Consider the following 57,671-nt stretch of genomic DNA (forward strand, 5'->3'; position numbering starts at 1 on the left):
GCATCCACCATCTTCCTCCCGGAACCTTCCTGCCCCTGAACGCCTTGTCCTGACCCGTGTCAGGAGGCTGCGCCATGCCTGCGAACTGGCTGATCGAGACGCGCCTGGGCGACCACCCGGACGCGACGCCGCTGCGACGTCGTCTGGTGTCGGCCGAGGACGAAGCCGAGGCGTTGCGGATCGTGGCCGAGGAGGCTCAGGCCGACGTGGATCGCGCCGCAGCCGAGGAGCTGCTCATCGACGGGCAGGAGGAGGTTTTCGCCCGGGCCGAGTTCGACACCCGGCCGGAGCATCACGTCAGCGCCGGCGGCGCGGCGCCGGAACCCTCAACGGGTGCGCAGGCCGAGCGCCGCGGCGACCGCTGACCAGGGCACGTACTTGAAGTTCTGGTTCTGGCTGGGAAGCACGTTCCGCCCGTCCTGGACCACGATCGCGCCCGCCTCGAACCCCGGTCCGAGGTCGGCGCTGGAGACGTCCAGCCCGTCGGTCTCGGACGCGCCGTCGATCCCGGCCGCCGCGTTCGCCACGACGGCGAACGAGCCGAGATAACGGTTCGGCGCGCGGCGCTCGAACACCGCATAGCTGTCGTTACCCTGGCTGGAGGCGACCAGATAGCCGTCGCCGTCTCCGAGGTCGTAGATGGCCACGCCCTCGATGTCGTCCTTCAGCGCGGGGTTGTCGGCGACGCGGGCCACGGCGGTCATCTCGCCGCCGCCGTCGGGCTCGGCCGACAGACGCCACAGCCCCACGTCCTCCTCGCCGACGTAGATCACCCCGTGCACGTCGTCGGCCACGCAGCCCTCGGCCTGGGTGGCGAAGGCGAAGTCGCGAACCACGTCCGCCCGGACCCGACCGCCTTGCTCGGTCAGCCGCCACTGGCGCATCTCGCCGTTGGAATCATTGATGAACACATAGGTCGCGCCGTCGCGAGGCGAGCGGTACAGGCACAGGCCGTAGGGATCGCCCTGCCCGGTCGCCTGGGGCCCGTCGGCGACGTCGACCAGGCGCCGCGCCTCGACATCCAGCCGGTAGAGGCCGATCGTCTGGTCCGTCCGGTTGCTGGCCGCGACCAGCACGATCTCCTCGCCGCCCAGGCGGAATCCCGCGCGCAAATCCACATTGTTGACGTTGCCGACCGGCAGATACTGCAGCTCGCGCCCGGCCATGTCGTAGAGGCCCAAGCCGCCCTTCTTGTCCGTGCCGATCACCAGGCTGGCCGCCGGGTCGGTCGGGTTGGCCCAGATGGCCGGGTCGTCCGCGGCGTCACCGAAGCTGGGCATCGGCGGGGTTTCGACCGTCGCCACCACGACGGCAAAGTCCGGCTCCGGCGCCGCCGTGGGCGCAGGCGCCCCCGCCTCGACGCCGAGCGCGGCGGCGATCGCGGCGACCTCGACCTCGATCCAGCGGTCGGCGGCGTCGTCCTGAACCCGCAGGCGCTCGCCCTCGGCGTACAGCCAGCCGGTTTCGGCGACCGGGGCCCCGTCCCCGACGACCGCCACGCGGCCGACGAAGGCGTGGTCGGCGCGGCGGTCGTAGAGGTTCAGCCCGCCCGTCTCGGAATCGGCCACGATCAGCCAGGGTCCGTGGAGCGCAACACCCTTGGTCTCGCCCGTCAGGCGGCCCAGCCGGGGCGCATCCACGATCTGCGGCGAGGGATCGGCCTCCGCGTCCGCATTGAACCGCCAGACGCCGACGGCCTCCTCCGCCACATACAGGTCGCCGGTCGCGCTGTCGGCCGCGCACTGGGTGGCGGTGGTCGGCACGTTCAGCCGGCGCACCGGGGCGATGGAGCCGTCCCGGCCGATCAGGAACTGCTGGATCTCCCCGCCGTCCCCGACCACGAAGGCGTAGGGCAGGCCGTCGCGCGCGCCCGCGATCAGGCAGACGTTCTCGCCGGCGAAGTCCAGCGGCCGCGTCCCGGCCCGCCCCGCGACGTCGACGACCAGGGCGTTGGCGTCCTCGTCGATCCTGGCCCTGACCGGGACGAGCGCTTCTCCCGCCCGCGCCGTCACGCCGGCCGAGGGACCGGCGTCCACGACGCGCCCGTCGATCGCCGTCGGCTCCTGGGCCCAGGCCGCGCCCGCCGCCAGCATCGCGGCCGTCGTCATCAGAATCGTACGCATGGAAGCCCCCGATCGTCGCCTGTCTAGCCGTCACGCTTGACGCTTCGGCGACAGTTCAGTCGCCGTCCAGAATTCTCGCGATGATCTCCAATCGCTCTCCACGCGGATCGGTGACGACGTGGGGATGATCGTTGCTGAACTGCATGGTGGTCAGGTCGTCGCGAACGCGCGGCCACTCCGGGCGGCCCTGACCGTTCGGATCGCCGATCCGGGCGAAGCTCGCCCAATAGCCGCTGATCAGGTCGGCGGCCCGACGGTCCATGTCGTCAGTCGGCCAGGGCGAGGCGTTCAGGGTGTCGAACACATACTGCCGGTCCCAGGCGTGGCCCGCCCCGCCCGGCTCCTGCGGCGCGGCCGCCGAGACGATGTCGAATCGGTAGAGCCACGTCGGCGCGCCCGACCGGGCGTGCAGACGCGCGACCTGCCGCGCCGGCTCGACGAACAGCAGGTCCGAGATCACCTGCGCGCGATAGGCCTGCGCCCCGCCGTAGGCCGTGATCAGCTCGGCGCGTTCGGCCTCGCTGAAGCCGTCGTCCAGGGCGCCGTCGGTCGGATTGTCGGCCGTCACCCAGAAGAACTCGGCCGAGTTGGCCCCGACGATCAGCGGGACCCTGGCCTGCCGCCCGGCCTCGAAGGCGTCCATGATCGGTTCCGGCACGATGTCGCCGTCGACGATGTTCAGCGCTCCGAGCCTCAGACTCGGCGCCGGCCGAAGGAAGGTCTCGGCCGGGATCGCGCGCAGGTCCGAAGCGTCCCGCGCGTCCAGCCCGGCCGCCCGCGTCCACGCCACGGCCGCGTCCCGAACGGCCGGCGCGCCCTCCTCGCCGGGCGCGTCGAGCCTCGAGGCCGGCAGCCTCGGCAGGCCGCTCTGGACCGCGGCGCGGTGGAACAGGCCGCGCGCGGGCGGCGACACCATCAGCTGCAGAACCGCCTGCGCCCCGGCGGACTCGCCGAAGATCATGACCTGGCCAGGATCGCCGCCGAAGGCCCCGATGTTGTCGCGGACCCACTCCAGGGCCGCGATGATGTCCATGACGCCATAGTTGCCGGCGGGCTCGCCCTCCGGCCGCTCGGCCGCCAGGGCGGGGTGATCGAAGAAGCCCAGCCGGCCGAGGCGATAGTTCACCGTGACCACCACGACGCCGCGCCGCGCCAGCGCCGAACCGTCATATAGGTCCGCGGTCGCCGACCCGTTCACATAACCGCCGCCGTGGATCCAGAACATCACCGGCAGCGGGGTCTCCCGCTCGACCGGCGCGAAGACGTTCAGCTGCAGGCAGTCCTCGCTCATGGGCAGGGGGCCGACGCCGTTGTCGCCGTTGGCGGGCGGCTGGATGCAGATCGGGCCCCGCTCGGAGGCGTCGCGGACGCCCGACCAGGCGACCGCCGGCTGCGGCGGCCGCCACCGCAGGGCTCCGACCGGCGGGGCCGCGTAGGGGATGTTCATGAAGGCGGCTACGTCGTGCCCCCGCTTGCCCTCAAGCGTACCCTGACGGACCTCGACCCGAGGCGGCGAGTCGGCGGCTTGCGGGATGGCGATCATGAGCGCGGCGGCGAGAAGTCCCTGGATCAACATGTCTCCACCCTAGCGTGCTGAATTTTCGTGGCTAGCATGAACCAAGGCTCCGCTTGGGCGTTTTCGAAAGTTCGAGGGAGGGGTGGATTGCGGGAACTGGCGAAATCCGGCGCGCTGGACGCGGAGCTTGCGCTCGTCTTCGACGCCTCGCCGAACCCCTACATGTTGCTGACGCCCGACCTGCGCTACGCCGGCATGAACAAGGCTTACCTCGACGCGGTCGGCGCGACGCGGGAACAGCTGGTGGGCCGCCCGATCTTCGACGTCTTCACGTCGGACCCGACCCCCGAGGGTCAGGATAACCAGCGACAGCTGCGGACCAGTTTCGAGAAGGTCGCGTCGACCGGTCAGCCGGATCACCTCGCCCTCATCCGCTACGCCATACCGGTGAAGGGCCAGGACGGCGTGGAGCGGATGCAGGAGAAGTTCTGGAGCGCGACCCACACGCCGATCCACGCCGCCGACGGGTCGCTGGCCTACATTCTCCAGCACGCCAACGACGTGACAGAGCTCGTGTTGCTCAGGCGCCGGGTGGCGGAGGGCGAGCGCAACGCTGACGCGGTTCTCGACTCCATCGGCGGCGAAGTGCTGCGGCGCGCCGAGCACGTTCAGGCCGACAACCGACGCCTGGAGACGGAACGCGACCGCCTGATGGAGCTGTTCGACCAGACGCCCGGGTTCATGGCGGTGCTGCGCGGCGGCGACCACGTCTTCGAGTTGGCCAACGAAGCCTACGCTCGGCTCGTCGGCCGTGGGCGCGCGCTCATCGGCCTGCCTCTGCGCGACGCCCTGCCGGAGGTCGTCGAGCAGGGGGTCCTCGATCTGCTGAACCACGTGTTCCGCACGGGCGAACGCTACGAGGGGCGTAGCACCGAGGTCTCGCTGAGGCGTGGCCACGACGGCGCGATGGAGCGTCTGTATGTGGACTTCGTCTACCAGCCGATCCGCGACGACGCGGGCGCGGTCATCGGCATTCTGGTGCAGGGCCATGAGGTCACGGACGCCGTCCTGGCCGCCCAGCGCCAGCGGCTGATGATCGACGAGCTGAACCACCGCGTGAAGAACACCCTCGCCACCGTGCAATCGATCGCGGTCCAGACCGCGCGATCCCATGACGACCCGCGCAGCTTCGCCGAGACCTTCCAGGCCCGCCTGCTGGCTCTGTCGCACACCCACGACCTTCTGACCCGGAGCCACTGGGAGGGGGCGTCCCTTCGCGACGTCCTGCTCCACGAGACCGAGGCCCATGGGGCGACCCGCATCCTGCTGAACGGGCCCGTCGTCGATCTGCCGCCGCCGACGGCCCTGTCGCTCGGGATGATCTTCCATGAACTGGCGACCAACGCCGCCAAGTACGGCGCCCTGTCCAGCCCGGCGGGACGGGTGTTCGTGGACTGGGCCTTCCAGGACCAGGCCGACCGCAAGCTGCGCATCACCTGGCAGGAGCGCGGCGGGCCGCCGGCGCGGGCGCCGACCCGTCGCGGCTTCGGCGCGCGCCTCATGGAACGCAACGTGAAACACGATCTGGCGGGCGAGCTGTCGTTCAGCTACCAGCCGGAAGGACTTGTGGCGGAGATCGTGATCCCCTTCGCGCTGGAGCAGACGGAATGAGTGCGGGGCTGAACGGGCGCAAGGTGCTGATCGTCGAGGACGAGTCGCTTGTCGCCATGCTGATCGAAACGATCCTCGAGGATCTGGGATGTGAGACCATCGGGCCGATGTCGACGATCGACGAGGCGCTGGGCCATCTCGACGGCGGCGATGATCTGGACGCCGCCCTGCTGGATGTGAACCTGGCGGGCCGCCAGGTGTTCCCGGTCGCCGAGGCGCTGGAGGCCAGGGGCGTGCCGGTCGTCTTCTCGACCGGCTATGGCGAGGGCGGTCTGCCCGACCGCTGGCGCGATCGCCCCACGGTGCAGAAACCCTTCACCGAGGCCGGCCTGCGTCAGGCGCTGTTCCGCGCCATGGGCGTGGCCGAGGTCTGACGCTTCAGGTCCTTCAGGATGACCCCTGCGGCGTTGCGCCCCGGCGCTCCGGTCACGCCGCCGCCGGGATGCGCCCCCGACCCGCAGAGATAGAGCCCCGGCACGGGCATGCGGTGATCCGCGTGACCCAGCACCGGCCGTGCGCTGAACAGCTGGTCCAGCGTCAGGCGCCCGTGGAAGATGTCGCCGCCCACCAGGCCGAAGCGTCGCTCCAGATCCAGCGGCGACAGGCTCACTCGGCCGACGACCGAGGCCTTGAATCCGGGCGCAAGCCGATCGACCGTCTCGATCATGAGGTCCGCGACCGTCTCTCGCGCCTCGTCCCAGCTTCGCCCGCCCGGCAGGGTCGGCGCCACATGCTGGCAGAACAGGCTGGCCACATGCGCGCCCGGCGGGGCCAGGCTGTCGTCCAGCGTCGAGGGGATCAGCATCTCCACGACCGGTCGGGACGACCATCCGTTCAGGCGCGCCTCGGCGTGGGCGCGGTCCATGTAGTCCAGGCTCGGCGCAACGATGATCCCGGCGGTCAGGTGATCGCCAGGCCCAGGCTCGCAAGAGAACCGGGGCAGGTCCGAAAGAGCGACATTCATGCGGAACGTGCCCGATCCGGAGACGTAGCGGCCGATCCGCTCGCGGAAGTCCGGCGGCGTGACCGCCGGATCGACCAGCCGGTCGAACAGCAGGCGCGGGTGCAGGTTCGACGCCACCGCGCGCGCCCGGAAGGTCTCGCCCGCTTCCGTGACGGCGCCGACGGCCCTGCCCCCTTGCGTCAGCACCTGGGCCACGGGGCTGTCGGTGCGGAGCTCGACCCCGACCGCTGCGCACGCGCTGGCCATGGCCTGGGTGATGGCTCCCATGCCCCCGATCGCATGGCCCCAGGCGCCGCGCTTGCCGTTCACCTCGCCGAAGACGTGATGCAGCAGCACATAGGCCGAGCCCGGCGTGTAGGGGCTGGCGTAGTTGCCGACCACGCTGTCGAAGCCGAACAGGGCCTTGACCGGATCGCTCTCGAACCAGCCGTCCAGCCAGTCGCCGGCCGATTTGGTGAACAGGTCCAGCAGGTCCCGCCGCGCCTCGGTCGACAGGCCGCCGATGCGGCGCGCCAGTCCGGCCGACTTGAGCAGCTCCGACAGGGCCTCGCGCCACCCGCCCTCGACGACGTTCGGCGGCACGGTCAGGATCAGCGCGCGCAAAACGCCCGCCACCGTCTCGAGACGTCGCTCGTATTCGGGCAGACGCTCGGCGTCCCGCACCGAGAACCGCGCCACCTCCGCTTGGGTCAGCCCCGGCCCGGCGAAAAACCGCTCGGTCTGCGACAGCGGCAGGAAGTTCGACATGCGCCGCTCGACGACCCGCAGGCCATGGCGCGCCAGCTCCATCTCGGCGATCACCGTCGGGTTCAGCAGACTGACTGTGTAGCTGGCCGTGGAGTTGCGGAAGCCGGGGTGGAACGCCTCCGTCACCGCCGCGCCGCCGACGACATGGCGGCGCTCCAGCACGACGACCTTCAGCCCGGCGCGCGCCAGATAGAAGGCGCAGACCAGCCCGTTGTGGCCGCCGCCCAGAATGACGACGTCATGATCCGTTCCCGCCAAGCCGACCTCCCGATGAGGCCGACCGGTTTAGCCGCCTGACCTGAACGGGCAAGCGTTCAGCTCAATCTCAGGCGGAAGGGTCCCGCCGGGAGCCCGGCGTCGTCGAACAGGTTGCACGTCGGATTGTCGGCCCAGCAGAACCGGATCTCGTCCGGCCGGAATCCGTCCGGAACCGTCAGCTCGACGACCGATCCCCGGGCGACGGCCGCGACGTAGCGACAGGCGTCGGCGGCGCAAAGCTCGAAGCCGATCACCTGCGCGCCCCCGTGGCTGCGCAATTCGCCGGTCACATCGCCGAAGGCCACGCGCAGGTTCGGGCCCTGGCGCGTGACGCCGGCCGGCGCCGGACCCGACGGCGGGATGTCCTCTCCGTACACCGCATGCCGCGCGGCGCGGGCGAGGCGTCGGCCCAGCTCCTCCTTCTGGGCCGGATGGATGTCCCAGCGGTCGCCGAGGTCGATCGCCACCGCCAGCGCGGCGTGAGGGTCCGCATCCACCGCCAGCCGCTGGCTCTCGCGCAGCTCCGCCCACCCCGAGGGCCGCGGCTCATGGTTCGGAGCGCCGAAGTTGGCCAGCTGCACCACGAGGAACGGCAGCTCCGGCGCGTCGAACTGGTCGCGCCAGTCGGCCATCAGGCCGGTCAGGAGGTCGCGATAGCGCTCCGCCTCGCCCGTATTCGACTCCCCCTGGTACCAGAGGGCGCCCCTCAAGCCGTAGTCATGCAGCGGCGCGATCATGGCGTTGCCGATGGTGGTCAGCCCCGAGGTCGACGACCAGGGCGCGCGGGGCGGCGTCTCCCCGACCGTCGCGCGCCGCCAGCGCCAGCCGCCCGGGTCCAGCGGGATGGCCTCGCCGCCGGCGGTCAGCAGCGCCCGCCGGTCCGCCGGGCCATACAGGCCGCCCGCCTGCCAGGTGTCCAGCACATTGACCACGACCGTGTTTCGGCCGGCGCGCAGCAGTCCTTCGGGCAGATCATAGACCCGCTCGCCCGATCCCGACGCCCCCACGGCGACCCCGTTCACCCAGGTCTGGTCCGCCTCGTCGATGGCGCCCAGCGAAAGCCGGTTCGCCGCCCGCGCCTGCGCCTCGGTCAGCTCCACATCGACCCGGTACCAGACCATGCCGTTGTAGGCCGCCAGCTCCGGCACGCCCCAGCCTTCCCACGGCGTCATCGCCGGAACCGGCCGCCACTCGCCGCCGTCCTCGGGCGACCACGGCGCGTCCCCGGACCGGCCGGCCCACCACGCCTGCCATTGTTCGCCCCACAGCCGCTGGGCGGCCATCGGGTCGTCGGAGAGCCGGTCGAGCGCGGCCACGCCCTCGCCCGCTCCCTGCCGGACCAAGGCGTCGCGGCTCATCCAGGCCTCGATGCGCGACCCGCCCCAGCTGGCGTTGATCAGGCCCATGGGCACGTCGTGATCGCGCCGCAGCTCCTGGGCGAAGAAGAAGCAGGCCGCCGAGAATTCCGCCACGCTGTCCGGCCCCGCCGGCGCCCAGGCCACGGGATTGCGGAAGTCCGCCTGGACGTCGGCGTCGTAGTCCTTGGCCACGGTCAGCAGGCGCAGGCCGTCGTCCGACGAGGCGCCGATGACGGCGGGCGCGTTCAGCGCACGGTTGACCGGCAGCTCCATGTTCGACTGCCCCGAACACAGCCAGACGTCGCCGACCATCACGTCTCGCGCGACGTCTTCGCCGCCGTCGCCGTCCGACACCGTCAGTGTGAGCGGCCCGCCCGCCCCTCGCGCCGGGAGGCGTGCGCGCCAGCGGCCGTCCTCGTTGACCGTCACGGCGACACGCGCCTCACCCAGCGACACGGTCAGCCGGTCCCCCGGCCTGCCCTGCCCCCAGACCGGGATGGGCCGGTCGCGCTGGAGGACGGCATGGTCGCTGAACAGGTCCGACAGCGTCGGCGCCTGGGCGGAAGCGCCCGTCGCCGTCAGCGTCGCGGCGACCGCGCACAGGGCCGCGACGACGCGCGCCCGCGGGCTCATCGCGCGGCGGGCGGACAAACCGCCTGACCGTCATTCGGCTGGAGCCGGATCGTCTCGACCGAGATCGTCGCCGCGCCGGTCGAGATCAGGCCCCAGGGCCGGTCGACGGCGGCGACGTCCGCCCCCGCCTGCGCCAGACACGACAGGCGGACGTTGAGACCGCGCCACTCGCCGGGGGGCGCTGCGTTGAGGAGGTCGGTCAGATCCACCCGCCCCGCGCCGAGGACCAGGGCCACGCGGCCGTCCGGCGCCTGGTCCACCCGATAGCGGAAGGCCAGGGTCAGCTCGCCGTTCGACTGGCGGGTCAGGTCCACCGCCGGCCCCCCGATGAAGGCCTGGCCGCCGTCGCCGCTGAAGACGAACGTGCGGGCCGACTCCTGGGTCTGCCCGTCGGCGGGTCGCACCGCGATCCCGCCCCGGGCGCTCCTGCCCTCGCGCGCGTCGCCGAGACGAAGCTCGCCGCCGCCGTCCTGAAGGCTCAGGCCCCAGGGCGCCGGGAAACGCCCTTCGACGAAGTAGCGGTCCAGGTTGGCGCCCTCGCCGGACACGCCGCTCTCTTCCGACAGGACCCCGACCTCGCCCGGCCCGGCGTAGCTCAGGCCATAGCCGTAGGCGAATTGGGGATCGTAACCCGGCTGACCGACATTCAGCGGCGCGCCGGTCGCGTCCTTGGGCCAGCTGAAGGACAGCCGGCCGGTGAAGTCGTGGCGGGGCGCGCCCGTGGCGTCGCCGACCAGCACGTCCGCGATGCCCCCGCCCTCGGTCCCCGGGAGCCAGGCGGCGACGAAGGCGTCCGACGCGTTGATCTCGGGGTTCGTCCACATCGGCCGTCCGGACAGGAACACCGCCACCGTCGGCACCCCTGCCGCCCTCAGCCGCCGCAGGGTCTCCAGCGGTCCGGTCGGGGCGAAGTCCAGGGTCTCCAGGTCCCCCTGAAATTCGGCGTAGGGCGTCTCGCCGAACACCACGACGGCGACGTCCGGGGCCTGGTCGAACGTTCCGTCCGGGCTCAGCGTCGCCTGCCCGCCGCCGGCCTCGATCGCCTCGCGCAGGCCGGCCCAGATCGACTGACCCTGCGGGAAGTCGGCGTTGGTGTTGCCGGTGCCTTGCCAGCTGAGCGTCCAGCCGCCGGCCGCCTGGCCGATGTCGTCGGCGGCGTCGCCCGTCACCAGCACCCGGGCGTCGGACCGGATGGGCAGCACCCCGCCCGCGTTCTTCAGCAGCACCAGCGACTTCCGGACGGCCTCCCGCGCGAGGGCGCGGTGGTCCGCAGAGGCCAGGTGCTCGAAGCGGCCTTCCAGCGGGCGATCCGCCTCGAACAGGCCGGCCTTGACCTTGGCGGTCAGGATGCGGCGTACGGCCTCGTCGATGCGAGCCGCCGGGATCTCCCCGGACCGCGCCTGAGCCAGGGTGTTCTGATAGAGCGCGCGCCAGCTGTCGGGCGCCATCAGCATGTCGATGCCCGCGTTCACCGCCAGGGCGCAGCTTTCATTGGTGCAGCCCGGCAGCTGACCGTGGGCGTTCCAGTCGGAGACCACGAAGCCCTGAAACCCCAGCGGGCCGCGCAGCACGTCCGTCAGGATAGTGGGGTTGCCCGAATGCTTGACGCCGTTCCAGCTGGAGAAGCTGGCCATGATCGAAAGCACGCCGGCGTCGATCGCCTGGACGTAGCCGCCCAGATGGACGTCGATCAGTTCCCGCTCGGTCCCGGCGAAGTCGCCCTGATCGACGCCGTCGGTGGTGCCGCCGTCGGCGAGGAAATGCTTGGCCGACCCTGCGATGCGGCCCGGCGCGAGGGGCCGCCCGGGATGGAGTTCACCCTGCAGGCCCAGGGTCATGGGCCCCGCATAGGCGCGCTGGATTTCCGGGTCTTCGGAATAGCCCTCGTAGGTGCGGCCCCATCGGTCGTCGCGCGGCACGGCCAGGGTGGGGCCGAATGTCCAGTCCACGCCGGTGACCGCCGCCTCGAGCGCGGTGGCCACGCCGACGCGATGGATGAGGTCCGGGTCGCGCGCGGCGCCCAGTCCGATGTTGTGCGGAAAGATCGTCGCGCCCGGCACGTTGTTGTGCCCGTGCACGGCGTCGACGCCATAGATCAGCGGCACAAAGGTCCCGCCCCGCCGGGCGTTGGCCTCGCGAAAGGCGAGCGCCAGATCGAGCCAGCGCTGCGCCGACGCCTTGTCGTCGCCGAACGGCCCCGAGCTCCCACCCGCCAGGATCGAGCCTAGCGGATAGGTCAGCAGATCCTCGGGCGCGATGGCGGAGATGTCGGCCTGGATCAGCTGGCCGACCTTCTCCTCCAGCGTCATGCGCGACATCAGGTCGGACACGAAGGCCTGCGCCTCCGCGTCGGTGATCGCGGCGGGCGACGCCGCCCGCGGCCAGATCGAGGGGTCGGCCCGCGCCGCCGCCGGGACATCGATCACCTGCGCCTCCCCCCGGTCCGGCGCCGTGACCATGCAAGCCGCGACGGCGACGGCGGAGACAGTGGCGAAGAGGCGCGTCATGGGGACCTCGAAAGGGCTGGGATCGGCCGCGACCTCAGGCGGACCGTCGGGGCGGCGCGGCGATCAGGGCGTCGGCGATCGCCTGACGCAGCGGCTTGGCGCGATACTGGGCGTCATACGGGGTGGGCCGCTTGGGCAGGCCGTCCTCCCGATACCAGCGCCCCTGCAGCCAGGTGTGGCTGTCGGACAGGCCCCAGCACAGGATGTCGCCCATCTGCGGATAGCTGAGCATCAGATCCAGGTATCGCCGGCCCAGCTCCGCCACGGCGGCGTCGCGCTGGGCGAAGTCGGCGGGCAGGTTCTTGTCGTGCACGTCGAACTCGGTGATCACGAGGTCGTAGCCCATGCCCACCACCTCATCGAGGAAGCGGCGCCAGTTCGTCTCCCGCGCGGTGTCGAAGCCGACCGAGTTGTCCGAGTTGCCCGAGCCGATGTGGCTCTGCACGCCCAGGGCGTCGACCGGCACGCCCCGCGCCCTGAAGCCTTCCAGCAGGCGCAGCACGCCGTTCTGGTGGGCCTCGTGTCCCGCCTCCCAGCTCATGTAGTCGTTGTAGACCAGCTGGGCCATCGGCGCGCGCTCGCGGGTGCGACGGAAGGCCAGGTCCATCACCGCCTCGGGTCCGCCCATCCGCTCCGAGAACGGGGTGACGCGCAGCTCGCCAGTGTCGGCGTCGACGGCTTCGTTGATGACGTCCCAGGAGTCGATCATGCCGTAGCGATCGACGATCGCGTCGATGTGCTCGACCACCAGCCGCTCGACCTCCGCCGCTGGCCGCGCCCCATAATCATGGCTTGAAGTCCAGGCCGGGAACCACTGCGGGTGGTGCCAGATCAGGGTGTGGCCCCTCAGGCCCATGCCGCGTTCGGCCGCGAACGACGCGATGCGATCGGCGGGTTCATAGGTGAAGGTCGAGGCGTCGGGACGAAGGGCGTACCACTTCAGCTCGTTCTCATGGACCAGGACCCCGCACTCCCACTCCAGCAGGCGACGGTAGGCGCGGTTGTCGAAGGACGCGGTCAGTGTCCCCGGACGCCCGGCCCCGACGGCGCTGCCGAACCTGCGGCCTGACCGGGCGGCCAGGGCGTTGAGGCTCGGCCCTTCCGGACGAGGCGGCATGGTGGCGCAGCCGGCGACCAGGCCGGCTCCCGCCATCATCAGGGACTGTCGGCGCGTGATCATGAAGCTCCGAACCCAAAAAAAGGGGGCGCGCCGACATGCGACGCGCCCCGTCTCAGGGAGGTTTAGAAGGTGGCGCGCATCACCAGGGTGAAGCGGCGGTCGTTCATGAACCAGGATCGCGGCGCGCGCAGCAGATCGTTGTTCAGGATCTGGCTGGTGCGCGTGATCTCGTTGGTGAGGTTCACCGCCTGCACGCCGATCTTCCAGTTCTCGTTCAGCGTGTAGAAGAACGACCCGTCCAGCTGACCGGTGTCCTCGTTCATGATCGGCGCGTAGGGAACGATGACGTCCCGCGGCGTGATCAGGAACTCCGACCGCCAAGCGTAGGCCAGGCGCGCCGACCACGGCCCCTTCTCATAGAAGGTCGCGACGTTGACCGTGTGCTCCGACAGGTTCTGCAGCGGCAGCAGGCTCGTGTCGATGTTCGCCACGCGGCCGGCGGCCACGTCCGGGTCGGTCGAGGACAGGGTGCTCTGCGCCACGCCTTCGGAGTCGATGAAGGTGTAGTTGGCGCTCAGGCCCAATCCGTCGAACGGCGCCGGCAGGAAGTCATAGGTCTGCTGGTACGCGATCTCAAAGCCGCGGATGGTGCCCTGGTCCTCGGAGTTGACCGGCGTGGTCACCACGGCGTCGAAGGTCGCGCCGTTATTGGTGAAGGCCAGCCGCTCGGTGCCGTTGGTGATGACGTCGTTCAGCTCCTTGTAGAAGAGCGAGAGCGTCAGCTGGCCGACATCGTCGAAGTACCACTCGGCGGACAGATCCAGATTGTCGGCGCTGATCGGGCGCAGATACGGATTTCCGACGGTGAAGCGACCGGTCGGCCGCCCGTCGATGATGTCCTGCGCGAGCGTCGACAGACTGATGTTGTAGTAGGCGCGGGTCAGACCGATGTCCGGCGGCGTGATCGTGCGCGACAAGCCCAGGCGGAACTGCAGCCCGTTGCCCACCTCCAGCTTCGCGTTGAAGCTGGGCAGCCAGTAGTCGAAGTCCGTCTCGGCCGTGAAGGGCGTGATCGCCCCGTCGGCATAGGCCCGGGCCTGGGCGCGCACCTCCGGCGCCAGGCCGCAGAACGGCGAGGGCTCCTGGCCCGGCGGCACCGGCTCGGCGCAGGTCGCCTCGGTCGGGAAGCTGCCGAGGTTGAACGCCTGGAAGCCTTCCGCCGCGCGGTCCGTCTTGGTGTAGCGCAAGCCGAGGTTGCCGCTCAGGTTCCAGCCATTGGCGAACTCATGGCCGTAGCGGACCATGAAGTAGGCGGCGCTCGTCTCTTCCTCGACCGGGTTGATCTCCTGCGGCAGGAAGCCGTCGGCGTCAGCGTTGCAGCGGAGCGCCAGAGGCACCCAGTTCTGCTGGCACCCGGCCGCATTCAACCGCGCCCGCCACTCGTCACCCACGGCCAGGCCGTAGGCGCTGTAGACGTCGTAGTTGTCGATGATGTTCTGGTTGAAGAACAGGCGAGGCTGAGCGCCCGTCGGAACGGGAACCTGGCCGCGCATGAAGTTGTCGAACGCATAGGTCTCGTGGAAGTCCGCGGCCAGGAAGCCAGGACCGCCCGGCGCCCCGCCGGCGTTCGGGATTCCGTCGACGTTGTCGCTCAGCCAGACGGGACCGTTGTCGCCCCATTGCTCGGTCAGCACGCCCCAGTTGTACGAGGTGAATCGCGTCGTCTGGTCCCGGATGGCGTGGCGAACCCCGAAGCGCAGCGAGCGGACCCAGCTGTCGTCGAAGCTGTACTCCCCGTCGATGCGGAAAGCGTCCAGCGTGCCTTCGCTCATCTCCTTGTGGTCCATCGCCGCGCGGGAGAAGGTGTTGTAGGGCGAAGAGAAGTTGTCGTTCCCGTTGCGATAGTAGCCCGGGCAGGTCGCCGACGGCGCGCCGACGCAGGGCGTCCCATCCAGGAACGGCGGCAGGAAGGTCACAACGGGGATGTCGCTGCCGCGGATCTCGATGCTGGCGTTCTGGTAGGTCGAGTTCCACAGGCCGGCGTCGAGAACGTCGACGGTGGAGTCCACGTGCTGGTAGTCGAAGCTCAGCCCGAGGCGGTCGGTCGGCGTCCATCTCAGATTGAAGCCGTAGTCGGTCGTGACCGCCTGCTGCTCCACGTCGCGACGGATGTTGTTGCTCTGCAGGCCGTTGATGGGCGTGCGCGGGTCGACCTGGTTCTGGTCGGCGCGCCAACCGGTGGTGCCGGTGATGATGCCGGAGGTGAACAGTCCGTCGGGGCCGAAGTCGAGCGTGGTGCCGACCTGGGCCTGGGAGTCGCCGTTGCTCGTGACGTTGTCCGTGGCGATCTCCATGGCGTGTTCGGTCCACGCCTGGCTCGAGTCCGAGCGCAGGAACTGGGCCGTGGCCTGCCAGCGGCGGTCATGGCTGCGCCACTGGAAGGCGCCGGCGTAGCCGCGACGCTCGCGATCGAACTCCTGCGAGCGGAAGGCCGCGCCGCGCGGGAACCACACATCGCCCACGGCTGTCGCGCCGGGCGTCGCGACGACGTCCCCGTTGGAGTACAGGGTGCGCGGCCCGTAGTTCGAGATCTGCTGCCCGTCGCCGCGCGAGATCAGCTGCGAGTAGACGGCGTTCAGCATGATGCCGAACTCACCCGCCCCGTTCTCCCAGCGGTCGCTGATCAGGGCGGAGAAGGTCGGCGTCACCTCTTCGGCGAAGTCGCCGTAGCTGGCCTCGGCCGACGCGGCGATGACCCGGCCCGGCGCGTCGAACGGCACGCGGGTGCGCAGGTTGACGGTGCCGGCGATGCCGCCCTCGATCATGTCGGCCGACGGGCTCTTGAAGACGTCCACGCCGCCCATCAGCTCGGGCGGCACGTCGGCGAAGCTCAGCGCGCGGCCGTTGTTGGCGGTGAAGGTGTCGCGTCCGTTCAGCTCGGAGCGAACGAAGGTCAGGCCGCGCACCACGACGCCCGAGCCCTCGACCGAGAAGTGGTCCGGGTCCACGCCGGCGGCGAAACGGTCGATGGCCACGCCGGGCACCCGCTGGAGCGCCTCGGTGACCGAGCGGTCCGGCAGCGCGCCGATGTCCTCGGCGGTGATCGAGTCAACGAAGACCTCAGAGTCCTGCTTGATCGCCTGGGCGTTCTGCAGACTGGCCCGGATGCCGGTGACGACGATCTCCTCGACCTCGGTGGCCTCCGGATCGGCCTCCTGGGCCAGGACCGGCGTCGCGGCCATCACGGCGGCGACGGCGACCAGAGAAACCCCGCCGCGAAGCAGCGCGCGCTGGGCCGCCGACAGACGGACCTCGGGCTTGTTGACGCTCATTTACTCCCCTCCCTATCCCTGCAGCATTTCCTTGTTAGCGCTATCATTGCATAGCGTGGAAATGTCTGAGTTATGACGGTAACGCACGTAACGGGCCTTCGCAAGCCCGTGGATTCGTGAAGCTGAAACAGGCAGGCTCAAGGCCTGAAGCGCCGCGCCGACGGCGTCTGGGAGGACGAATGGGCGGGAATCGGGTGGGTGACGTGGTCGTCGTGGGCGGCGGCACGGCCGGCTGGATGGCGGCGGCCGCCCTCGCCCGGGCCCTCGGGGGCACGACCCGCGTCACGGTCGTCGAGTCGGACGCGATCGGCACGGTCGGCGTCGGCGAGGCCACCATCCCGCCGATCCGCACCTTCAACGCCATGCTCGGCATCGACGAGCAGGACTTCATCCGCAACACCCAGGGGACGTTCAAGCTGGGGATCCAGTTCGTCGGATGGGGCGCTCCGGCCGACCGCTACATGCATCCCTTCGGCGCGTTCGGCGCCGATATCCAGGGGGTGAAGTTCCACCAGGCGTGGCGGCGGATGCGCGACCTGGGGCACGCCGATGTCTTCGGCGCCTACAACATCTGCGAGACGGCGGCGCTGGCCGATCGGTTCGGCCCCGGCGATCCGCGCCTGCCCTTCACCCGCATGACCTGGGCCTACCACTTCGACGCGGCGCTCTACGCCCGCTACCTGCGCGCCTATGCGGAGGGGCGTGGCGTCGTCCGGCGCGAGGGCCGTATCGTCGAGGTGGTTCAGGACGCTGAGACGGGGTTCATCGACGCCGTGCGCCTGGAGGACGGCGCGCGCGTCTCGGGCGACCTCTTCGTCGACTGCACCGGATTTCGCGGCCTGCTCATCGAACAGACGCTGCAGGCCGGCTTCGAGGACTGGAGCCGCTGGCTGCCGTGCGACCGGGCCGTCGCCGTCCCCTGCGCCCACGGACAGGGCCCCCTGACGCCCTACACGCGCGCGACCGCCGAGCGCGGGGGCTGGCGCTGGCGCATCCCGCTCCAGCACCGCATCGGCAACGGCTATGTCTATTGCAGCCATCACCTCTCGGACGACGAGGCGGCCGCGACCCTGCTGGCCGGCCTCGACGGCGCCGCGCTCGGCGACCCCCGCCCCCTCCGGTTCACGGCCGGCCGCCGACGCCGGGCCTGGGTGAAGAACTGCGTCTCCCTCGGTCTCGCCTCCGGCTTCCTCGAGCCGCTGGAGTCCACCAGCATCCACATGATCCAGGCGGGGATCACCAAGCTGCTGGCGCTCTTTCCCGAGCGCGGGTTCGAGCCCCGCGAAATCGACGAGTACAACCGGCTGACCGACATGCAGACCGAGCAGATCCGCGACTTCATCATCCTGCACTACAAGGCGAACGGCCGCGTCGGCGAACCGCTGTGGGACGCCTGCCGCGCGATGGAGGTCCCAGAGGCGCTCCAGCGCCGCATGGACCTGTTCCGGCATCGCGGCCGCTTCTTCCGGCACGAGGACGAGCTGTTCGCCGAGTCGAGCTGGCTGGCCGTCCTCCTCGGCCAGGGCGTGACGCCGCAGGGCCACGACCCGCTCGCCGACGCCCTGCCCGAGCCCGATCTGCGCGCCGCCCTGGAGGAGGTTCGCGGCGGAATCCGCCGGACAGTGGACGCCATGCCAAGCCAGTCCGACGTCATCGCCCGCTTCTGCGCCGCGCCGGAGGCCGCCTGATGGACGCCCGCATCCGCAAGATCGTCATCGTCGGCGGCGGGACCGCCGGCTGGATGACCGCCGCCGCCCTCGGCAAGGTGCTGGGCCGCGACTACGCCGAGATCGTGCTCGTGGAGTCCGACGAGATCGGCATCGTCGGCGTCGGCGAGGCGACCATCCCCCAGATCGGCATCTTCAACCGCCTGCTCGACCTCGACGAGAACGAGTTCGTCCGCCGCACCAAGGGCAGCTTCAAGCTGGGCATCCAGTTCGTCGACTGGGGCCGCAAGGGCCACAGGTACTTCCACCCCTTCGGACCCTTCGGCGTCGACATGGAGGGCGTCTCCTTCCACGCCTACTGGCTGCGGCTGGCCCAGGGCGGCGACCCGCACCCGGTGACGGACTATTCGCTGCAGTCGATGGCGGCCGCCGAGAACCGGTTCATGCGCTCGATCGACGCCGGGCGCTCGCCGCTGTCGAACATCGCCTACGCCTTCCATTTCGACGCCGGCCTTTACGCCCGCTTCCTGCGCGGCCGCGCCGAGGCGGACGGCGTGGTGCGCCGGGAGGGCAAGATCGTCGAGGTCTCCCGGCGCCCGGCGGACGGGTTCATCGACGCGGTGGTGCTGGAAAGCGGCGAGCGGATCGACGGCGAGCTGTTCATCGACTGCTCCGGCTTCCGGGGCCTGCTGATCGAGCAGACGCTGAAGGCGGGATACGAGGACTGGACGCGGTGGCTGCCCTGCGATCGCGCGGTCGCCGTCCCCTGCGAGAGCGTCGAGCCGCTGACCCCCTACACCCGCTCCACGGCGCGCGACGCCGGCTGGCAGTGGCGCATCCCGCTGCAGCATCGGATCGGCAACGGCTACGTCTATTCCAGCGACCACATCTCGGACGACGAGGCGGCCGCGACCCTGCTCGCCAACCTCGACGGGGCTCCGCTCGCCGACCCTCGCTTCCTGCGGTTCGTCACCGGCCGCCGCAAGCAGGCCTGGGTCAAGAACGTCGTCGCCATCGGCCTGTCCGCCGGCTTCATCGAACCGCTGGAGTCCACCAGCATCCACCTGATCCAGAGCGGCATCGCCAAGCTGCTGCAGATGTTCCCGGACAGGGAGTTCCCCGCCGCGGACCGCGACCGCTTCAACCGGATGACCGCCCGCGAGATGGAGCAGGTCCGCGACTTCATCATCCTGCACTACAACGTCAGTGAACGGGACGACACGGCCTTCTGGCGGCGCTGCCGCGACATGGACGTGCCCGACACCCTGAAGGAGAAGTACCGGCTCTTCGAGACCACGGGCCGGATCTTCCGCGAGGACGACGAGCTGTTCAACGACACCAGCTGGTTCGCCGTCATGATCGGACAGGGCCTGAAGCCGAAGCGCTACGACCCCGTCGCCGACCTGCTGAGCCGCGAGGAGACGACCCGGCGCCTCCACGAGATCCGCCGCGTGATGCGCACCTGCGCCGACCAGATGCCGGGTCATGCCGACTTCATCCGCAAGACCTGCGCCGCATGACCTTCGGCCGCCCCTTGCCCGAGGTCGCGAACGCCGGGCCGGCCGATCTGGAGCCATCGCGACGTTCCGCCCGGCCGGTGGTGCTGAGGGGACTGGTCCGCGACTGGCCCCTGGTCCGGTCCACGGACCCCTCGGCCGAGCTTCGCGCGATGGACAGCGGGCGGCCGGCTCCCGTCATGACCGCCCCGGCGGCGATCGGCGGGCGGCCCTTCTACAACGCGGACCTCACCGGCCTTAACTTCCGACGGGAGGCCGCGAGCGTTGGTCAGGTGCTGGACCGGTTGGCGCGGGAGCCGGACGACGAACCGGCGATGATCTACATGGGTTCGGCGCCCGCCGACCAGGTCGCGCCCGGCTTCGCGGCGAGCCACCCCGCCCCGGGACTTCCCCACGACGCCGCGCCCCGTCTCTGGATCGGCGGCGCGGTGACCATCCAGACCCATTACGACATGTCGGACAACGTGGCCTGCGTGGCGGTCGGGCGCCGGACCTTCACCCTGTTCCCACCCGAACAGGTGGCGAACCTCTACGTCGGTCCGCTGGACTTCAATCCGGCCGGCCAGCCGGTCAGCCTGGTGCAGTTCGACCAGGGCGTGGACGAGACCCGCTTTCCCCGTTTCGCAAAGGCCCGCGCGGCGGCGCTGAGCGCGACGCTTCAGCCCGGCGACGCCATCTATATCCCGCCGATGTGGTGGCACCATGTGCGGTCCGAGGGCCGGTTGAACGTGCTGGTGAACTATTGGTGGGACGAGGTCCGACCCGGCGCCCTCTCTCCGTTCGACAGTCTGGTCCATGCGCTGGCCGCGGTCGGCAGCCTGCCGCCCGAGCGCCGCGAGGCCTGGCGCGCGGCGTTCGACCACTATGTCTTCGACGCAGATCCGGACCGGCACGCGCACATCCCGTCCCATGCACGCAGCGTGCTGGGGGAGCTCGACGTGCCCGGCTTCGACCGGATCCGGCGATTCCTCGTCAACGGCCTCACGCGTCGCTGACGACGTCGACCCTTGCCACCGGCGCGGAATTTGTCTGAGTATTGCCGGACCTGGGCGCAGATCCAGGGTCTGGGAGAGACATCATGAGACCGCTGGTTCTCGCCGCCGCCGTGGCGCTGCTCACCGCGACAGCGCCGGCCTCGACCGTCCAGAGCCAGGACGGCGACATCATGCAGTACGTCATCAACAATCCGCGGGTGGAGTCCTGGCAGGTGATCGGCGTCACCCGCCCGCCCCGGCCGCAGCGATCCGAGGGCGTGCTCGGCGAACGCGCCGTCCGCGTCGCCGCACGCCGGTCCGCTCAGCCCTGGGACACCGCCGCCCAGATGACGATCCCCGGCGCCATCAACCGGGGCGACACCATCCTGCTGGCGGTCTGGGCCCGGGTGGAGACCCCGCCGCCGGGCCGGACCACCACCGACCTGCCGCTGAGGGTTCAGCAGGCGACCGCCCCCTACGCCGCCATCGCCCAGGAGACCGCCGAGGTCGGCCCCGAGTGGAAGCTGGTCTACGCCTCGGGCGTGGCCCAGGCCGACTATCCCGCCGGCGCCTCCAACCTGGCCGTGCACCTGGCGACAGCGGACCACACAGTGGACCTGGGTCCCGCCCTGCTGCTCAACTTCGGCCAGAACTACGACGCCGCGCGACTGCCCAGGAACGAGCGGTGATCCGCCGCGCCCTCGGGCTCTCGTCGCTGGCCCTGCTCGCGGCGGCCGCCGCCCAGGCCCAGGAGATCAGGCTCAACCAGGTCGGGTTCGAGACCTACGGCCCCAAGGCGGCGACCGTGGTCACCGACGCCGCCGGCCCCCTGCCCTGGCGGGTGATCGACGCGTCCGGCGCCGTCGCGGCGGAAGGCGTGACCCGGCCCTTCGGAGCGGACGCCGCCTCGGGCGACACGGTTCAGCGGATCGACTTTTCCTCGCTGAACCAGCCGGGCGACTATCGGCTGCGCGTCGGCGAGGCCGAGAGCCGTTCCTTCGCGATCGCCGACCGACCTTTCGCGGCCCTGAAGGCCGATGCGCTGGCCTACTTCTACCAGAACCGCGCCGGCGTCCCGATCCTGGCCGAGCACGTCGACCGGCCCGAGCTCGCGCGGCCGGCGGGGCATGTGAACGAGCGGGCGACCTGCTTTTCCGGAACCGATCCGCGCGGGACGGTCTGGCCCGGCTGCGACCACACGCTGGACGTCTCCGGCGGCTGGTATGACGCGGGCGACCACGGCAAGTACGTCGTCAACGGCGGCATCTCGGTCTGGACCCTGGTCAACGCCTACGAGCGCGCCGAGCGCCGGGGCCTCGCCCCCTTCGCCGACGGACAGGCCGACATTCCCGAGGCGGGCAACGGCGTCGACGACCTCCTCGACGAGGCGCGCTACCAGCTCGAGTTCCTGCTCAGGATGCAGATTCCCGACGGCGCCCGCGCCTGGGTGGCGGTCGAGGCGCTGCCGAACGGCCGCTATCGTCTTGTCGAGATCGACGCCGGCGGCATGGCGCACCACAAGGTGCACGACCGCGCCTGGACGGCCCTGCCGACCGCCCCCGCCGACGCCCCCGAGGAGCGCCTGCTCTACCCGCCGTCGACGGCCGCCACGCTGAACCTCGCAGCCGTCGCCGCCCAGTGCGCCCGCGTCTGGCGCGACATCGATCCCGCCTTCGCCGAGCGCTGCCTCACCGCCGGGCGCCGGGCCTATGCGGCGGCTGAGCGCCACTCCGACATCCAGGCGCTGGGCGCCTTCGAGGGCGGCGGCGGCTATGGCGACGCCAAGCTGACCGACGAGTTCTACTGGGCCGCCGCAGAGCTCTACGCCACGACCGGAGAGGAGGACTTCCTTCGGGACGCGCGCGGCTCCCCCTACTGGCTGGCGGGGCCGAGCACGGGCGGCGCGCCGACCGGCGACCCGGCCTGGCCCGAGACCGCCGCGCTCGGGACCATCACCCTCGCGACCGAGGCGCCCGAACTGTCTACGGCCGACCGCGACGCCGCCCGCGCCAATCTGGTCGCGAGCGCCCGGACCTATCTCGCCGAGGCGCGGACCCAGGGCTACGGCTTCCCGCGCGCCGGAACCCGGTTCGAGTGGGGCTCGAACGGCACGCTCATGAACCGGGCGATGATCCTGGGGCTCGCCCACGACTTCACCGGCGAGGCCGCGTTCCGGGACGGCGCGATCTCCGCGCTCGACTTCATCCTCGGACGCAACCCCCTGGACCGATCGTTCGTCAGCGGCTGGGGCGCCCGGCCGATGCTCAATCCGCACCACCGCTTCTGGGCGCATTCCGCCGATCCGGCCTATCCGCGCCCCCCGGCCGGCGCCCTGTCGGGCGGCCCCAACAACACCGGGATGGCCGACGACGTGGCGCGCGGGATGGCGGGGCGCTGCGCGCCTCTGCGCTGCTGGGCCGACGACCTCAGGTCCTATGCGCTGAACGAGGTGGCGATCAACTGGAACGCGCCCCTGGTCTGGGTCGCCGCCTTCGTGGATCCCGCGCCTCAGCCCGACCTTCAGGCGGCGGACTGAGCGCCGCCCTCATAGGCGCAGTGCCTCGCGATGTAGTCGTCCTGCAACGGCAGCCGCGCCGCCGCCTCGGCGATGGTCGCCCGCAGCCGGTTCAGCCCGGCGACCAGCCGCTCGGGCGCCTCGGCCCGGGCCAGCGGGTGCGCGACCGGCGGCGTGATCCCCTGCCCCACCAGCACCGCCACCCACGACGGATGCTGGAACAGGCCGTCGCGATAGTCCGCCACCACGCCGGTCTCGCGGAACAGCTCGATCCGCGCCGCCAGACTGTCGGGCACGTCCATCTCCCGCACCTGCCGCCAGAAGGGCGAGTCGTCGCGCCGGGTGGCCTTGTAGTGCAGGATGATGAAGTCGCGGATACGCTCGTACTGCAGGTCCATCTGGCGGTTGAATTCCGCCGCCGTGCGCGGGTCCCCGGCGTGAACCGGCCACAGCTCGATCAGCTTCGTGATCGCCGCCTGGATCAGATAGATGCTGGTGGACTCCAGCGGTTCGATGAAGCCCGACGCCAGCCCCACCGACACGCAGTTGGCGACCCAGTTGCGGGTCCTCTGCCCGGCGGTGAAGCGCAGGTGGTTCGGCCCCGCGATCGGCTCGCCCTCCAGCGCCTCCATCAGCGCCCGCTCCGCCGCCTCCGGCTCCAGGAAGGCGCTGCAGTAGACATATCCGTTGCCGACCCGGTGCTGCAGGGGAATGCGGAAGCGCCATCCCGCCTCCATCGCCGTGGCGCGGGTGTAAGGCTCGGTCCGGCCCAAGCCTCGGCACGGCGTCGCCACCGCGCGATCGCACGGCAGCCAGTGGGACCAGTCGGTGTAGCCCGACTTCAGCGTCTGCTCGATCAGCAGCCCACGGAAGCCGGAGCAGTCGATGAACAGGTCGCCCTCGACGACCTCTCCGCGCTCCAGCCGCACCGAGCGGATCAGCCCACTGGCGGGGTCCTGCGTCACATCGACGATCCGCCCTTCGACGCGGCGCACGCCCAGCTTTTCGGCGAAGGCGCGCAGGAAGCGGGCGTACAGGCTCGCGTCCAGCTGATAGGCGTAGTCCCAGGTCGACAGGATCGAGCGGCCGTCCGACGACGGCGGCCCGAACCGCGCGGCGCGGGCCGCGACGATCGGCGCGGCGTACTCGTCCAGCTCGCCCACGTCGCCGTGGGCCCGGCCGGCCAGCCAGTACTGGTGAAAGGGAACCCCGCCGCCCGGCGCGCCGAAGTCGCCGAAGGGGTGCATGTAGCTGTCGCCGACCCGGTCCCAGTCCCGGAACTCGATCGCCAGCTTGAAGGTCGCCCGCGTGGCCCGCATGAACTCGGCCTCGTCGATGCCGAGCCGGGCGTTGAACTCGCGGATGTGCGGCAGGGTCGATTCGCCGACGCCGACCGTGCCGATCTCCTCGGACTCGATCAGCAGGACCTCGACCCCGGTCGGCGCGATCAGGCGACCCAGCGCGGCGGCGGTCATCCAGCCGGCGGCGCCGCCGCCGACGATGACGACCCTGCGCACGCCCGCCCGTTCCGCCATGCCCGTGTCCCTCGCCTCAGTGGTTGTCGCGCGGCAGGCCCATGGTGTCGATGATGCGGTGGTATCTCACCGCCGGCTCCAGCACCGCGCCGGTCTCCAGTTCCGTCACCATGTACCGCTGGATCTCCTGCCAGGGCGTCTGCGAGACCGGATAGCGATAGCCGCCCGCCGCCTCCAGCGCCTCGCGACGGCGCGCCAGCTCCGCATCGTCCAGCAGCACGTCGACGCGCCGGGTCTTCAGATCGATCCGCACCCGGTCGCCGTTCCTGAGCAGCGCCAGGTTTCCGCCCGTGGCCGCCTCGGGCGAGGCGTTCAGGATCGAGGGACTGCCGGAGGTGCCCGACTGGCGCCCGTCCCCCACGCACGGCAGGGCGGTGATGCCCTGTCTGATCAGGTGCGCCGGCGGCCGCATGTTGACCACCTCCGCCGATCCGGGATGCCCCACCGGCCCGGCCCCCCGCATCACCAGGATGGTCTCGGCGGTGATGTCCTGCGCCGGATCGTCGATGCGGTGGTGATAGTCCTCCGAGCCGTCGAACACCGCCACCGGGCCTTCGAAGGCGTCCGGATCGGCGGGATTGGACAGGTAGCGCGCGCGGAAGTCCGGGCTGATGACGCTGGTCTTCATCAGGGCGCTGTCGAACAGGTTGCCGGACATCACCAGGAACCCGGCGTCCTCCACCAGCGCGTCCTCGAAGGTCCGGATCACGTCCGGCAGCACGATCTCGGCGTCGCGGCAGTTCTCGCCCATGGTGCGGCCGTTCACCGTCAGGGCGTCCTCGTGGATCAGGCCGTGCTTGATCAGCTGGGCCACCACCGCCGGGACCCCGCCCGCCTGGTGGTAGTCCTCGCCCAGATATTTGCCGGCCGGCTGCAGGTTGACCAGCAAGGGCACCCGGTGCCCCACCGCCTCGAAGTCCTGGATCGGCAGCTCCACGCCCGCGTGGCGCGCCAGCGCGGTGAGGTGGATCGGCGCGTTGGTCGATCCGCCGATGGCGGAGTTGACGACGATGGCGTTCTCGAACGCCTCGCGGGTCAGGATGCGGGACGGGCGCAGATCCTCGTGCACCATCTCCACGATCCGCTTGCCGGTCTGGTAGGCGACCTGCGGACGCTCGCGGTAGGGGGCCGGGATCGCGGCCGAGCCGGGCAGCGACATGCCCAGCGCCTCGGCCAGGCTGTTCATCGTCGTGGCCGTGCCCATGGTGTTGCAGTAGCCGACCGACGGCGCCGAGGTGGCCACCAGGTCGATGAAGCCGTCATAGTCCAGCTCGCCGGCCGCCATCATCTCGCGGGCCTTCCAGATGATGGTGCCTGAGCCGACGCGCTCGCCCCTGTGCCAGCCGTTCAGCATCGGCCCGACCGACAGGGCGATGGCCGGGATGTCCACGGTCGCCGCCGCCATCAGACAGGCCGGGGTGGTCTTGTCGCAGCCGATGGTCAGCACCACCCCGTCGAGCGGATAGCCGTACAGCAGCTCGACCAGACCCAGATAGGCCAGGTTCCGGTCCAGCCCGGCGGTCGGCCGCTTGCCCGTCTCCTGGATCGGGTGGACGGGAAACTCCAGCGCGACGCCGCCGGTCTCGCGGATGCCCTCGCGCACCCGCTTGGCCAGCTCGATGTGGTGACGGTTGCAGGGCGACAGGTCCGACCCCGTCTGAGCGATGCCGATGATCGGCTTGCCCGAGCGCAGCTCCTCCAGAGTCAGGCCGTAGTTCAGATACCGCTCCAGATAGAGCGCCGTCATGTCCGGATTGTCGGGATTGTCGAACCAGGCGCGGGAGCGGAGGCGGCGTGTCATGCGGGACTCGTCGGTTTAATTACTCCGACAAATAGCCGTCGCCTCTCCGACTTGGCAATGCGCCTCAGCGCTCGGCCAACGCCTCCGCCGTCTGCGACAGGGCGTTGGCCACCAGCACCTCCATGGCGCGGCGGGCGGTGTCGGCGTCCCGCGCCTCGATGGCGTCAAACACCGCCCAGTGCTCGGGCATGGGGTCCGGCGGCAGCTTGTGCTTGCGGCCCTTGTAGAAGGTGGTCCAGCGCACCCCCGCCCCGATCGTCGAGGCGAGGCTCGCCAGGGGCGGATTGCCGGTCGCGTCCAGCACCGCCTGGTGGAAGTCCCGGTCGGCCGCCTGCCCCGCCTCGGTCTTGAGCGTCAGCCGCTGCATGTCCTCCAGCGCCCGGCGCATGGTCGCCAGCTGGACCTCGCTGCGGCGTGCGGCCGCCAGAGCGGCCGCCGCGGGTTCGATAATCATCCGCAGCTCGAACAGCCCGTCGACCACCTCGCGCGACGGCTCCGCCTCGAAGAACCAGGCCAGGACATCGGGATCGAGCAGGTTCCAGCGCGTCATCTCCGTGACCCGTGTGCCCACCCGCGGCCGGCTCTCGACCAGTCCCTTCGCCGCCAGGATTCGCACCGCCTCCCGGTAGGCGCTGCGCGACACCTTCAACCGCTCGCTGAACTCGATCTCGTTGCTCAGGATCTCGCCGGGCTTGTGCCGGCCGGATGTGATCGCCACGCCCAGATCGTGGGCGATCGAGCCGTGCAGCCTCTGCTTGCCGCCTTCGCGGGTGCGCGAACGGGTTGAAAAGGCTGAAGAAGAATCCGGCATGCGTCGAATCGTCCGAGGCCGCCCTCAGGGGCGCGGGCGAATACTACCACTTGATGGGCGTCGGGAGTCGGTTGACGGCGGCGGCGAGCCGCATCATCGTGATGATAGCGCTATCATCGCTGGACGACCTCGGTCGAACCAGCGGGTTGACGGGAGGACTGCATGACCATCGCCAACGGCCGAACCATCACGCTCGCGCGCCGCACCTTCGTGACCGGCCTCCTCGGAGCCGTCGCCGCCGCGCCGCTGGCCGGCGTCGCTCGCGCCCAGGCCGCCCGACCGGAAGCGGGGGCGCTGTATCGCGACGCCTCCCAGCCTGTGGCCGCCCGCGTCGAGGACCTGCTGCGGCGCATGACGCTGGAGGAGAAGGTCGCCCAGATGGTCGGCATCTGGGAGAAGAAGGGCGACATCCAGGAGCCGAACGGCGACTTCTCGCCGGCCAGGGCGTCCGCCGCCCACCCCCACGGCCTCGGCCAGATCTCGCGACCGTCGGACTTCCGCGGCGTCGATCCTTCGGTCAACGGCGCGGCCGGCGCCGCCGGCGACGCGGTCAATCGCGACGGCCCGCAGACGGTCGACTACATCAACGCGGCCCAGCGCTGGGCCATCGAGCAGACCCGGCTGGGCATCCCCATCCTGATGCATGAGGAGGCCCTGCACGGCTACACCGCCCGCGGCGCGACCAGCTTTCCGCAATCCATAGCCCTCGCCTCGACCTGGGACCCGGCCCTCGTCACCCGCGTTTTCTCCGTCGCCGCGCGGGAGATGCGCGCCCGGGGCGCCCAGCTGGCGCTGGCTCCGGTGGTCGACGTCGCCCGCGACCCGCGCTGGGGCCGCATCGAGGAGACCTACGGCGAGGACCCGCACCTGGTCTCCGAGATCGGCCTGGCCGCCATCCGCGGCTACCAGGGCGAGACCCTGCCGCTGGCCCCGGACAAGGTGCTGGTCACGCTGAAGCACATGACCGGCCACGGTCAGCCGGAGAACGGCACCAACGTCGGCCCGGCCAACATCTCCGAGCGGACGCTGCGCGAGAACTTCTTCCCGCCGTTCGAGCGCGCCGTGACCGAGCTGCCGGTCATGTCGGTGATGGCCTCCTACAACGAGATCGACGGCCTGCCGTCCCACGCCAACCGCTGGCTGCTGCACGACGTTCTGCGCCAGGAGTGGGGCTTCAAGGGCGCGGTGGTCTCGGACTACTTCGCCATCCGTGAGCTGAACACGCGCCACCGCATGTTCCGCACGATCGAAGAGGCCGCCGTCCGGGCGCTGGACGCGGGCGTGGACATCGAGCTGCCCGACGGCGAGGGCTACGTCCATCTCCCCGAGCTGGTGCGGTCCGGCCGCGTGACGGAGGCCCAGATCGACGACGCCGTCCGCCGTCTGCTGACGATGAAGTTCCTGTCGGGCGTGTTCGAACAGCCCTACGCGGACCCGGACGCGGCTGAGTCCCTCACCGCGACCCCGGACGCCGTGGCCCTGGCGCGCGAGGCGGCCGGCCGGGCGATGATCCTGCTCAAGAACGACGGCGTCCTGCCCCTGAACCCGGCGCGCCTGCGCAAGCTCGCGGTGCTCGGCACCCACGCGCGCGACACGCCGATCGGCGGCTATTCGGACGTGCCGCGCCACGTGGTCAGCGTGGTCGAGGGGCTGGAGGCCGCGGCCGGCGACCGCTTCGACGTGGTCTATTCCGAGGGCGTTCGCCTGACCAAGAGCCGGGTCTGGGCCGCCGACCTGGTCGAACCCGTCGAGCCCGAGGTCAACGCCCGCCTCATCGAACAGGCCGTCGCCGACGCCCGCGACGCCGACGTGATCCTCATGGTGCTGGGCGAGAACGAACAGCTCAGCCGCGAGGCCTGGGCCGACGCCCACCTCGGCGACCGCGACACGCTCGAGCTGTTCGGCCAGCAGATGGATCTGGCGCGCGCCGTCTTCGCCCTGAACAAGCCCACGGTCGTGCTGCTGCTGAACGGCCGCCCGCTGGCGGTGACCGAGCTGGCGGAACGCGCCGACGCCCTGATCGAGGGCTGGTATCTGGGCCAGGAGACCGGTCACGCCGTCGCCGACGTCCTGCTCGGGCGCGTCAATCCGGGTGGCAAGCTGCCGGTCACCATCCCCCGCGGCGTCGGCCAGCTGCCGATGTTCTACAACCACAAGCCGACGTCGCGCCGGGGCTATCTGTTCGGCGACACCTCGCCCCTGTTCCCCTTCGGCTTCGGCCTGTCCTACACCACCTTCGAGATGTCGGCCCCCCGGCTGGCGCGCGCCACGATCCGCAACGGCGAGACGGTCCGGGTCGAGGTGGACGTGCGCAACACCGGCCGTGTGCGCGGAGACGAGGTGGTCCAGCTCTACGTGCGCGACGACCACGCCTCGGTCACGCGGCCGGTCAAGGAGCTGAAGCACTTCCAGCGCGTCACGCTGGAGCCGGGCGCCGCGACGACCGTCACCTTCGAGGTGGGCCCGAAGGACCTTTGGTTCTGGAACGTCGACATGGAACGGGTGGTCGAGCCAGGGACCTTCACCCTGATGGCCGGCCCCAACTCGGTCGATCTGAAGACCGCCACCCTGACGGTCGCGGCTTGATAGGGGGCTCCGGGGGCGAATGACGACATTGGTGAATGACCTTCCGGCCGATTGGCGGGAGGGCGTGTTTCTGGGCCGCCTGGCCCTGCCCGAGGGCCCGACGCCGGTGCTGGTGCGCGACGGGCGTGTGATCGACATCAGCGGATGGGCGCCGACCTCGGCCCAGGCCGGCGCGCGGGAGGACCTCGCAACCGCCACCGGCCGCGATCTCGGCGATCTTGACGCGCTCGGCCTGAGCGCCGCCTATCAGGCGCCCGATCGGTCGCCTCGCCTGTTGTCGCCCCTCGACCTGCAGTGCGTGAAGGCGTCGGGCGTCACCTTCGCGGTGTCGGCCGTCGAGCGCGTCATCGAGGAGCGGGCGCGCGGCGACGCGGACAAGGCCCAGGCCATCCGCGCGGCGCTGGCCGACCGCGTCGGCGCCGACCTGTCCGCCGTCAGGCCGGGCTCCGATCAGGCGTTCGCCCTGAAGGACGCGCTGATCGCCGACGGACTGTGGTCCCAGTACCTCGAGGTCGCGATCGGCAAGGACGCCGAGATCTTCACCAAGGCGCCGGTGCTGTCCTCGGTCGGCTGGGGCGACTGGGTCGGCGTGCGCCCCGACAGCGTCTGGAACAACCCCGAGCCCGAGGTGGTGGTCGTGGTCGACCCGACCGGTCGCGTCATCGGCGCGACGCTGGGCAACGACGTGAACCTGCGCGACATCGAAGGCCGTTCTGCGCTGCTGCTCGGCAAGGCCAAGGACAACAACGCCTCGGCCGCGCTGGGCCCCTTCATCCGCCTGTTCGACGGCGGCTTCACCCTCGACGACGTGCGCGACGCGAAGGTGGCGCTGCGGGTCGAGGGCGAGGACGGCTTCGTGCTGGAGGGCGCCTCCTCCATGCGCCTCATCAGCCGCGATCCGCTGGACCTCGTCGGCCAGACGCTGAACGAAAACCACCAGTATCCCGACGGCTTCGCCCTTTACCTCGGGACCATGTTCGCGCCGATCCAGGACCGCGACGCGCCGGGCCAGGGCTTCACCCACAAGACCGGCGATCTCGTCACCGTATCCTCGGAGCGGCTGGGGACGCTGCGCAACCGCGTGACCACCAGCGACAAGGCCCCTCCGTGGCGCTTCGGCCTGGTGGATCTGATGTACAATCTGGCCGGTCGCGGCCTTCTTGAGGAGCGACCGCATGAACGCCGTCTATCCATCGCTTAAGGACAAGCTCGTCGTCGTCACGGGGGGAGGGTCCGGAATCGGGGCCGCCTTCACCGAGGCCTTCGCCCGACAGGGCGCGAAGGTCTTCTTCCTCGACGTCATGGAGGCGGAGTCCCGCGCGCTGGAGGCGTCGCTGAAGCACCTGCCCGCGCCGCCCGGCTTCGTCCAATGCGACCTGACCGACCTCAAGCGGCTCAAGACCTGTCTGGCGGACATCGGCGCGGTGCACGGCACGCCCGACGTGCTGGTCAACAACGCCGCCAACGACGACCGTCATGCGCTGGCCGAGGTCACGCCCGAATACTGGGACGACCGCATCGCGGTGAACCTGCGCCACCTCTACTTCGCCACCCAGGCCGTGGCGCCGGGCATGCGGGCGCGCGGCAAGGGCGTGATCCTGAACCTCGGCTCCATCTCCTGGCATCTCGGACTGCCGGACCTATCGATCTACGAGACCGCCAAGGCCGGGATCGAGGGCATGACCCGGGCCCTGGCGCGGGAGCTCGGGGCCGACGGGGTCCGCGTCTGCTGCATCGTGCCGGGCAATGTTCAAACGCCGCGACAGATGAAATGGTACACCCCGGAAGGGGAAGCCGAGATCGTCGCCGCCCAGTGCCTGAAGGGCCGCATCCAGCCCGCCGACGTGGCGTCGCTGGGTCTGTTCCTGGCCTCGGACGACGCGCGCTTCGTCACCGGGCATGAGTTTTTCGTCGACGCCGGCTGGAGATAGGCGGCGGGGGTCAACCGGGGTCGCTCAAGAACCCCTTGGGAGGATGTGAAATGGCTGGACCAACAGGGGCTTCCAGCCCCGACATCGCGGGCTCGGACCGCGTCAACATGGGCTTCATCGTCGCCATCGTGGCGGTGGCGACCATCGGCGGGCTTCTGTTCGGCTACGACAGCGGCGCGGTCAACGGCACCCAGGCGGGCCTGACGAAGGCGTTCGGACTCGACTCGACCAGCCTCGGCTTCACCGTCGGCTCGCTGCTGATCGGCTGCGCGGCGGGGGCCTTCTTCGCCGGGCGTCTGGCCGACGCCGTCGGCCGCCGCACGGTCATGATCCTGGCCGCCATCCTGTTCGTGGCCGGCGCCCTCATTCAGGGGCTGACCGACGTGCACGAGCTGTTCGTCGCCGCGCGCTTCGCCGGCGGCATGGCCGTGGGCGCCGCCAGCGTGCTGTCCCCGCTCTACATCTCCGAGGTGGCCCCCGCCCGCATCCGCGGCCGGATGAGCACGGTCCAGCAGGTGATGATCATCACCGGCCTGACCGCCGCCTTCGTGGTCAACTACTTCCTGGCCCGCCAGGCCGGCACCTCGCTGGGCCAGATCGCGGGCACCGAGGCCTGGCGCTGGATGTACCTGGCCCAGGCCGCGCCGGCCGTGGTCTTCCTGGTCGCCCTGTTCTTCATCCCCGAGAGCCCTCGCTACCTCGTCAGCCGCCGTCGCGAGGACCAGGCCCGCGCCGTCCTTACCCGGCTGTTCGGGGCCGAGGCGGCGGACCGCAAGCTGGTCGAGATCCGCGCCAGCTTCTCCCAGGACCACCGCCCCAGCTTCGCCGACATCGCCGCCAAGGGCACGGTGTTCCGGCCCATCGTCTGGGCCGGCATCATGCTGGCGACCTTCCAGCAGTTCGTCGGCATCAACATCATCTTTTACTACGGCGAGACCCTGTGGCGGCTCGCCGGCGTTTCCGAGGCCGTGGCCCTGGAGCGCAACATCATTTCCGGCGCCGTCTCGATCGCGGCGGTGTTCGCGGCCCTGGCCGTCATCGACAAGGTCGGCCGGAAACCCCTCCTGATGATCGGCTCGGTCGGCATGGCCCTGTCGCTCGGCGCCATGACCTGGGCCTTCTCGGGCGCAAGCCAGGACGCGGCCGGCAACCTCGCGCTGAACGAGACCGCCGGCCTGACGGCGCTCGTCGCCGCCAACCTCTACGTCATCTTCTTCAACTTCAGCTGGGGCCCGGTCATGTGGGTCATGCTGGGCGAGATGTTCCCCAACCAGATGCGCGGCTCGGCCCTGGCCATCGCGGGTCTGGCCCAATGGGGCGCGAACTATCTGGTGGTGCAGAGCTTCCCGGCTATGGCCGACGGGCTGGGCCTGGCGGCGACCTATGCGATGTACACCGCCGCCGCGGTCGTCAGCTTCTTCCTCGTCCGCTCCTTCATCCAGGAAACCAAGGGCAAGGAACTGGAAGACATGACCGGCTGATCCTAAGTTGGATTAGTCAGACAATTCCCGGAAGGCGGCGCTCCCCCGCCGCCTTCGTCACATCAGGAGACCCGCTATGGCCGAGACGCTGGAGCTTTCCCACTGGATCAACGGCGAGAAGGTCGGCGGCGACCGCCCCGCCGAGAGCCTGAACCCGTCCGATACGCGTGACGTGGTGGCCCGCACGCCGGACGGCTCCGAGAGCGACGTCGACGCCGCCGTCCAGGCCGCCCGCGACGCCTTCCCCGCCTGGTCGCAGGCCTCGCCCGAGGTGCGCTCCGACATCCTGGACCGCGCGTCGAACCTCTTGATGGAGCGCCGTGAGGCCGTCGGCCGTCTGCTGTCGCGCGAAGAGGGCAAGACCCTTCCCGAAGGCATCGGCGAGACGATGCGCGCGGCCCGCATCCTCAAGTATTTCGCCGGCGAAGCTCTGCGCCTGCACGGCCAGAACCTGCCCTCCGTCCGTCCCGGCGTGGAGATCCAGACCTATCGCCAGGCCGTCGGCGTCTACGGCCTGATCACGCCGTGGAACTTCCCCATCGCCATTCCGGCCTGGAAGGCGGCGCCCGCGCTGGCCTTCGGCAACACCGTGGTCCTGAAGCCCGCCGGTCCGACCCCGGCCACCGCCGAGGCGCTGGTCGCCATCCTGCATGAGGCCGGCCTGCCCAAGGGCGTGCTCAACATGGTCATCGGCCGGGGCCGCGTGGGCCAGGCCATCGTCGACCACCCCGGCGTGGACGGCGTCAGCTTCACCGGCTCGCAAGGGGTCGGGGCGGGCGTCGCCGCCGGCGCGGTCAAGCGTCAGGCCCGGGTGCAGCTGGAGATGGGCGGCAAGAATCCGCTGATCGTCATGGACGACGCCGACCTCGACCGCGCCGTGGCCGTCGCGCTGGACGGCAGCTTCTTCGCCACCGGACAGCGGTGCACCGCCTCCAGCCGCCTGATCGTCCAGGACGGCATTCACGACCGCTTCGTCGAAGCCCTGGCCGAGAAGGTGAAGGGGCTGAAGGTCGGCGACGCGCTGGACAGCACGACCAACATCGGTCCGGCGGTGTCCGAGGACCAGCGCGAGACCTCCTATCGCTACATCGACGTGGCGCGCGAGGAAGGCGGCCGGATCGTCACCGGCGGCGGTCGTCTGAACCTCGACAAGCCCGGCTGGTACGTCGAGCCGACCCTGATCGCCGACACGCACGCCACCTCGCGCATCAACCGCGAGGAGGTGTTCGGCCCGGTCGCCTCCACGATCCGCGTCAAGTCGTTTGAGGAGGCGCTGGAGATCGCCAACGGCGTCGAGTTCGGCCTGTCCGCCGGCATCGTCACCCAGTCGCTGAAGCACGCCCGCGAGTTCCAGCGGCTGGCCAAGGCGGGCATGACCATGGTCAACCTGCCCACCGCCGGCGTCGACTACCATGTGCCGTTCGGCGGCACGAAGGCCTCCTCATACGGGCCGCGCGAGCAGGGATTCGCGGCGCAGGAGTTCTTCACCTTGACCAAGACCAGCTACTCGGCGAGCTAGGCCCGCATGACCCCACCCGAGCTCGTCTGGGACGTCCGCTGCGAACTGGGCGAAGGCCCGGTCTGGGTGGCGTCGGACCGCGCTGTCTGGTTCGTCGACATCAAGGGTCGGCGCCTGCACCGCTACGGCGTCGACGACGCGTCCCGGACCAGCTGGGACGCGCCCGACCAGATCGGCTTCGCCCTGCCGGCCGAGGACGGCTCGCTGATCTGCGGCGTGCGCGGCGGCCTCCACCGCTTCACCGCCGAGGACGGGACCTTCTCCCTGTTCCAGCCTGTTGAGGCGGAGCGCCCCGGCAACCGGCTGAACGACGGCTTCGTGTCGCCGGACGGGGCCCTGTGGTTCGGGTCGATGGACGACGCGGAGGCGGCGCGCACCGGCGCCGTCTACCGCTGGTTCCGGGGCGAGCTTCAGCGAATGGACGACGGCTGGGGCGTCACCAACGGACCGGCCCTGTGTCCCGAGGGCAAGACCCTCTACCACCACGACACGCTGGAGAAGACGGTCTGGGCCTTCGACCACGCCGATGGCCGGATCAGCAACCGGCGCCTGTTCTGCACCACCGAGGACGGCTATCCGGACGGCCCGAGCGTCGACGCCGAGGGCACGCTGCATATCGGCCTCTACGGCGGCTGGGGTGTGGACCGCTACGCGCCGGACGGAACCCGGCTGGAGAAGATCAAGCTGCCCGTGCCGAACGTGACCAAGGCCGCCTTCGCCGGCGACGACCTGAAGGATCTCTACTGCACCAGCGCCTGGATGGGCCTGGACGCCGAGGGCCGCGCGCGCAGCCCCAGCGCCGGCGGACTGTTCCGCCTGCGGGTCGACACCCCGGGCCTGCCCCAAAACCTGATCCGGCTTTGATCGCGCGCGCCTGCGGCGACTGGCGCCTGACGCTCAGGCCGGACCTGGGCGGGGCGGTGGCCGGTCTGACCTGGCGCGGCGAGCCGGTGCTGCGGCCGACGCCGGATGACGCCGCCGACGTGCTGCGGACCGCCTGCTTCCCGCTCCTGCCCTACGCCAACCGCATCGCCGAGGCGGCCTTCGCCTGGCGGGGACGGTCCATCAGCCTGCGGCCCAGCCCCGGCTTCGAGCCGCACGCCCTGCATGGCGTCGGCTGGCGCACCCCCTGGACCGTCGAGGCGGGCGACGGTCATCAAGTCGCGCTCACCTTCGACCACGTCGCCGACGATGACTGGCCCTGGGCCTTCACCGCGCGTCAGGTGTTCGCCGTGGACGAGGCCGGGCTCTCGATCCAGCTCGCCCTGACCAACCGGGCCGACCAGTCGGCGCCGGCGGGGCTCGGGCTTCATCCGTACTTCGTGCGAACCGCCGAGACGCGTCTCGGACTGCGTGCGCCCGAGGTCTGGCTCAGCGACCCCACTTTGATCCCGCGAAGACTGGCCCCCTCGGCCGAGCTCGTCGACTGGTCCGCCCGCCCGCGCCTCGCCGACGTCCCGCCGATCGACCACGCCTATGCGAACTGGACGGGCCCGGCCGAGCTGATCGAGCCCCACCGCCGCCTGCGCCTCTCCGCCTCGCCGAACGCGGCCTGGGTCCACGTCTTCACCCCGGCGGGCGAGGACTTCGTCTGCGTCGAGCCTGTCACCCACCGCCCGGACGCGGTCAACGCCCCGGCCGGGGAGGCGTCCGGCCTGATGTCCCTCGCTCCGGGGGAGACCCTCGCCATGTCGATGCGCGTCGAGGCGGTCACCAGTGACCGGGCGCCTCCGGGAAGCTGAGCGCCCGGTAGTGGTCCAGGCCGTGCTCAGGCTCCCGCGCGCCCTCCGGCAACGGCCGATCCGCGAAGACGCGGAAATAGGCGATGGAGGCGTCGCGCCACCACCGGGCCTCCTCTTTCTGGATCGATAGGAAGGCCGCGACCTCCTCGAAACGCTGGTCGTCGACGAAGGGCCTCAGGCGCGCCCAGGTGTCCTGCATCTCGCCGACCGTCGCCACGCCGCGATCGTAGCGGCCGACCAGCTCCTCCCACAGCGTCCGGCCGGACCGCATCCGCCGGTCCCAGGGGACATGGTGGAACCACAGCAGCAGGTCCTCCTCGACCACGTCGGGATCGCCGAACCGCGCCGCCACCTCCGGCGCGTACTGCGCCACGGCGTTCGACCCGCTCGCCGTCCGGTCGAAGCCGATTCCTTCCGCATTCGCCCGGTGATAGTAGACGGGGTTCCACTCCGGCCGCGCCAGATCGTCGACCCAGGGCCCCGGCCCATAGTGATGTCCGGTCGCCATCAGGTGGTGCAGCCCCAGCGGCGTCATGTAGTCCACCACCGCCTGGCGCGACCCCATCATCATCGTCACCGCCGGCTCCACGAAACGCGGATCGGGCGTGAAGGTCATCGCGGCCCATTCACGGGCGATCGTCTCGGCGTCGGCCGCCTGAGGGTCCCAGGCCATGCGGCCGAAGGCGTACCAGTTGGCCTGGTCGAAGTGGCTGCCGGACCAGTTCCGGTCAGAGCCGATGTTGGCCACCCCGGCCATGCCCGTAAGCCGGTGGCCGAAGGCGGTCCCGTCGATCACCTTCGCGACCGTGGAGCCCTGGCTCGGACACCAGGTGTCGGCTCGCAACACCTCCTCCCACATCGTCCCGAGGTAGGCCAGGTGGGTGGCGAACCCCAGGTACTCCTTGGTGATCTGCAGCTCGAGCATCAGGGGCGTCCGCGGCATGGCCCCGAACAGGGGATGGAACGGCTCGCGGGGCTGGAAGTCGATGGCCCCGTTCTTGACCTGGACCAGCACATTTTCCGCGAACTCGCCGTCCAGAGGTTCGAACTCCAGGTTCGCCTGCTTGTGCCGGTCCTCCGGGTTTTCGGCCGCATAGACGAAGGCCCTCCACATGACGACGCCGCCGTGGGGCGCCAGCGCCTCGGCCAACATGTTGGCGCCGTCCGCATGGGTACGGCCGAAGTCCTGCGGTCCGGGCTGGCCCTCGGAGTTCGCCTTGACCAGAAAGCCGCCGAAGTCCGGGATCGCGGCGTAGATCTCTTCGGCCTTGGCCCGCCACCAGGCGCGCACGCGTGGGTCCATCGGATCGGCGGTCGGCAGGCCTCCGATCTCCATGGGCGCGCTGAACCGGGCCGATAGATAGACGCGGATCCCGTAGGGCCTGAACACCTCGGCCAGCGCCGCCGTCTTCGCGATGTATTCGGGCGTCAGGCTGCGCGCGTTGCTGTTGACGTTGTTCAGCACCGTGCCGTTCACCCCGATCGAGGCGTTGGCGCGGGCGTAGTCCTCATAGAGCCGGGGCCTGAAGTCCGGCAGCTTGTGCCAGTCCCAGATCGACTGGCCCGCGTAGCCGCGCTCCACCGTCCGGTCCAGGTTGTCCCAGTGGTTCAGCACCCGCAGGCGCATCGCCGGGCGTGAGCGCACGTCCAGCGCCGCGATGGGCTGTCGCGTCTGCATCCGCCGCAGCAGCTCGAAGGCGCCGTACAGCACGCCGACGTCGGTGTTGCCCGCGATCACCGTCACGGGGCGGCCATCGATCCGCACGGACCGCAGCAGATAGCCCTCCTCGCCGAGGTCGGACAGGGGCAGGTCCAGAGCCGCGATCAGCGCCGAAGTCGCGGGCGTGCCGTAGAGCACCGCCCCCTCCCCCGGCCTGTCCGTGATCGGCGCGTTCCGACCCGTCAGGCCCGACAGGCCGCGCGTCAGTTCGGCGGTGACCCGCATCAGGGTCGGGCTGTCGCCGCCCGGCGTCAGCGACCGGAGGGTGTCGCCGTAGCTCGCCCGCGCCTCGGCGGGCATCGGCCTGTAGCGCAGCCAGAGATCATAGCCGTCCTCGGCCCTGGCCGGGCCGAGCCAGACCGTCGCGATCAGAAGCCCGAGCGCCGCGAGCCACGCCCCGGCATATCCGCCTCTCACGTTCAACACCGCCTCCGTCCCTCGCGTCCGCTCTGCGACCGGTCCGACCGTTCGCGGCGAAATCTGATAGCGCTATCATGGCAGCCGCTCGCGTCGGGGCAAGGGTCGGATCGACAGGGACGCGCGCAGCCCGCCCCCGCTCGCGCGATCCCGCGAACGGGGCTAGAGCGAAGGCGGACGCGCCGGATCGGCGGTTCTCGGAGGGGCGGCTTGAAACCCAGGTCCACACGTCGAAAGGGCGCCGGCCACACCATCATGGACGTGGCCCGGCGGGCCGACGTCTCCCCCATGACCGTCTCGCGCGTCATCAACGGCGAGCGCAACGTCCGCGAAACGACCCGGGCCCGCGTGATCGAGGCGATCCGCGAGCTCGGCTATGCGCCCAATCCCGCCGCCCGCAGCCTGGCCAGCGCCCAGTCCCTCAAGATCGGGCTGCTCTACAGCAACCCCTCGGCCGCCTATCTCAGCGAGTTCCTGCTCGGCGGGCTGGACCAGTGCAGCCGGTCCGGCATCCAGCTGGTCGTGCAGAAGTGCGAACCCGAGGACGAGGCCCAGGCGGTCGAGCACATGGTGGCCAGCGCCGTGGACGGTGTGCTGCTGCCGCCGCCGCTCTGCGACTCCCGCGCCGTCATCGAACGCCTCGACGAAGCCGGTCTCCCGGTCGTGGCCGTGGCCTCCGGCGCCCCGCTGCCCTCCGTGTCGGCGATCCGCATCGACGACCTGGCGGCGGCCGAGGCCATGACCCGGCACCTGATCGCGCTCGGGCACCGCCGCATCGGCTTCATCTTGGGCCACCCCAATCAGACCGCCAGCGGCCTGCGCCACCAGGGCTACCTCCGCGCCCTGAGGGCGGGCGGGATCGCGTCGGATCCGACGATCGTGGCCCAGGGCTATTTCACCTACCATTCCGGCCTCGACGCCGCGGCCGCGCTGCTGACGCTCGAGCCGCGTCCGACCGCGATCTTCGCCAGCAACGACGACATGGCCGCCGCCGCCGTCGCGGTCGCCCATCGCCAGGGGCTCGACGTCCCGCGCGATCTGACGGTCGTCGGCTTCGACGACACGGCCATGGCCACAACCATCTGGCCGCCGCTGACCACGATCCGCCAGCCCGTGGCCGAGATGGCCCGCCACGCGGTCAGCCTGCTGGCCGAGGCCATCCGCCACCGCGCCGAGGGCGCCCCCTCCGAGCTGAAGGGCGAGCTGATGAGCTTCACCCTGGTGACGCGCCATTCCGACGCCCCGCCGGCCTCCTGAGGCCCCGGACCGTTCCACCGCGCCCGTCGATGTGCCTTACTGGCGCCATGACGCGCACCCCCGTCCCCGTCCCCGTCCCCGTCCTCGCCCTCACCCTCGCCATGCTCTTCGCCGCCACTCCGCTCGCGGCCCAGGACGGCCCGGCGGGTCACCGCCTCGTCTGGTCCGACGAGTTCGACCGCGACGGCCCGCCCGACCTGGCCAGGTGGCGCTACGACACCCACGCCAACCGCACCGGCTGGTACAATGACGAGCGGCAGTACTACGCCGCCGATCGCCCGGAGAACGCGCGGGTCGAGGACGGCGTGCTGGTCATCGAGGCGCGACGCGAGCGCCTGGAGCAGGCTGCGGACTTCGGCGGTCAGGACTACACCTCGGCCCGGATGATCAGTCGTCAGGCCTGGACCTACGGCGTCATTCAGGTCCGGGCGCGACTACCCTGCGGCGGCGGGACCTGGCCCGCGATCTGGATGCTGCCGGCCGACCTCGAGTCCTGGCCGATCGACGGCGAGATCGACATCATGGAGCACGTCGGCAACCGGCCCGGCGTCGTGCTCGGCACCGTCCACACCGGCGCTTACAACCATGTGGCCGGCACCCAGAGAGGCGGCGAGATCGTCGTCGCCGACGCCTGCGACGCCTTCCATGTCTATGAGGCGAACTGGACCGCCGACGGTATCGACTTCGCCGTCGATGGACGGACCTTCTTCCGCTTCGGCAACGACGGCGCGGGCGCCAAGCCGACATGGCCGTTCGACCAGCCGTTCGGGCTTCTGCTGAACCTCGCGATCGGGGGCGGATTGGGCGGCGCGGTGGACGACGGCGCCTTCCCCCAGCGCTTCGAGATCGACTGGGTCAGGGTCTGGCGCGCTGAGTGACGGTCACTCCCACTCTATTGTTCCCGGCGGCTTGGATGTCACGTCATAGACGACCCGGTTGACGCCCCGGACCTCGTTGATGATCCGCGTCGCGGTGCGCGCCAGGACGTCCCAGGGGAATTGATAGAAGTCCGCCGTCATGCCGTCGGTGGAGGTCACGGCCCTGAGCGCCAGCACCTTCTCATAGGTGCGGGCATCGCCCATCACGCCCACCGTCTTGACCGGCAACAGCACGGCGAACGCCTGCCAGATCTGGTCGTACAGCCCGGCCTTCCGGATCTCCTCCAGATAGATGGCGTCCGCCTCCTGCAGCGTCGCCACGGCGTCCGGCGTGATCTCGCCGGGGATGCGGATGGCCAGGCCCGGCCCCGGGAAAGGATGGCGGCCCACGAAGGCGTCGGTCAGGCCCAGCTCGCGCCCCAGCGCGCGGACCTCGTCCTTGAACAGTTCGCGCAGGGGCTCGACCAACTTCAGCTTCATATAGTCGGGCAGGCCGCCGACGTTGTGGTGGCTCTTGATCACGTGCGCCTTGCCGCTGGACGACGATACGCTCTCGATCACGTCGGGATAGAGCGTGCCTTGGGCCAGGAACTCCGCGCCCTCGATCTTGGCGGCCTCGCGGTCGAACACCTCGATGAAGACGCGGCCGATGGTCTTCCTCTTGGTCTCCGGGTCCGACTGACCGGCCAGGGCGCCGAGGAACTCCGCCGAGGCGTCCACATGGATCAGGGGGATGTTGTAGTGCTCGCGGAACAGGGTCGTCACCTGTTTGGCCTCGTCCTTCCTCAGCAGGCCGGTATCCACGAAAACGCAGGTCAACTGGTCCCCGATCGCCTCGTGGATCAGCACCGCCGCGACCGATGAATCCACCCCGCCCGACAGGCCGCAGATGACCTTGGCCGACCCGACCTGTTCGCGGATCTGGGCGATCTTCTCGTCACGATAGGCGGCCATGGTCCAGTCGCCCTTCAGCCCCGCGATGCCGTGGGTGAAGTTCCTCAGCATCTGATGGCCACGCGGCGTGTGCATCACCTCCGGATGGAACTGCACGCCATAGAAGCGGCGGCTCTCGTCGGCGATCACCGCATAGGGCGACCCGGCCGAGGAGGCGACGACGTCGAAGCCCTCGGGGATGGCGACGATCTTGTCGCCGTGGCTCATCCACACCGTCTCGTCTTCGCCGACGCCCGCCAGCCCATCCAGCAGCGGCGACGCCCTCTCGACGGTGATCTCCGCCCGGCCGAACTCACGGGTGTGGCCTCCCTCGACCTTGCCGCCCAGCTGTTCGCACATGGTCATCTCGCCGTAGCAGATGCCCAGCACCGGCACGCCGGCCTCGAACACGGCCTGGGGCGCGCGCGGGCTGCCCTCCTCGTGCACGCTCTCTGGCCCGCCCGACAGGATGATCGCCGCCGGGCTCATGGCCGCCATCGCCGCCTCGGCCTTCGCGTAGGGATGGATCTCGCAATAGACGTTCGCCTCGCGCAGGCGCCGAGCGATCAGCTGGGTCACCTGGCTGCCGAAGTCGACGATGAGGACTTTCTGGTGCTGGGTCATGGCGTGCGTTCGTAAAGGGCGAAGAAGAATCCGTCGGTGTTGGTCGAGGCGGGCGACAGGCGCAGGCGGGAGGACTCTGCTCCCCCATAGCGAAGCGTTTGTGGGAGGAGAGACACCGGCCGGAATCCCGGATGCGACGCCTCGAAGGCGTCGGCGCTGGCTTCGTTCTCGCGGCTCAGCATCGAACAGGTGACATAGGCCAGCCGCCCGCCCGGCTTCACCAGCTTCGCCGCCTGACCGAGAATCCGCACCTGCAGCGCGTGCAGCCGCTCGACCTCTTCCGCGGTCAGCCGCCAGGCGTCCTCGGGGCGGCGCCGCCATGTGCCCGATCCACTGCACGGCGCGTCGACGAAGACGAGGTCGGCCCGATCGTTCAAATCCTCCATGCCGCCGCCGTTCTGGCCGATCAGGCGAAGCTCCGCCTCCACGCCCGCCCGCGCCAGCCGGGGTCTGATGTTCTCCAGCCGCTTTGCGACCACGTCGGAGGCGACCAGCGTCCCTTGGCCCCGCATCGCCGCCGCGAGCCCCAGCGTCTTGCCGCCGCCGCCGGCGCAGTAGTCGACCACAGTCATCCCCGGCGCGGCCCCCGCTAGGGCGCAGGCCACCTGGCTGCCCTCGTCCTGGATCTCGACGCGACCGTCCTTGAAGGCCTCCAGCGCCTGCACATTCGGCGGCGGCTCGGCCGCCAGCCTCAGCCCCACTGGCGACCGCAGCGTCCGCTCGGGCGCCAGTCCCGCCTCGCGCAGCTCGGCCTCGACCTCATCCACCGTCGCCTTGGCCGTATTGACCCGCAGGTCGATCGGCGCGCGCGGCTGCATCAGGGCGGCGGCTTCGTCGGCCCAGCGATCCCCGAACGTCTTCTGGAAATCCGCCACCACGAACTCCGGCAGGCCCGCCGCGACCCAGCCCGGCAGCTCGCCTTCGCCCGCCGAAATCCGCGCGCGCTCCTGCTTGGACAATGGATTCGGCCCATAGCCCTCGCCGGAATGCAGGGCCTCGATATCCTCCAGCGCCAGCCCGTCCAGCGCCGCCAGCGAACCGATCACCAGCGCCCGCCCGTCCTCGCGCCCTCCCATGATCCAGCTCAGCCGCCCGCGCGCCCGCAGCACCTTGTAGACGCGGTCGGCGATGGCGCGCCGGTCCTTCGATCCGGCGAACCGGTTCTGCTGGCCCCAAGCCTTCAGCACGGCCTCGGCCGGCTGACGCCCCTGCGCGATCGAGTCCAGGATGGCGGCGGCGGCGGCGAGACGGGCGGCGGGCGTCACGGCAGGAACAGGGCGGCGACCACCGCGAGGAAGCCCAGCATGGCCGCCATCCAGACCACGCCCCGGACATAGGGCACGCCCGCCGCATACAGCGGGATGTACGCCAGCCGCGCCCAGAAGAAGGCTTGCGTCCCCCAGAAGGTCAGCGGCCCGGTCTTGTCGGCCACCACCGCGATCAGCACCGCGCCGACGAACAGCGGCAGGGTCTCCATCAGGTTCGCCTGGGCCCGGGCCAGACGCTCGGTCACGAGGTCGGGCGCGTTCGGCGTCACGTCGCGCGGGCCGGCGTTCCACTTCAGGCCGTTCGCCTTCGTCCGCCCATGCGCGGGCGGAAAGATCGAGACGAAGGCGAGCACCAGCGTCGCCGCCAGCATGGTCAGTTCGGGCGATCCCGCGACGGGCCAGGTCATGAGCGTCATCCCTGCCTGTAGTTCGGCGCCTCGCGCGTGATCATCACGTCGTGGACGTGGCTTTCGCGCAGGCCCGCGTTGGTGATCCGCACGAACTTCGCCCGCGCCTGGAACTCGGCGATCGAGGCGGCGCCGACATAGCCCATGGAGGCGCGAAGCCCGCCGACCAGCTGGTGGATCACCGGCGCGATCGGGCCCTTGTAGGGGGTCTGCCCTTCGATGCCCTCCGGCACCAGCTTCTCGGACGACACTTCCTTCTGGAAGTAGCGGTCCGCCGAGCCGCGCGCCATCGCCCCCACCGAGCCCATGCCGCGATAACTCTTGTAGGAACGGCCCTGGTACAGGAACACCTCGCCCGGGCTCTCGTCCGTGCCGGCGAACATCGAGCCCATCATGGCGACCGAGGCGCCCGCGGCGATGGCCTTGGACAGGTCGCCGGAATACTTGATGCCGCCGTCGGCGATGACCGGGGCCCCGGAGTCCTTCGCCGCGCGGGCCGCGTCAAGAACCGCCGTCAGCTGCGGCACGCCGACGCCCGCCACGATGCGGGTGGTGCAGATCGAGCCCGGCCCGATGCCCACTTTCACCGCGTCCGCGCCCGCGTCGATCAGGGCGCGGGTGGCCTCATAGGTGGCGACGTTGCCGGCGATGATCTGGATGCGGTTGCTCTCGCGCTTGATGCGCTCGACCACCCTGGCGACCGACGAGGAGTGGCCGTGGGCGGTGTCGATCACCACCACGTCGGCTCCGGCCTCGGCCAGGGCCATGGCGCGCTCGTACCCGGCGTCCCCGACGGTGGAGGCGGCCCCGACCAGCAGGCGGCCCTGCTCGTCCTTGGCGGCGTTCGGGAAGGCCTGCGCCTTCTCGATGTCCTTCATCGTGATCAGGCCGACCGCGCGATAGGCCTCGTCCACCACGATCACCCGCTCGATCTTTCGCGTGCGCAGCAGGTGGCGCGCCTCGTCGCGACCGGCGCCCTCGCGCACCGTGACCAGCTCGCCGGTGGTCATCAGGTCCGCGGCCCTCATGTTCGGGTCGCGCTCGAAGCGCATGTCGCGGTTGGTCAGCATCCCCACCAGCCGCCCGCTCTCGCGATCGACCACCGGGAAGCCGGTGATGCGCTTCCGCTCCACGATCTCGCGGACCTCGCCCAGCGTGGTGTCGGGGAAGACGGTGACCGGATTGACCACCATCCCGCTCTCGTACCGCTTCACCGCCCGGACCTGATCGGCCTGTTCGTCGGTGGTCATGTTGCGGTGGATGACCCCCAGACCGCCCGCCTGGGCCATGGCGATGGCCAGCCGGCTCTCGGTCACCGTGTCCATGGCGGACGACAGCAGCGGGATGTTCAGCGTGATGTCGCGGGTCAGTCGCGTCGAGACATCCACCTCTGCGGGCATGACGTCGGATGCGGCCGGTTCGAGCAAAACATCGTCGAAGGTGAGCCCTTCGCGAATCTCCATGAGGAGCCTCCGTTTTGCGGGCCGCGTATAGACCGGCTTTTCGCGGCGCCGCAAGAGCGAGCCCAACCTATCCCGCCGATAAAGAGAATTGCGGTTGCAACCTTCACACGGGGCCGCCACTTAAGCCCGCATGGTCGAGATGGTCATTCGCACGGTGCGGGCCCTGGCGCTGAAGATCGCCAGCTACGCCACCATGCACCTGATCGTGGCCATTCTGGTGGCCTACGCCATCACCCGCGACTGGACCCTGGCGCTCGCCATCGGGATGGTCGAGCCGATCGTGCAGACCTTCGCCTTCGCCGCCCATGACCGGGTCTGGCACCGCATCGAGCGGCGCCGGTTCCTCGATCCGCTCCAGGAAACCGCCGAGGCGGTCGAGGGTCGTCTGGGCTTCCACGACCACCACGCCTGCAACCACACGCTGCCGACGTCCTTCCGGACGCTGGCGTGGAAGACGGTGACCTACGGCGTCATGCACTTCACGGTGGCGGTGCTGGTCGCCTTCGCGCTCAGCGGCGACTGGCGCGTGGCCCTGGCCGTCGGCACGCTGGAGCCCCTGGTCCAGACGGTGTTCTTCACCCTGCACGACCGCGTCTGGGCGCGGATCGAGCGCCGTCGCGCCGAGCGGAAGGCCCGCGAGCTGCAGGCCGCCTGAACGCGGTCAGGCCCGCTTCTTCGCCGGAGTTCTCTTCTTGGCCGGGGCACGCCGCCCCGTCTGCGCCGCACGGGCGGGCGGGCGACGCTCGCCCCCCGACGACCGCTTCAGGCTCTCGCGCAGCGCCGCCATGAGGTCGGTGACCGGCGTGTCCTCCGGCTCCGGCGCCGACACCACCTTCTTGCCCTCCAGCTTGGACTGGATCAGGTCCTTGAGCGCGGTCTCGTAGCGGTCCTCGAAGGTCGAGGGATCGAATGGGCCGGCCTTCTGCTCGATGATCTTCTCGGCGATCTCGAGCATGGCCTTGTCGGGCTTCACCGACGGGATGTCCTCGAACACGGCGGCCGCGTCCCTGACTTCGCCCTTCGTCCTCAGCGTATAGGCCAGGATGCCGTCGTCGCGCGGCTCCAGCGCCATCAGCCGCTCGCGTCCGTGCATCACCAGGCGCGACAGGGCGATCTTGTCGGACCGGCGCATCGCCTCGCGGATCACCGCGAACGGCTCGGCGGCCAGCTTGCCGTCCGGGCGCAGGAAATAGGGTTCGTCCCAGTAGGTGCGATCGATGTCGGCCGCGTCCACGAAGGTCTCGATGTCCAGCACCTTGGTGCTTTCGATGCGGACCGCGTTGATCTCCTCGGGCTCCAGCAGGACGTAGCGGCCCTTCTCGAACTCATAGCCCTTGACCAGGTCCGAGCGCTCGATCGGCCCGGTCTCGGGGTCGGTCGTGACCATGCGGATGCGGTTGTTGGTCTTGGGATTGATCAGGTGGAACGACACGTCGTTCGTGCGGCTCGTGCCGGTGTACAGCGCCACCGGACAGGTCACCAGCGACAGCCTCAGATGGCCGGACCAGGTCGGACGGGGCGCCATGTTCGTTTCCTCCAGCGTCGCTTAACGCGCCGGATCGTTCATTTGTTCAGGAGCTTCGACGCTGAAACGCCTCGAGCGTTCAGACCCTTCGGGGTTTCCAACTCGTCCCATCCCTGTCTAGGTTGCCGCGCCGAGTATCGGAGGGGACGCCGACCATGACCACGACACCCGCAGCGCCACAGGGCGTGGAAGCCTTCTACGCCCAGGTCACCAACGTCAGCGACTTCATCTGGGGCGGGACCTGGAATGGGGCGCAGGTGCTGCCCTTCCCGCCGATGGTCATCGTCCTGCTCGGCGTCGGCCTGTGGATGATGATCGGCCTGCGCTTCTATCCGCTGCTGAAGCTGGGCGAGGCGTTCGCGGGTCTGTTCAAGAAAGACAAGTCGGGCTCGGGCGAGATTTCGCCCTTCGCGGCCTTGTCCACCGCCCTGTCGGGCCAAGTCGGCACCGGCAATCTGGCGGGCGTGGCCACCGCCATCACGCTGGGCGGCCCCGGTGCGCTGTTCTGGATGTGGGTGACGGCCCTGATCGGCATGGCGCTCGCCTTCGCAGAGGGCTCGCTGGCCATCCGCTTCCGCGACCGCGATGACAACGGGCAGTGGCGCGGCGGTCCGATGAGCTACATCCGCAAGGGTCTCGGGAAGTCCTGGGGCTGGCTCGCGGTCCTCTTCTGCATCGGCACCCTGTTCTCGTCGATCGCCACCGGCAACATGATCCAGTCCAACTCGATCGCCGACTCCATCAGCGCCCTGTCCGGCGTCGAGGAGTGGATCGCCGGCGTCATCGTCGCGGCGGCTGTCTTCGTGGTGATCATCGGCGGCATCAAGTCGATCGGCAACGTGGCCGAGAAGGTCGTGCCGGTGATGGCGATCGCCTACATCGTCATGGCGCTGATCGCCATCATCCTGAATATCAAGGACATTCCCGAAACCTTCGGCCTGATCTTCCAGGGCGCCTTCTCCGGCACGGCCGCGACCGGCGGCTTCGTCGGCGCGGGCATCATGCTGGCGATCCGCGCCGGCGTGGCCCGCGGCCTGTTCTCCAACGAGGCCGGCCAGGGCTCGACCCCGATGGCTCACGCCGTCGCCCGCACCGACGACCCGGCGCGTCAGGGCCGCTTCGCCATGATGGGCACCTTCATCGACACCATCATCATCTGCACCATGACGGGTCTGGTCCTGCTGACCGTCCAGGGTTCGTTCCCGGCCGGGGGCGGCACGGTCGAGCACGTGTGGAACTCGGACCTGCGCGGGTTCGAGATGACGCTGGCCGCCTACTCCGCCGCCTTCCCGCAGATGGTGCTTGGTCAGTCCCTCGGCGCGCTGGTCGCGTCGGTGGCCCTGATCCTGTTCGTCTTCACCACCCTGATCACCTGGAGCTACTACGGCGAGCGGGCCGCGACCTATCTGTTCGGCCAGCGGGTCGCCATTCCGTGGCGTCTGCTCTGGGTGGTGATGATCGTCGTCGGGGCCTTCCAGCAGATCGAGTTCGTCTGGCGGATGGGCGACATCGCCAACGCGGCCATGGCCCTGCCGAACCTCGTGGCGTTGGCGGCCCTGTCCGGTGTCGTCTTCGCCCTCGCCCGCGGGGAGCGGACGGCCGGGCAGGATTACGACTGATCCCGCCTGTGCGGCCAGGCTTCAGAACTTCCGCTTGCCCGACACCGTCTCGAAGAACATCCGCCAGTCGCCCATCAGGCTCCACAGCGGGTATTTGAATGTGGCGGGCCTGTTCTTCTCGAAGAAGAAGTGCCCGACCCAGGCGAAGCCGTAGCCGACCACGGGCATGACCAGGAGCCACCACGGATTGAGCGTCACGATCGCGACGACGAGCACCGCCAGCACCAGCGCCGATCCGACCACATGGATCCTCCGGCACGTCCGGTTGGAGTGCTCATGGATGTAGTAGGGATAGAACTCGGCGAACGAAGCGTATCGCCGGTCTTCTGCGGGCGCTTGTGTCATCCGCGGACGATGCGCCCGACGGCCTGAGCTGGCAAGAGGCCGCCCCGGCCGTCCGGCCCCAGGCTCAATGAGCGACGGGGCGCGGCGCCTCCTGAGCGGCCTCCGCCTGCTCCGCGTGGCGGCCTTCGGCGAACTCCTCGATCATCTTGGCGCGGAAGGCCGGCAGGTCGTCCGGATCGCGGCTGCTGACCAGCCCCTGGTCGGTCACGACCTCCTCGTCCACCACCTCGGCCCCGGCGTTCCTCAGGTCGGTGCGGATGGTCTTGTAGCTGGTCAGACGACGCCCTTCGACCACGCCCGCGTCGATCAGGATCCAGGGCGCGTGGCAGATGGCGGCCACCGGCTTGCCCGCGTCGAAGAAGGCCCGCACGAAGGCCAGGGCGTCGTCGTCGATCCGCAGCGCGTCGGGATTGTGCGCCCCGCCGGGCAGCACCAGTCCCTGATAGATGGAGGGGTCGGTCTCGCTCAGCGTCTTGTCGACGGGGACCGCATCGCCCTTGTCGAAATGGTTGAAGCCCTGGATCGAGCCGGACTTCGGCGACACCACGTGCACCTCTGCGCCGGCGTCCTTCAGCGCCTTCATCGGCTCGGTCAGCTCGACCTGTTCGAAACCGTCGGTGGCCAGGATGGCGATCGTCTTGCCGTTCAGCTGTTCGGACATGGGGACTCTCCTTTGGGCTTTGGGGGTCATGAGGACCAACGCGGCCCCCGCCGCCGGGTTGCGGCCCCGCTTGGGCCTGCGACCGGATGCGTCATAGGGTGGGGCATGACCCGCATGCTCGTCCTTCTGATCGCCCTCGCCGGGGCCACGCCCATCGCCGCGCAGGACCGCTTCGGCCGCCCCTTCAGCCCCGGCGAACGCGAGCGCGTCCGCGTCGAGTCCCTTCGCCAGACCCATGTCGAGAACCAGCGGCTGTCCGACGACGTCGCCGCCGCCGCGCGAGCCCGCATCGAGGCGCTGAGATCGACAAATTCCTCGCCCGAGCAACGGGGGCGGGGCACCGCGCGCAGCGGGGTGGAGGGGGCGACCCCAAGCGCCGGCGTTCTGGTCTCGCCCCCTCCACCGCTTCGCGGTCCCCCTCCCCCTCGCGAGGGGGAGGAATAGACCGACGCGCGCTTGCCGCCCCGCCCGCTTTCCTGTATCAGCCCGCGCTTTCCAGGACGGCGGTCTTTTCGCGGAACGCCAAAGGAACGGGATCGCCCCGTTCGCCGCGATCAGAGCCATCGTCGACGGGCTTCCCGGCCCGCCGGCGCCGCCTTCCGCACACGGGAGAAGACTGCATGGCTCTTTACGAGCACACGGTCATGTCGCGCCAGGACATCAGCGCGCAGCAGGCCGAAGCGCTGAACGACACCATCAAGGCTCTGATCGAAGAGAACGGCGGCTCCGTCGCCAAGATCGAGTACTGGGGTCTGCGCAACCTGACCTATCGGGTGAAGAAGAACCGCAAGGCGCACTACTCGCTCCTCGCCATCGACGCCCCGCCGGCCGCCATGGCCGAGGTCGAGCGTCAGCTTTCGATCAACGAGGACGTGCTGCGCTGGCTGACGGTCCGCGTCGAGGAGCTCGACCTCGAGCTGTCGCCGCTGCTCGCGCGTCGTGAGCGCGAACGCGAGCGCGAGCGTGAACGCGGCCCGCGTCCGGGCTTCGACGAAGACGCCGCGGCCTAAGGAAGGACACCGATCATGACCGACACGACCCCCGGCACTCCGGTCGGCTCCGGCCCGGCCCGTCGCCCCTTCTATCGTCGCCGCAAGGTGTGCCCGTTCTCGGGCGCCAACGCGCCGAAGATCGACTACAAGGACGTGAAGCTGCTCCAGCGATACGTCTCCGAACGCGGCAAGATCGTGCCCTCGCGCATCACCGCCGTCTCCCAGAAGAAGCAGCGCGAGCTGGCCAAGGCGATCAAGCGCGCCCGCTACCTCGCCCTCCTGCCGTACGTGGTGAAGTAAGATGAAGGTCGTTCTGCTCGAACGCGTCGAGAACCTCGGCGCCATCGGCGACGTCGTCACCGTCAAGGACGGCTTCGCCCGCAACTTCCTCCTGCCGCGCGACAAGGCGCGCCGGGCCACGTCCGCCAACCTCAAGGCCTTCGAAGTCGAACGCGCCGCCATCGAGCAGCGCAACGAGAAGAACAAGGCCGAGGCCCAGAAGATCGCCGACAAGATCGACGGTCAGACCTACGTCATGATCCGTCAGGCCGGCGAAACCGGCCAGCTTTACGGCTCGGTCGCCGGTCGCGACGTCGCCGAGGCGATCCAGGCCGAGGGCGGCAAGGTCGAGAAGTCGCAGGTCATCCTGCACATCCCGATCAAGACCCTGGGCGTCCATGAGGTGCTGGTGCGCCTGCACGCCGAGGTCCGCGCCACCGTCAAGGTGAACGTGGCCCGCTCCGCCGACGAGGCCGAGCGTCAGGCCAGGGGCGAGGACGTCATCGCCTCGCAGTTCTCCGACGAGCGTCTGGCCGCCGAACAGGCCGCCCAGGAGCTCATCGAAGGCGGCGCCGGCCAGCAGGAAGCCTTCGCCGAAGAGGCCTGATCGGTCCCTTCGTGACGGCCTGAAGATCAGGGCGCGGTCGGAAACGGCCGCGCCCTTTTTTGTCGGGAGCGAGGCTAGACGACCTCGTCGAAGACGGCGGGCGCGCCGTCGACGGTCACTTCGGCCCGGTCGAGTTCGTGCCGAAGCCGCGTCTCCGCGAACCGCACGGCGAGCTGCACGGCCTGGAACGGCGTGGCCCCGAAGATCGGGTGGTCGCGCCAGTCCTCGCGGGACCAGATCACGTCGCAGGCCCAGGCGTCGAAATCCGGCCGGCGGTAGGGGCTGGAGACCGCCAGGTCGAACGAGATCGCCGCGCCGCCCGCCCGCGGCGTCACAGTAATCCCCTGAATCTCAAGGCATCGCGCCTCGTCGCGCATGTCATCGACCTCTGGAAAAGAGCGTCCGCTCGAGAGAACCTAAAACAATATCTCCGGCCCGACATGGGCGGCGTCCGACACGGGCCGCCGTCGCGAGTAGCGGTCGCGGTCACATCCATGATCCTGTGGCGCCGAACACTCATCTGACGTCCGCCGGTCATCCGAGCGTCACAGATTCCTCTTGCGCGCCGCATTTCGCACCGCAATATGGCCATGCTCATCGAGACCGGCTGAGGGACAGGCCCTTGGACGCCGGGGCAACCTACGGGAAACCGCAAGGTGCCAACTCCTGCGTAGACCTTCGGGTCTTGCGACAGATGGGCGGTGCGGAACCTGCTCGTGGTCCGTATTCGCACCTCCGTCACGCGGCGAGCCTCGATGCGTTGAAGGAGGCGACCGCCATGACCCGACCCTATGCTGCGCCGATCGCGGGACGCGTCCTTCATCCCTCCCCGAACGCCCGACCGGTCCTGACGCCGGCGGCTCGTCTCATCGAAGGATGACATCCATGATCCGCAACACCCGTAGCGTCCTCACGCTCGCGGTCTCCGCCCTGGCGCTCAGCGCCGGCGGCGCCCTCGCCCAGTCCGCCCCCGACCCCCAGGCGACCGAGGTCGAGGAGATCGTCGTCACCGGCACGCGCGTGGCCAATCGCTCGCGTCTCGACACCCTCGCGCCCGTCGACGTCGTCACCGCCGAGACCCTCGAGAACCGCGGCACCACCGAGCTCGCCGCGGCGCTCGCCCAGACGGTGCCCTCCCTCACCTTCCCGCGCCCGTCCGTGACCGACGGCACCGACTCCATCCGTCCGGCGACCCTGCGCGGCCTGCAGCCGGACCAGACGCTGGTGCTGGTCAACGGCACGCGCCGCCACGCCTCGGCGCTCGTCAACGTCAACGGCTCGGTCGGCCGGGGCGCGGCCTCGGTGGACCTCAACGCCATCCCGACCGGCGCTCTGGACCGCATCGAGGTGCTGCGCGACGGCGCCTCGGCCCAGTACGGCTCCGACGCCATCGCCGGCGTCGTCAACCTGCGGCTCAAGGAGGCCCGCTCCGGCGGCGGCCTGAACGTCACCTACGGCCAGTACTTCACCGAGGTGGAGACCGCGCGCGGCAGCCGCGACGAGGAGGACGGCCAGACCCTGACCGTCTCCGGCTGGCAGGGCTTCGGCCTCGGCGCCGACGGCTTCCTGACCCTATCGGCGGAGTATCTCCAGCGCGACCCGACCGGTCGCTCGGACTTCGATCCGCGTCCCGCCGCCGGCGGCGCCGTGACCGCCCGCCTGGGCGACCCCGAGGTCGAGCAGATCACCGTCTTCGCCAACGCGGGCGCCGCCCTGAACGCCGCCTGGGACGTCTACGGCTGGGCCGGCTACCAGGAGCGCGACAGCGAAAGCGCCGCCTTCCCGCGCCTGTCGGACAACGTGAACAACGTCGCCGCCATCTACCCCGACGGTTTCCTGCCCCTGATCGCCATCAACTCCCAGGACGCCTCGCTCGCCGGCGGCCTACGCGGTCAGATCGGAGGCTGGGAGGCGGACTTCAGCCTGGTCTATGGCCGCAACGCCCTTGAGTACCGCACCGAGAACTCGCTGAACTCGACCTACGGCGCCGACTCCCCGACCAGCTTCGACTCGGGCGAGACCATCTATGACCAGCTCGTCTTCGGCGCCGACTTCGTGCGCGGGTTCGAGGTCGGCCTGTCCGGTCCCCTGACCCTGGCTTGGGGTCTGGAGGCCCGACGCGAGACCTATGAGATCAAGGCCGGCCAGCCCGAGAGCTACAACCGCGGCCCGCTCGGAGGGAACACCGCGCTGGCGGGCGGGGCCCAGGGCTTCGTCGGCTTCCAGCCGTCCAACGAGGTCGACGAGGACCGCGACGCCGTCGGCGTCTACGCCGAAGCCGAACTGCCGCTAACCGACAAGCTGACGGTGCAGGGCGCGGTGCGCGTCGAGGACTATTCGGACTTCGGGGACAGCCAGACCGGCAAGCTCTCGGCCCGCTACGACTTCAGCCCGGCCTTCGCGATCAGGGGCTCGATCTCCACCGGCTTCCGCGCGCCGTCGCTGCAGCAGAGCTTCTACACCGCCACCTCCTCGGTCATCCAGAACGGCCAGGTGGTCGAGACCGGCACCTTCCCCGCCACCAGCAGCGTGGCGCGCATCCTCGGCGCCGAGCCCCTCGAGGCGGAGCGCTCGACGAACTACTCGCTCGGGACCGTCATCCGCCTGGGCGACTTCGACCTGACCATCGACGCCTATCGCATCGAGATCGAGGACCAGATCGCGCTGTCGGAGAACATCACCCGGACCTTCAGCCCGCAGGTCGCGGCGCTGCTCGATCCGCTGGGGATCCAGGCCGCCCGCTTCTTCATCAACGGCGTGGAGACCGAAACCGAGGGCGTGGACATCGTCGGCCGCTACCGGCTGAACACCGACACCCTGGGTGAGTTCGACTTCACCGTCGCCGCCAATTTCAACGACGTGACCGTGACCGAGGTGCCGACCACCACCTCGGTGCTCAACCCGGCGCCGACGCTGTTCAACCGCCAGCGCATCCTGACCTTCGAGGAAGGCACGCCGGACACCAAGGTCGCCGGTTCGGTGGACTGGGACTACGGCAGGTGGGGCGCCTCGGCGCGGGCCACCTACTACGCCAGCGTGACCCAGCCGGGCACGACGGCGGCCAACGACTACTTCACCGGCGACAAGACGGTGATCGACCTGTCCGGCAGCTACCAGATCACCGATCGCGTCGGCGTCACGCTCGGCGTCGACAACGTGTTCGACGAGTATCCGGACTTCACCCCGGCCAATCTGAACTCGAACGGCGTCCTGGGCTTCCCCTTCTATTCGCCCTTCGGCTTCAACGGCCGCTACGCCTACGCCCGGCTGAGCCTCAGCTGGTGACACCCGCCCTCCTCCCCCGCTCACGCGGGGGAGGAGGTCCTCTCCGCCGCCTTTCCGCCGAACTGTTCAGCTTCGGTTCAGCCTGGCGCGGCGAGCTTCGCGCGACGGAGGGACCCCATCATGCGCCTGATCATCGCCGCCGCCGTGCTGCTCCTGGCCGCCCCGGCATCGGCCCAGACGACCCGGACGCTCGACCAGTTCGTGACCGAGGCCAACCGGGTGCCCCTCAATCCCACCTCGGCGCTCAGGGCGGACGCCCGCCGCCTGATGCGCGAGTTCTCCACCAGCATGGGCGTGGTGTCCGCTCGCATCGAGGCCGACCGGGCCGCCGGCCGCACGCCGGCCGCCTGTCCGCCGGAACGCATCCAGCTGAACCCGCGCGAACTGCTGGCCGAACTCAACGCCATCCCGCAGGCGCGCCGCGCCAGCATGAGCGTGCCGGACGGGCTGCAGCACTGGATGGCCGGGCGCTATCCCTGCGGCGCCTGAGGATTTCCCAAAGGTCCACAGACCGGCGAAGGTTATGAACCGTCTCGGGGGCGACCGCTCCTGACGCGGCCGGGCGTCATGGGTATCCCATGATGATGAACGCGATCGCCCCCTTTCCAAGCCCCGCCGTCGCCGCCATGCCGCACAACCTGGAGGCCGAACAGGCGCTTCTGGGCTGTCTGATGTTCGACAACGGCGCCTTCGAGCGCCTCAGCGACCGACTGCGCGGAAGCCACTTCTACGAGCCGTTCCACCAGCGCCTGTACGAGTCGATTGAGGACCATATCCGCCAGGGGCTGCTCGCCGAGCCGACCATCCTGATGGAGCGCTTCAAGCAGGATCCCGCCTTCCAGGAGTTCGGGGGCCTTCGCTATCTCGCCGACCTCGTCGATCGCGCCCCGCCTGCGGCCAACGCGCCGGACTACGCCCGAGTCGTCTACGACCTCGCCCTGCGGCGCGAGCTGATCCGCATCGGCGGCGACATCATCCGTGAGGCGCCCGAACCCGAGCGCCCCGCCATCGACCAGATCGAGCAGGCCGAACAGTCGCTTTATTCCCTGGCGGAGACCGGCAAGCCCTCCTCCGGCTTCGTCAGCTTCGCCGAGGCCCTGAAGGGCGCCGTGCAGATGGCGGGCGAGGCGTACCAGCGCGAGGGCAAGCTGGCCGGTCTCGCCACCCACCTGGATGACCTCGATCAGAAGCTGGGCGGCCTCTATCCGTCGGACCTGCTGATCCTCGCGGGCCGCCCGTCCATGGGCAAGACCGCGCTGGCGACCAACATCGCCTTCAACATCGCGCGCAACTACCGCTACGAGATCACGCCGGAGGGGCGAAAGACGGTTTCGGGGGGCGTGGTCGCCTTCTACTCGCTGGAAATGAGCGCCGAGCAGCTGGCCATGCGTATCCTGGCCGACGCCTCGGGCGTCTCCTCCGACCGCCTGCGCAAAGGCGAGATCGACGCCGCCGATTACGGCAAGGTGCGCGACGCCGCCATCGAGATCGGCGAGAGCCCCCTGTTCATCGACGCCACCGGCGGCCTGTCGATCTCCAAGCTCGCCGCCCGGGCCCGTCGCCTGAAGCGCGCCGAGCACGGCCTGGACGTGATCATCGTCGACTACCTCCAGCTGGTCACCACGGGCGATTCCGGGGGCCAGAAGAACCGGGTGCAGGAGATCAGCGAGATCACCGGCGGCCTCAAGGCTCTGGCGAAGGAGCTGAACGTTCCGATCATCGCCCTGTCGCAGCTCTCGCGTCAGGTCGAGGCGCGCGAGGACAAGCGGCCCCAGCTGTCGGACCTGCGCGAATCCGGCTCGATCGAGCAGGACGCCGACGTGGTCATGTTCGTGTACCGCGAGAGCTACTACCTGGGCCGCACCGAGCCCAAGGAGGGCACCGAGGAGCACCTGAAGTGGCAGGAGGACATGGATCGCCTGCGCCACCAGGCCGAGGTCGTCATCGGCAAGCAGCGTCACGGCCCCATCGGCATCGTCAAGCTCAGCTTCGACGAGGACACCACCCGCTTCGGCAACCTCGCCCGCGACGGCCGCTACAGCGGGTATGACTAACCTCCCTTCTCCCCTCGTGGGAGAAGGTGGGCGCCGGAGGCGCTCGGATGAGGGGGCTCGTTCAGTTCGCGAGATGTCAGACGGATGAGGTGGCGCACACATCCCCCTCATCCGTCATGCTCCGCATGCCACCTTCTCCCACGAGGGGAGAAGGGTTCAACGCCCTTCCCCCGCACAGAACTTTCGGCATAAGGGCCGGATGAGCCTCAACGCGGTCCTCGACGTCGATCTTTCGGCCCTCGCGCACAACTTCCATGCCCTGGAAGCGGTCGCCGGCGCGCCGGCGCACCCGGTGGTGAAGGCCGACGCCTACGGCCTGGGCGCGGCGCCCGTGGCCAAGGCGCTGCTGGCCGAGGGCGCGCGCATCTTCTTCGTCGCCCGCGTGACCGAAGGCGAAGTCCTGCGGGCCGCCCTGGGCGCCGAACCGGTGATCTACGTTCTGGACGGATGCCCGCCGGGCGCGGCGACGGCGCTTCGGGCGTCCGGCCTGCGCCCGGTGCTGAACCAGCCCGGCCAGATCGCCGACTGGCTGGGCTCCGGCGGCGGCCCCTGCGGACTCCAGATCGACACCGGCATGAACCGCCTGGGCCTGCGCCCGGAGGACGCGCCGGGCCCCTTCGCCGGGCTTGAACTGGTGATGAGCCACCTCGCCTGCGCCGACGAGCCGTCTCATCCCATGAACCGTCGCCAGCGTGACGCTTTCGCCGCGGTGGCGACGCGCTACCCGGGGGCGGTGCGCTCGTTCGCCAACTCAGGGGGCGTCTTCCTGGGCCCGGACTTCGCCTTCGACGCCGTGCGCCCCGGCGTCAGCCTCTATGGCGGCGGGCCCGAGGGCCGCCCCGACGACCGGCTGAAGGCCGTCGCGATCTTCTCGGCGCCGGTGCTCCAGGTGCGCGAGGTGCCCGCGGGCGAGAGCGTCGGCTATTCGCGCGGCTTCGTCGCCGATCGGCCCGTCAGGGTCGCGACCGTCGGCGCCGGCTACGCCGACGGCGTGCTGCGCAGCTATTCGCCCCGTGGCCAGGTCGTCCT

At 70.2% G+C, this 57,671-nt stretch carries 45 protein-coding genes, 1 tRNA gene, 1 pseudogene and 1 riboswitch (2 of these 48 only partly in view); of the genes and pseudogenes, 27 read left to right on the forward strand and 20 right to left on the reverse strand.

Features of this window, described 5'->3' with window-relative positions; all coding sequences use genetic code 11:
* Together ACFFGE_RS04400 and ACFFGE_RS04405 are read left to right on the forward strand one after the other, a co-directional pair.
* Positions 1-10 (forward strand) — tRNA-Val (locus tag ACFFGE_RS04400); it begins 65 nt to the left of the window's first position.
* Between the two features lie 64 nt (positions 11-74).
* Positions 75-365 (forward strand): hypothetical protein, encoded by a 291-nt coding sequence (locus ACFFGE_RS04405; protein ID WP_376834665.1) that lies wholly within the window; start codon positions 75-77, stop codon positions 363-365.
* Here ACFFGE_RS04405 and ACFFGE_RS04410 read toward each other — a convergent pair.
* Both ACFFGE_RS04410 and ACFFGE_RS04415 read right to left on the reverse strand, forming a co-directional pair.
* A complete protein-coding gene (locus ACFFGE_RS04410; RefSeq protein ID WP_376834667.1) occupies positions 327-2,123 on the reverse strand; it encodes a phytase in 1,797 nt (598 codons plus the stop codon). The genes ACFFGE_RS04405 and ACFFGE_RS04410 overlap by 39 nt on opposite strands.
* A 55-nt stretch (positions 2,124-2,178) precedes the next feature.
* Positions 2,179-3,699 carry a carboxylesterase/lipase family protein gene (locus ACFFGE_RS04415; RefSeq protein ID WP_376834669.1) on the reverse strand — a complete coding sequence of 507 codons (1,521 nt, stop codon included), beginning with the start codon at positions 3,697-3,699 and terminating at the stop codon, positions 2,179-2,181.
* Positions 3,700-3,786: 87 nt separating this feature from the next.
* On the opposite strand from ACFFGE_RS04415, the gene ACFFGE_RS04420 reads away from it, so the two are divergent.
* Positions 3,787-5,310, forward strand: a complete 1,524-nt coding sequence (locus ACFFGE_RS04420) for an HWE histidine kinase domain-containing protein (protein WP_376834672.1) — start codon at positions 3,787-3,789, stop codon at positions 5,308-5,310.
* Positions 5,307-5,684 carry a response regulator gene (locus ACFFGE_RS04425; RefSeq protein ID WP_376834674.1) on the forward strand — a complete coding sequence of 126 codons (378 nt, stop codon included), beginning with the start codon at positions 5,307-5,309 and terminating at the stop codon, positions 5,682-5,684. The genes ACFFGE_RS04420 and ACFFGE_RS04425 overlap by 4 nt, the downstream gene beginning before the upstream one ends.
* Here ACFFGE_RS04425 and ACFFGE_RS04430 read toward each other — a convergent pair.
* From ACFFGE_RS04430 to ACFFGE_RS04450, 5 genes are all read right to left on the reverse strand, one after another.
* Entirely contained in the window at positions 5,645-7,279 is a 1,635-nt protein-coding gene (locus ACFFGE_RS04430) for a phytoene desaturase family protein (protein WP_376834676.1), read from the reverse strand. The genes ACFFGE_RS04425 and ACFFGE_RS04430 overlap by 40 nt on opposite strands.
* Before the next feature lie 56 nt (positions 7,280-7,335).
* Positions 7,336-9,288 (reverse strand): sialate O-acetylesterase, encoded by a 1,953-nt coding sequence (locus ACFFGE_RS04435; RefSeq protein ID WP_376834678.1) that lies wholly within the window; start codon positions 9,286-9,288, stop codon positions 7,336-7,338.
* Complete coding sequence (locus tag ACFFGE_RS04440) at positions 9,267-11,777, reverse strand: glycoside hydrolase family 3 N-terminal domain-containing protein (protein ID WP_376834680.1); 2,511 nt, start codon at positions 11,775-11,777, stop codon at positions 9,267-9,269. Before ACFFGE_RS04440 ends, ACFFGE_RS04435 begins: the two co-directional genes overlap by 22 nt.
* Before the next feature lie 34 nt (positions 11,778-11,811).
* Entirely contained in the window at positions 11,812-12,957 is a 1,146-nt protein-coding gene (locus ACFFGE_RS04445; RefSeq protein WP_376834682.1) for an endo-1,4-beta-xylanase, read from the reverse strand.
* Between the two features lie 62 nt (positions 12,958-13,019).
* Complete coding sequence (locus tag ACFFGE_RS04450; protein ID WP_376834684.1) at positions 13,020-16,229, reverse strand: TonB-dependent receptor; 3,210 nt, start codon at positions 16,227-16,229, stop codon at positions 13,020-13,022.
* Positions 16,230-16,408: 179 nt separating this feature from the next.
* Here ACFFGE_RS04450 and ACFFGE_RS04455 point away from each other — a divergent pair, with 179 nt between their 5' ends.
* From ACFFGE_RS04455 to ACFFGE_RS04475, 5 genes are all read left to right on the forward strand, one after another.
* Positions 16,409-17,917, forward strand: coding sequence for a tryptophan halogenase family protein (locus ACFFGE_RS04455; RefSeq protein ID WP_376834686.1), 1,509 nt, complete (start codon positions 16,409-16,411; stop codon positions 17,915-17,917).
* On the forward strand, positions 17,917-19,416 hold the full coding sequence (locus ACFFGE_RS04460; RefSeq protein WP_376834688.1) for a tryptophan halogenase family protein: 1,500 nt from the start codon (positions 17,917-17,919) through the stop codon (positions 19,414-19,416). Before ACFFGE_RS04455 ends, ACFFGE_RS04460 begins: the two co-directional genes overlap by 1 nt.
* Positions 19,413-20,408 carry a cupin-like domain-containing protein gene (locus tag ACFFGE_RS04465; protein WP_376834691.1) on the forward strand — a complete coding sequence of 332 codons (996 nt, stop codon included), beginning with the start codon at positions 19,413-19,415 and terminating at the stop codon, positions 20,406-20,408. Before ACFFGE_RS04460 ends, ACFFGE_RS04465 begins: the two co-directional genes overlap by 4 nt.
* A gap of 83 nt (positions 20,409-20,491) precedes the next feature.
* Positions 20,492-21,076: a hypothetical protein gene (locus tag ACFFGE_RS04470; RefSeq protein ID WP_376834693.1), complete on the forward strand. Its 585-nt coding sequence runs from the start codon at positions 20,492-20,494 to the stop codon at positions 21,074-21,076.
* Positions 21,073-22,923 (forward strand): glycoside hydrolase family 9 protein, encoded by a 1,851-nt coding sequence (locus ACFFGE_RS04475; protein ID WP_376834695.1) that lies wholly within the window; start codon positions 21,073-21,075, stop codon positions 22,921-22,923. Before ACFFGE_RS04470 ends, ACFFGE_RS04475 begins: the two co-directional genes overlap by 4 nt.
* Here ACFFGE_RS04475 and ACFFGE_RS04480 read toward each other — a convergent pair.
* From ACFFGE_RS04480 to ACFFGE_RS04490, 3 genes are all read right to left on the reverse strand, one after another.
* Complete coding sequence (locus ACFFGE_RS04480) at positions 22,908-24,437, reverse strand: tryptophan halogenase family protein (RefSeq protein ID WP_376834697.1); 1,530 nt, start codon at positions 24,435-24,437, stop codon at positions 22,908-22,910. The two genes, ACFFGE_RS04475 and ACFFGE_RS04480, sit on opposite strands and share 16 nt — an antisense overlap.
* A 16-nt stretch (positions 24,438-24,453) precedes the next feature.
* Positions 24,454-26,238, reverse strand: coding sequence for an IlvD/Edd family dehydratase (locus ACFFGE_RS04485; protein WP_376834699.1), 1,785 nt, complete (start codon positions 26,236-26,238; stop codon positions 24,454-24,456).
* 64 nt (positions 26,239-26,302) lie between these two features.
* Positions 26,303-27,049, reverse strand: coding sequence for a FadR/GntR family transcriptional regulator (locus ACFFGE_RS04490; protein ID WP_376834701.1), 747 nt, complete (start codon positions 27,047-27,049; stop codon positions 26,303-26,305).
* Between the two features lie 162 nt (positions 27,050-27,211).
* Between ACFFGE_RS04490 and ACFFGE_RS04495 the strand changes: the two genes are divergently transcribed.
* From ACFFGE_RS04495 to ACFFGE_RS04525, 7 genes are all read left to right on the forward strand, one after another.
* A complete protein-coding gene (locus tag ACFFGE_RS04495) occupies positions 27,212-29,635 on the forward strand; it encodes a glycoside hydrolase family 3 N-terminal domain-containing protein (protein ID WP_376834703.1) in 2,424 nt (807 codons plus the stop codon).
* A gap of 19 nt (positions 29,636-29,654) precedes the next feature.
* Entirely contained in the window at positions 29,655-30,836 is a 1,182-nt protein-coding gene (locus ACFFGE_RS04500) for a fumarylacetoacetate hydrolase family protein (RefSeq protein ID WP_376834705.1), read from the forward strand.
* The gene (gene xylB, locus ACFFGE_RS04505; RefSeq protein WP_376834707.1) at positions 30,811-31,566 is read left to right on the forward strand and encodes a D-xylose 1-dehydrogenase; all 756 of its coding nucleotides are present in this window, start codon (positions 30,811-30,813) and stop codon (positions 31,564-31,566) included. The genes ACFFGE_RS04500 and xylB overlap by 26 nt, the downstream gene beginning before the upstream one ends.
* Before the next feature lie 50 nt (positions 31,567-31,616).
* Positions 31,617-33,047, forward strand: coding sequence for a sugar porter family MFS transporter (locus ACFFGE_RS04510; protein ID WP_376834709.1), 1,431 nt, complete (start codon positions 31,617-31,619; stop codon positions 33,045-33,047).
* Positions 33,048-33,123: 76 nt separating this feature from the next.
* The gene (locus ACFFGE_RS04515; protein WP_376834711.1) at positions 33,124-34,566 is read left to right on the forward strand and encodes an aldehyde dehydrogenase family protein; all 1,443 of its coding nucleotides are present in this window, start codon (positions 33,124-33,126) and stop codon (positions 34,564-34,566) included.
* Positions 34,567-34,572: 6 nt separating this feature from the next.
* Positions 34,573-35,430, forward strand: coding sequence for an SMP-30/gluconolactonase/LRE family protein (locus ACFFGE_RS04520; protein WP_376834713.1), 858 nt, complete (start codon positions 34,573-34,575; stop codon positions 35,428-35,430).
* Complete coding sequence (locus ACFFGE_RS04525; RefSeq protein ID WP_376834715.1) at positions 35,427-36,308, forward strand: aldose 1-epimerase; 882 nt, start codon at positions 35,427-35,429, stop codon at positions 36,306-36,308. Before ACFFGE_RS04520 ends, ACFFGE_RS04525 begins: the two co-directional genes overlap by 4 nt.
* Here ACFFGE_RS04525 and ACFFGE_RS04530 read toward each other — a convergent pair.
* Positions 36,277-38,445, reverse strand: coding sequence for an alpha-glucuronidase family glycosyl hydrolase (locus ACFFGE_RS04530; RefSeq protein ID WP_376834717.1), 2,169 nt, complete (start codon positions 38,443-38,445; stop codon positions 36,277-36,279). The two genes, ACFFGE_RS04525 and ACFFGE_RS04530, sit on opposite strands and share 32 nt — an antisense overlap.
* A gap of 210 nt (positions 38,446-38,655) precedes the next feature.
* Between ACFFGE_RS04530 and ACFFGE_RS04535 the strand changes: the two genes are divergently transcribed.
* Complete coding sequence (locus tag ACFFGE_RS04535) at positions 38,656-39,702, forward strand: LacI family DNA-binding transcriptional regulator (RefSeq protein WP_376834719.1); 1,047 nt, start codon at positions 38,656-38,658, stop codon at positions 39,700-39,702.
* A 47-nt stretch (positions 39,703-39,749) separates the two neighbouring features.
* Positions 39,750-40,580 (forward strand): glycoside hydrolase family 16 protein, encoded by an 831-nt coding sequence (locus tag ACFFGE_RS04540; protein ID WP_376834721.1) that lies wholly within the window; start codon positions 39,750-39,752, stop codon positions 40,578-40,580.
* 3 nt (positions 40,581-40,583) lie between these two features.
* Here the strand turns inward: ACFFGE_RS04540 and guaA are convergent, their stop codons facing one another.
* Genes guaA through guaB form a run of 4 tightly spaced genes read right to left on the reverse strand, consistent with a single transcriptional unit; the run spans position 40,584 to position 45,275 of the window.
* Positions 40,584-42,137 (reverse strand): glutamine-hydrolyzing GMP synthase, encoded by a 1,554-nt coding sequence (guaA, locus tag ACFFGE_RS04545; RefSeq protein WP_376834723.1) that lies wholly within the window; start codon positions 42,135-42,137, stop codon positions 40,584-40,586.
* Complete coding sequence (locus tag ACFFGE_RS04550; RefSeq protein WP_376834725.1) at positions 42,134-43,402, reverse strand: RsmB/NOP family class I SAM-dependent RNA methyltransferase; 1,269 nt, start codon at positions 43,400-43,402, stop codon at positions 42,134-42,136. Before ACFFGE_RS04550 ends, guaA begins: the two co-directional genes overlap by 4 nt.
* Entirely contained in the window at positions 43,399-43,812 is a 414-nt protein-coding gene (locus tag ACFFGE_RS04555) for an MAPEG family protein (RefSeq protein WP_376834728.1), read from the reverse strand. The genes ACFFGE_RS04550 and ACFFGE_RS04555 overlap by 4 nt, the downstream gene beginning before the upstream one ends.
* A gap of 5 nt (positions 43,813-43,817) precedes the next feature.
* Positions 43,818-45,275 carry an IMP dehydrogenase gene (guaB, locus tag ACFFGE_RS04560; protein WP_376834730.1) on the reverse strand — a complete coding sequence of 486 codons (1,458 nt, stop codon included), beginning with the start codon at positions 45,273-45,275 and terminating at the stop codon, positions 43,818-43,820.
* A gap of 130 nt (positions 45,276-45,405) precedes the next feature.
* Here guaB and ACFFGE_RS04565 point away from each other — a divergent pair, with 130 nt between their 5' ends.
* Positions 45,406-45,930, forward strand: coding sequence for a DUF2061 domain-containing protein (locus ACFFGE_RS04565; protein WP_376834733.1), 525 nt, complete (start codon positions 45,406-45,408; stop codon positions 45,928-45,930).
* A gap of 6 nt (positions 45,931-45,936) precedes the next feature.
* Here ACFFGE_RS04565 and ku read toward each other — a convergent pair whose 3' ends face one another.
* Positions 45,937-46,800 (reverse strand): non-homologous end joining protein Ku, encoded by an 864-nt coding sequence (gene ku / locus ACFFGE_RS04570; protein WP_376834735.1) that lies wholly within the window; start codon positions 46,798-46,800, stop codon positions 45,937-45,939.
* Between the two features lie 155 nt (positions 46,801-46,955).
* Between ku and ACFFGE_RS04575 the strand changes: the two genes are divergently transcribed.
* Positions 46,956-48,419, forward strand: coding sequence for an alanine/glycine:cation symporter family protein (locus tag ACFFGE_RS04575; protein WP_376834737.1), 1,464 nt, complete (start codon positions 46,956-46,958; stop codon positions 48,417-48,419).
* Between the two features lie 21 nt (positions 48,420-48,440).
* Here the strand turns inward: ACFFGE_RS04575 and ACFFGE_RS04580 are convergent, their stop codons facing one another.
* From ACFFGE_RS04580 to ACFFGE_RS04590, 3 genes and pseudogenes are all read right to left on the reverse strand, one after another.
* Complete coding sequence (locus tag ACFFGE_RS04580; protein WP_376834739.1) at positions 48,441-48,764, reverse strand: Mpo1-like protein; 324 nt, start codon at positions 48,762-48,764, stop codon at positions 48,441-48,443.
* A gap of 64 nt (positions 48,765-48,828) precedes the next feature.
* Positions 48,829-49,425, reverse strand: a complete 597-nt coding sequence (locus ACFFGE_RS04585; protein ID WP_376834741.1) for a type 1 glutamine amidotransferase domain-containing protein — start codon at positions 49,423-49,425, stop codon at positions 48,829-48,831.
* Positions 49,426-49,774: 349 nt separating this feature from the next.
* Positions 49,775-49,867, reverse strand: a pseudogene (locus tag ACFFGE_RS04590) (hypothetical protein); the annotation flags it as partial.
* 178 nt (positions 49,868-50,045) lie between these two features.
* Here ACFFGE_RS04590 and rpsF point away from each other — a divergent pair.
* The 3 genes from rpsF to rplI are packed head-to-tail and all read left to right on the forward strand — an operon-like array spanning position 50,046 to position 51,303.
* Entirely contained in the window at positions 50,046-50,435 is a 390-nt protein-coding gene (rpsF, locus tag ACFFGE_RS04595; RefSeq protein ID WP_376834743.1) for a 30S ribosomal protein S6, read from the forward strand.
* A 15-nt stretch (positions 50,436-50,450) separates the two neighbouring features.
* Positions 50,451-50,717 (forward strand): 30S ribosomal protein S18, encoded by a 267-nt coding sequence (gene rpsR / locus ACFFGE_RS04600; protein ID WP_376834745.1) that lies wholly within the window; start codon positions 50,451-50,453, stop codon positions 50,715-50,717.
* A 1-nt stretch (position 50,718) separates the two neighbouring features.
* A complete protein-coding gene (rplI, locus tag ACFFGE_RS04605; RefSeq protein WP_376834747.1) occupies positions 50,719-51,303 on the forward strand; it encodes a 50S ribosomal protein L9 in 585 nt (194 codons plus the stop codon).
* A gap of 74 nt (positions 51,304-51,377) precedes the next feature.
* Here the strand turns inward: rplI and ACFFGE_RS04610 are convergent, their stop codons facing one another.
* Positions 51,378-51,680, reverse strand: coding sequence for a hypothetical protein (locus tag ACFFGE_RS04610; RefSeq protein ID WP_376834749.1), 303 nt, complete (start codon positions 51,678-51,680; stop codon positions 51,378-51,380).
* A gap of 214 nt (positions 51,681-51,894) precedes the next feature.
* Positions 51,895-52,004: riboswitch (SAM riboswitch) on the forward strand.
* 184 nt (positions 52,005-52,188) lie between these two features.
* Between ACFFGE_RS04610 and ACFFGE_RS04615 the strand changes: the two genes are divergently transcribed.
* The 4 genes from ACFFGE_RS04615 to alr form a co-directional block, all read left to right on the forward strand.
* Positions 52,189-54,588: a TonB-dependent receptor plug domain-containing protein gene (locus ACFFGE_RS04615; RefSeq protein ID WP_376834751.1), complete on the forward strand. Its 2,400-nt coding sequence runs from the start codon at positions 52,189-52,191 to the stop codon at positions 54,586-54,588.
* Between the two features lie 120 nt (positions 54,589-54,708).
* Positions 54,709-55,077: a hypothetical protein gene (locus ACFFGE_RS04620; protein WP_376834753.1), complete on the forward strand. Its 369-nt coding sequence runs from the start codon at positions 54,709-54,711 to the stop codon at positions 55,075-55,077.
* Positions 55,078-55,172: 95 nt separating this feature from the next.
* Positions 55,173-56,642, forward strand: coding sequence for a replicative DNA helicase (locus ACFFGE_RS04625; protein ID WP_376835214.1), 1,470 nt, complete (start codon positions 55,173-55,175; stop codon positions 56,640-56,642).
* A gap of 199 nt (positions 56,643-56,841) precedes the next feature.
* Positions 56,842-57,671, forward strand: partial view of an alanine racemase gene (gene alr / locus ACFFGE_RS04630; RefSeq protein ID WP_376834755.1) — the 5' portion only. It continues 205 nt past the right edge of the window; 830 of the gene's 1,035 nt are visible here — the first part of the coding sequence; it begins with the start codon at positions 56,842-56,844; its stop codon lies beyond the right edge, outside the window.

The sequence above is a fragment of the Brevundimonas balnearis genome, from assembly GCF_042434805.1.
Classification (GTDB): domain Bacteria; phylum Pseudomonadota; class Alphaproteobacteria; order Caulobacterales; family Caulobacteraceae; genus Brevundimonas; species Brevundimonas balnearis.

Bases quoted from the DNA above. Each gene is read 5' to 3' on its own strand.
- ACFFGE_RS04540 (WP_376834721.1), top strand. From the start codon at position 39,750: ATGACGCGCACCCCCGTCCCCGTCCCCGTCCCCGTCCTCGCCCTCACC.
- ACFFGE_RS04490 (WP_376834701.1), bottom strand. From the start codon at position 27,049: ATGCCGGATTCTTCTTCAGCCTTTTCAACCCGTTCGCGCACCCGCGAA.
- ACFFGE_RS04610 (WP_376834749.1), bottom strand. From the start codon at position 51,680: ATGCGCGACGAGGCGCGATGCCTTGAGATTCAGGGGATTACTGTGACG.
- ACFFGE_RS04465 (WP_376834691.1), top strand. From the start codon at position 19,413: ATGACCTTCGGCCGCCCCTTGCCCGAGGTCGCGAACGCCGGGCCGGCC.
- ACFFGE_RS04450 (WP_376834684.1), bottom strand. From the start codon at position 16,229: ATGAGCGTCAACAAGCCCGAGGTCCGTCTGTCGGCGGCCCAGCGCGCG.
- ACFFGE_RS04440 (WP_376834680.1), bottom strand. From the start codon at position 11,777: ATGACGCGCCTCTTCGCCACTGTCTCCGCCGTCGCCGTCGCGGCTTGC.
- ACFFGE_RS04425 (WP_376834674.1), top strand. From the start codon at position 5,307: ATGAGTGCGGGGCTGAACGGGCGCAAGGTGCTGATCGTCGAGGACGAG.
- ACFFGE_RS04470 (WP_376834693.1), top strand. From the start codon at position 20,492: ATGAGACCGCTGGTTCTCGCCGCCGCCGTGGCGCTGCTCACCGCGACA.
- ACFFGE_RS04555 (WP_376834728.1), bottom strand. From the start codon at position 43,812: ATGACCTGGCCCGTCGCGGGATCGCCCGAACTGACCATGCTGGCGGCG.
- ACFFGE_RS04445 (WP_376834682.1), bottom strand. From the start codon at position 12,957: ATGATCACGCGCCGACAGTCCCTGATGATGGCGGGAGCCGGCCTGGTC.
- ACFFGE_RS04500 (WP_376834705.1), top strand. From the start codon at position 29,655: ATGACGACATTGGTGAATGACCTTCCGGCCGATTGGCGGGAGGGCGTG.
- ACFFGE_RS04510 (WP_376834709.1), top strand. From the start codon at position 31,617: ATGGCTGGACCAACAGGGGCTTCCAGCCCCGACATCGCGGGCTCGGAC.
- ACFFGE_RS04565 (WP_376834733.1), top strand. From the start codon at position 45,406: ATGGTCGAGATGGTCATTCGCACGGTGCGGGCCCTGGCGCTGAAGATC.
- xylB (WP_376834707.1), top strand. From the start codon at position 30,811: ATGAACGCCGTCTATCCATCGCTTAAGGACAAGCTCGTCGTCGTCACG.
- ACFFGE_RS04615 (WP_376834751.1), top strand. From the start codon at position 52,189: ATGATCCGCAACACCCGTAGCGTCCTCACGCTCGCGGTCTCCGCCCTG.
- ACFFGE_RS04460 (WP_376834688.1), top strand. From the start codon at position 17,917: ATGGACGCCCGCATCCGCAAGATCGTCATCGTCGGCGGCGGGACCGCC.
- ACFFGE_RS04585 (WP_376834741.1), bottom strand. From the start codon at position 49,425: ATGTCCGAACAGCTGAACGGCAAGACGATCGCCATCCTGGCCACCGAC.
- ACFFGE_RS04625 (WP_376835214.1), top strand. From the start codon at position 55,173: ATGAACGCGATCGCCCCCTTTCCAAGCCCCGCCGTCGCCGCCATGCCG.
- ACFFGE_RS04520 (WP_376834713.1), top strand. From the start codon at position 34,573: ATGACCCCACCCGAGCTCGTCTGGGACGTCCGCTGCGAACTGGGCGAA.
- ACFFGE_RS04410 (WP_376834667.1), bottom strand. From the start codon at position 2,123: ATGCGTACGATTCTGATGACGACGGCCGCGATGCTGGCGGCGGGCGCG.
- ACFFGE_RS04455 (WP_376834686.1), top strand. From the start codon at position 16,409: ATGGGCGGGAATCGGGTGGGTGACGTGGTCGTCGTGGGCGGCGGCACG.
- rplI (WP_376834747.1), top strand. From the start codon at position 50,719: ATGAAGGTCGTTCTGCTCGAACGCGTCGAGAACCTCGGCGCCATCGGC.
- ACFFGE_RS04495 (WP_376834703.1), top strand. From the start codon at position 27,212: ATGACCATCGCCAACGGCCGAACCATCACGCTCGCGCGCCGCACCTTC.
- ACFFGE_RS04485 (WP_376834699.1), bottom strand. From the start codon at position 26,238: ATGACACGCCGCCTCCGCTCCCGCGCCTGGTTCGACAATCCCGACAAT.
- rpsR (WP_376834745.1), top strand. From the start codon at position 50,451: ATGACCGACACGACCCCCGGCACTCCGGTCGGCTCCGGCCCGGCCCGT.
- rpsF (WP_376834743.1), top strand. From the start codon at position 50,046: ATGGCTCTTTACGAGCACACGGTCATGTCGCGCCAGGACATCAGCGCG.
- ACFFGE_RS04480 (WP_376834697.1), bottom strand. From the start codon at position 24,437: ATGGCGGAACGGGCGGGCGTGCGCAGGGTCGTCATCGTCGGCGGCGGC.
- ACFFGE_RS04580 (WP_376834739.1), bottom strand. From the start codon at position 48,764: ATGACACAAGCGCCCGCAGAAGACCGGCGATACGCTTCGTTCGCCGAG.
- ACFFGE_RS04620 (WP_376834753.1), top strand. From the start codon at position 54,709: ATGCGCCTGATCATCGCCGCCGCCGTGCTGCTCCTGGCCGCCCCGGCA.
- ACFFGE_RS04405 (WP_376834665.1), top strand. From the start codon at position 75: ATGCCTGCGAACTGGCTGATCGAGACGCGCCTGGGCGACCACCCGGAC.
- guaB (WP_376834730.1), bottom strand. From the start codon at position 45,275: ATGGAGATTCGCGAAGGGCTCACCTTCGACGATGTTTTGCTCGAACCG.
- ACFFGE_RS04415 (WP_376834669.1), bottom strand. From the start codon at position 3,699: ATGTTGATCCAGGGACTTCTCGCCGCCGCGCTCATGATCGCCATCCCG.
- ku (WP_376834735.1), bottom strand. From the start codon at position 46,800: ATGGCGCCCCGTCCGACCTGGTCCGGCCATCTGAGGCTGTCGCTGGTG.
- guaA (WP_376834723.1), bottom strand. From the start codon at position 42,137: ATGACCCAGCACCAGAAAGTCCTCATCGTCGACTTCGGCAGCCAGGTG.
- ACFFGE_RS04515 (WP_376834711.1), top strand. From the start codon at position 33,124: ATGGCCGAGACGCTGGAGCTTTCCCACTGGATCAACGGCGAGAAGGTC.
- ACFFGE_RS04575 (WP_376834737.1), top strand. From the start codon at position 46,956: ATGACCACGACACCCGCAGCGCCACAGGGCGTGGAAGCCTTCTACGCC.